Consider the following 57,671-nt stretch of genomic DNA (forward strand, 5'->3'; position numbering starts at 1 on the left):
ACCCGCGCTCCACAAATTCCGGTTTTAAATCATTGAGATACACGGTGTAGCCTGCCTGGGCACAAACCTGAGCAATCCCGGCCCCCATTTGACCCGCTCCGATTACCATTACCTTTTCAACCTTCATTACTTCCCCTCCAATTGCCCTTTTTTTAAAAATAATCCCTAGTGGGTTTTAGATTTTTTGAGTTTTGTACATTTTTTTCGATGTTTTGTACAAATTCTTTAAGGTTTTGTACATTTTTCTTGGAGTTTTGTACATTTAGACATTATCTGGAAACTGCTTACCCTCTTGGAACCTCAATCATCACCGCATCACCCTGACCGCCGCCGCTGCAAATAGCTGCAATCCCAATTCCGCCCCCGCGTCGTTTCAGTTCGTGCATTAACGTGATAATAATCCGGGCACCGCTTGCTCCGATTGGATGACCTAATGCGACCGCACCGCCATTGACATTGACCTTTTCCGGATCAAGGCTGGCAATTTTTCCACTTGCTAAGGCAACAGCTGCAAAGGCTTCGTTGATTTCAAATAAGTCGATTTCTTCTACGGTCTTACCGGTTTTTTTCAATAAGCTATTGATGACAAGTCCTGGTGTTTGTGGGAAATCCTTTGCTTCAACGGCTACCGCTGCATGCCCTAAGATAACCGCTTCTGGCTTCCGGCCTTCGCGTAACGCTCTTTCTTCACTCATTAAGATAAGGGCTGCCGCACCGTCATTGATTCCAGGGGCATTTCCTGCTGTGATGGTACCGTCAGAGTTAAAGACGGGCGCTAGTTTTGCAAGTCTTTCGATGGAGGTGTCTTTTCGTGGTGATTCATCATGCTCGACAACAACCGGCACACCTTTACGCTGCGGGACGATGACAGGCACGATTTCTTCTGCAAAAATTCCGCCTTTGATCGCGGCAATTGCTCTTTGGTGACTTCTTAATGCCCACTCATCCTGAGCTTGACGGCTGATTTCCATTTCTTTTGCTGTTGAATTTCCGTATGTTCCCATATGAACCCCTGTGAAGCTGCAGCTTAAGCCGTCATGAATCATTAAATCCTTTACCGAGGAATCACCCATTTTTAAGCCCCAGCGTGCCTTTGGTAAAATATATGGGGCGTTGCTCATCGATTCCATACCGCCTGCAGCAATTAAATCCTCATCGCCTGTACGGATAATCTGATCCGCTAACGTGACACTGCGCATTCCAGAAGCGCAAACTTTATTGATGGTTTCTGTTTTAACTTCCCAAGAAAGTCCAGCCTCTCTTGCTGCCTGACGTGAAGGAATTTGTCCTTGACCGCCTTGTAAAACTGTACCTAAAATAACCTCCTGTACATCGTCAGGATTCACTCCAGCGCGTGCGATTGCTTCTTTCACCGCAATACCGCCCAGCTGTGAAGCTGTCAGACTGCTAAGTGCTCCGCCAAATTTTCCAAATGGTGTTCGAACCCCGCTCAAAATAACTGTTTTCCCCATTCAAAGCACTCTCCCTATTCTTTAATCCTTTAATTGACTGAACGCTCGCTCGATTTATGTTTAAAAAAAATCTACAAAATGTAAGCGTTTTATTACTCACTATCTATTTTACATAAAAAAGAGCAGAAGTTGAAATATTTTACACAAAATTCCTAAGATTTTATGAATTCAGGTAACAAAACAACTTCTGCCGTTAATTTTTAAGCTACGTTTCCACAAACAGCTTTTTCTAAAAGCTCTGCCACATCATAGGTGGAGATTTTCTCTTCTACTTCTTTCGCCTTCGTACCGTCTGACAGCATAGTTAAACAGTACGGACATCCAGAACTGATCACAGAAGGATTCACGGCAAGAGCCTGCTCGGTTCGTGCTACGTTAATGCGGTGTCCGGTTTCTTCCTCCATCCACATTAAGCCGCCGCCTGCACCACAGCACATTCCCGTTTCTCTGTTTCTTTCCATTTCCACCAGCTGTACACCAGGGATAGACTTTAAAATCTCCCTTGGCGGATCGTATACATCATTGTATCGACCTAAGTAACATGAGTCATGGAAGGTGATTTTTTCGTTAACCGCATGCTTCGGTACAAGCTTTCCATCACGAACTAACTGGTAAAGTACCTCTGTATGATGATAAACCTCTGCCTCTAAACCAAAGTCCGGGTATTCATTTTTGAAAATATTGTAGGCGTGCGGGTCAATTGTAACAATCTTCTTAACCTCAGCTTTTTCAAATTCCTCGATATTCTTCGTCGCAAGCTCCTGGAACAAGAACTCATTGCCGAGACGGCGCGGTGTGTCACCTGAGTTTTTCTCTTTGTTACCTAAGATTGCAAATTTAACTCCTGCTTCATTTAGAAGCTTTGCAAAGGAAAGAGCGATTTTCTGACTGCGGTTATCGTAGGATCCCATCGAACCAACCCAGAATAAGTATTCGAACTCCTCGCCTTTTTTGTTCATTTCTTTTACCGTCGGAATCTCTACATCCTCGCGGACTTCACGCCAGCTTTCGCGCTCTTTTCTGTTTAAGCCCCAAGGATTGCCTTGACGCTCGATGTTGGTCATCGCACGCTGTGCATCTGCGTCTAACTTTCCTTCTGTTAAAACAAGATAACGGCGCAGGTCGATAATTTTATCAACGTGCTCGTTCATAACTGGACATTGGTCTTCACAGTTTCGGCAAGTCGTACAAGCCCAGATTTCCTCTTCGGTGATTACATCGCCAATCAAGCTTGGATTATATGCAAGTGTTGCTGCTGTTTCTTGTGCACCTTGACCACTGGCAGCCAGCGCGATTTGATTCCCCCTTGTATTGCCAAACGCGAAGGTCGGCACCCACGGCTGTTTGGAGGTAACGGCCGCACCATGATTCGTTAGATGATCACGCATTTTGACAATTAAATCCATTGGCGATAGCATTTTTCCAGTACCTGTTGCCGGACACATATTGGTACAGCGTCCACATTCTACACAAGCGTAAAAGTCGATCATTTGGTGCTGCGTAAAATCCTCAATTTTTCCAACTCCGAAGGATTCTTGTGACTCGTCCTCAAAATCGACCTTCTTCAACTTACCTGGTTTTTCTAAACGGTTAAAATATACGTTTGCCGGTCCGGCAATTAAATGTGCGTGTTTTGATTGTGGTACATACACTAAGAAGGTTAGTAAGAATAATAAATGTACCCACCATGCTACATAAAAAATGACAATTGAAGCGGTTTCACCAATCCCTGAAAAAATAAGCGCAATTAACGATGCAATTGGCTCTGTCCAAGTGGCTTCGTGGCCGTGCCAGATAATACCCATACCGTTTCCTAAAAGAACTGACAGCATTAAACCGCCGATAAAAATTAATACAAGTCCTGATTTAAAATTGCGCTTCAAGCGGACAAGTTTTTCCACATAACGGCGATAAAAAGCCCAAATAACCGCAACAAGGATCATCAGTGTCACGATTTCCTGGAAAAAGGTAAACCCTGCATACAGCGGCCCCAGCGGTAAATGAGAGCCTGGTACTAATCCCTTCCAAATGAAATCAATCGCACCAAATTGAACAAGAATAAAGCCATAAAAGAACATCACGTGCATGATGCCGCTTTTTTTGTCCTTTAATAACTTCTTCTGACCAAAAACGTTGACCCAGATTTTTTGCATTCGTTCTTTGACTTTGTTGTCAAACTCAACCTTTTTCCCCAGCTTAATGAATTCAATCCTCGTTTTAACCACGTAAACGAACAGACTGACTGCGTAAGCGGTTACAGCAAGGAATGCAATGAGGTTCATCCATAAAAGCCCATTCATTCAATACGCCCCCTTTGTTTTTTCTTAATCCCAATTGTTTGTTTTTAGTAGAAAATTTCAAAACAATAAAATTTTCTGACTTCTATTATCACCATTATATAATGAATGAGCATTCAGTCAAACGTTTTTTAGCAAAAATCATTTCGACATTTATTGAAACTCATACTATAGACTCTGTTTGGCAAACCTAAAAGAAATGATTGGAGGAACGATACTGAATGAATTTACCATCCATTGTCATCGCTCTTATACTTCTTATCATTGTATGGTTTTATCTCGATCTTACCTTAGGAAGAAGAAAGCATCGTTCACTTTTTAGCAAACGAGAAACGCCGATTCTGCACGGAAATTTCGATATTTTTCCACATGGAAAAGGATTGTTTGCTGATTACTTTCATGAATTAAAAAGTGCCCGTAAGCATATACACATCCTTTTTTATATCGTAAGGGATGATGAATTCGGCCAACAGTTTTTTGATATTTTAAAAGCAAAAGCAAAGGAAGGCGTCGAAGTTAGACTGCTGGTCGACCGGGTTGGCAGTTATCAGGTGAAAAAGCCGGCAATAAAAGAATTGCGTGATGCAGGTGTTCAATTTGCCTTTAGCAATCGATTACGGCTTCCATTCCTTTTCTATTCTTCCCAGGTACGAAACCACCGTAAGATTTCGATTATTGATGGCAAAATTGGTTATCTTGGCGGCTTTAATGTTGGTAAAGAATATATTGATCAAGATCCGAAGCTAAGTCCCTGGCGTGATTACCATTTAAAATTCACTGGTGAAGGTGTCCCGTATCTACAGCGTGAGTTTTTTATTGATTGGAATGAGTACGCTTCTGAACATGTGGTCGTAGATTCTCGTTATGCTCCTGAGCAGCCCAAAGGGACGGTACCACATCAATTGGTTCCAACGGAGGCAGGCCGCCTTGAAGATAAGTATTTCCACTTAATTCAAAACGCAAAAAAGTCGATTACCATTGGTACTCCGTATTTTATTCCAAGCAAAAAACTCATGGATGAACTGATCCTTGCTGCAAAGCGCGGCATTAAGATTACCATCGTTGTGCCTTATATAAATGACCATATGCTTGTACAAGAAGCTTCATACCGTTATTTACGTTTGATTTTAAAAGAAGGAGCACAGGCTTTTCAGTATAAGAATGGTTTTTACCATGCAAAATCAATCATCATCGACGATCATCTTTGTGATATCGGTACGGCAAATTTTGATAAAAGAAGTTTGTTTTTAAACAAAGAAATTAATTGTTATTTTTTTGACCCTGCCTTTGTGGATCGGTTTAGGGATGTCCTCCATAAGGATGTTCTTGATTCAAAACCATTGAAGCTGGAGGACCTCAATAAAAAAAATTTTTACAGGTCCGTAAAGGAAGTCATTGCCGGGGCTATTTCATTCTTTTTATAGTAAGGAGTGATTGCGATAAAGATTCGTTTCGGCTATGTTTCAACAGCTATTACTCTGTGGGATGCTTCTCCATCGAAGACACTTACGTTTACTCGCTACCAGCAGTTATCTGAAAAAGAGCGTAAAAATAAGTTACTTGAGCTTACAAGGCTCAATTTAGCCCACACGCTCCGAATGTTCTATTTCAATCTCGCCCATGAAATTGAATTGTACCGGCTTTCGAGTTCGATTGTACCGTTAGCTACCCATCCAGACGTGTTATGGGATTTTGTTACACCCTTTAAGAAGCAGTGGAAGGAAATCGGTCAGCTAATCAAAAAGAATAATTTGCGAGTCAGCTTTCATCCTAATCAATACACGTTATTTACCTCTCCGCAGCCAAAAATAACCGACAATGCTGTGATCGATATGGAATATCATTATCGAATGTTTGAAGCCATGGGGGTAGAGGATAGAGGCATGATGAATATTCATATCGGCGGAGCCTATGGTGATAAGGTAGAAACGATTGTCCGTTTTCATGAGAATCTTAAAAAGCTTCCGGCGCATGTTAAGCGGGCTATGACCTTGGAGAATGATGATAAAACCTACAATACAGAGGAGACCCTGATTGCCTGTGAAAAAGAGACCATCCCCTTTGTGTTTGACTATCATCATCACATGGCAAACCTTTGCGAGCCGCCGCTAGAGGAGCTTCTGCCGCGGATTTTTAAAACATGGAGTCATGTTGACCTTTTACCAAAAATCCATATTTCCTCGCCCAAGGGTGAAAAAGAATTCAGGTCACATGCAGATTTTGTTGACCTCGATTTTATTATGCCGTTTCTAAAAATGCTGAAGGAGATTGGACAAGATGTAGACTTCATGATTGAGGCGAAAGCGAAGGACCAGGCTACATTGAAATTAGTCGAGGATATTAGTAAGGTTCGCGGCTTTAAACGAATCAGCGGGGCCACCATTGAGGTGAAATAACTCCCAGCATTTTTTCAATGGGGAATGGTTAAAGTAACAACAGATTCACACAAGGAGGGATTGTCGATGGAAAGCACCAGCCAATTCGTTCAAAAATTAGCAGAAAATGAAAAGAAGCAGAAGAAAAATCAAAAGCATGGCAACAACGACCCAGAAAGCAAATTACCAAACCATAAGCACTCACAAGGTGTCTAAAAAGAAAGAGTCTCCTTTCGAAGGAGACTCTTTTTTGTCTAGCTCCAGTGCCTAGCCAGTTTTCTTCCTGATTTGCTCCTGCGAGTATCTTGTAACAATCATGGCTTGTTAAAGCGATGATTGTTACAGCTCAAGGTCGCTTCGGTCCTGTAGATGAAGTTCGAATAGCGCGACTTCACCCACAGGCCCTCCAGCGCTTGTCGGGAAAGATCGAGGCACTTCCGCTTTTCTTACTCTTCAATTAGATTCAAGACTGGTACTTCTATTTCATTCTCCGGGTCAGACTTCGTGTAAACCCGCGCCATCTTCGTGTTGTCATCCACATGCTGAATAATCACAGGCGTTCCCTCATACGTAACATTAATCATATCCATCGACTCAGCAATTTCCTTCGCTCTTCCCACATTCATCAGGGCCACTCCTCATCTAAAAAGTACCTTAATAATATTTACCAAAATGAGGTTATTATTCTTAATAATAGTAAAAATTGGTGCCCTTTCGGTGCCTGTCACCGCTCGTGGACACTGTCCACCTCAGGCGGACACTCGAAACACAAAAAGGGCCCCCGAAAAGGGAGCCAAACCAACGTTACATTTTTTCTGGTGCTGATACACCGATCAATGCAAGGGCATTGCGCAGTGTGATTTGAACGGTTTTGATTAACGCGAGGCGCGCCTTAGTGCGCTCTGGCTGCTCGCTGTCGAGCACTTTTTCTGCATTGTAGAAGCTATGGAAGGTTGAAGCCAGTTCCATGATATAGTTCGTGACACGGTGAGGTACACGCTTCAATGCCGCTTCACCTACAGCCTGCGGGAACTCGCCAAGCTTTTTCAATAACTCGATTTCTTTTTCTGCACCAATTAGTGAGAAATCTGCATTCTTATCAACTTTAATGCCCTGCTCTTCACCTGAGCGGAGGATGCTGCAAATTCTTGCGTGCGCATATTGAGCATAATACACTGGATTTTCATTTGATTCTGAAACAGCTAAATCCAAATCAAAGTCCATATGAGTATCCGAACTTCTCATGGCAAAGAAGTAACGAGTGGCGTCGAGGCCGACCTCATCGACCAAATCACGCATAGTCACAGCTTTACCTGTACGCTTACTCATCTTCATCTTCTCACCATTTTTATAAAGATGAACAAGCTGAATGATTTCGACCTCGAGGGCGTCCGCCGCATAGCCAAGTGACTGAATCGCAGCCTTCATGCGCGGAATATAGCCGTGGTGGTCTGCACCCCAAATATTGATCAGCTTCTCAAAGCCGCGATCAAGCTTGTCCTTATGATAAGCGATGTCTGGTGTCAAATACGTATATGAACCATCCTGCTTAATAAGCACGCGGTCCTTATCGTCACCGAAGTCTGTTGAACGCAGCCATGTCGCGCCCTCTTCTTCATAAATATATCCTCGCTCACGAAGCACTTTTAATGCCTCATCAATTTTTCCATTTTTATAAAGGGACGTTTCAGAATACCATACATCGAACTTAACGCGGAAATCCTCAAGGTCCTTTTGCAATTTGGCCATTTCGTATTTCAAACCGTACTCACGGAAAAATTCAAAACGCTCCTGCTCATCCACATTTACATACTTATCGCCAAACTCCTCAGCCAGCGACTTTCCAATCCCAATGATGTCAGCACCATGGTAGCCATCCTCCGGCATTGGCTTGTCCTGACCGAGCGCTTGGAAATAACGCGCCTCCACAGACAATGCCAGATTATTAATTTGATTACCGGCGTCATTAATATAGTACTCACGGGAAACATCATAGCCTGCTTTTGCTAAAATATTGCAAAGCGAGTCTCCGACTGCAGCACCACGTGCATGGCCAAGGTGCAGGTCTCCTGTTGGGTTCGCTGAAACAAACTCGACTTGAACCTTCTGATTCCCGCCAACCGCAGTCTCTCCATACTTTTCCCCAGCTTCTAGAACCGTCGGAATTAAATCAGTTAAGTACGCATTATTCATATAAAAATTGATGAACCCTGGGCCTGCTAATTCAATTTTTTCGATGGAAGCTTTTGAGCGGTCGAAATTTTCAATGAGTGCTTCCGCAATCATCCTCGGCGCTTTCTTCGCAACACGCGCAAGCTGCATCGCCATGTTGGTTGAATAATCGCCATGTGCCTTCTCCTTTGGGACCTCGAGAATGACATCTGGAATCTGTTCTTCTGTAGCAAGATTCGCCTTCACAACCGCTGCCCGAATTTCCTCTTTTAAACGACTTTGAACCTGTTCAACTATGTTCATTTCTTCTCCTCCTGAAACGCTATTTCTAACTGATATGTACTTGTTGGAGCACCTTCCATTGAAAAATCATAGAGTACATCGAAGTGACCCTTACCATTTTCATAGGAATAATCTATTCTTTTTGCTTTTGTCACGGTCGCAAATTGGCCAAACGGCATTTCATAACTGCCATTTAACTTACGATTCAATTCAAACGGCAGACGCATTTTAATCGCACCGCCGCGTAAAATCAAGGCGTCATTATGCGCCATCTTCACAATCGTCCGGACACTTCCCTCTTCCACCGCTTCCTCATAACGAAGATAAGCAGCATTTCCTTTTTCAAAGTATGTACCAAATACCATCAATTCAAAAGTCTCATCGTGATCAATTGTGGTTTTCACGTTAATTTTTACAGGTACCTCAGGGATTGACAATGAAACGCACACCCTTTTTAAAAATGAACCTTATACAGGTCCTTAGAAATTTCTAGTTAACAACCTTTTCTATTATACCTATAGTATGTACACAATTCAAAAGATGCCTGCCCCAAAAAGGGACAGGCACTACTATCATTTTATTTAACCCAGCCAAGAAGCATTTCACGAATCAATTTGCTGGCGGTGTTGGCTGTTTGCTCAGATGGATCGTAAATAGGAGCGACTTCAACAAGGTCACAGCCGACTACGTTCACACCAGAGCGGGCAATTTCATGAATAGATGCAAGCAGCTCTTTTGATGTAATCCCTCCGGCATCAACCGTGCCAGTACCCGGTGCATGTGCAGGGTCCAAAACATCGATATCAATCGTTACATAAACTGGACGTCCGGCAAGCTCAGGAAGTATCTCTTTCAACGGCTGGTGCACTTCAAATTTTGATATATGCATGCCGTTTTCTTTCGCCCATTGGAATTCTTCCCGCATCCCGGAACGGATCCCAAAAGAATAGACGTTTTTCGGTCCGATATGTTCCGCAATTTTGCGGATCGGTGTGGAGTGGGATAATGGTTCGCCTTCATAGTTTTCCCTAAGGTCTGTATGGGCGTCCATATGAATGATCGCTAAATCAGGGTATTTCTTATAAACAGCCTTCATGACAGGCCAAGACACTAAGTGCTCTCCGCCCATACCAAATGGAAACTTTCCAGCTGCTAGAACTTGGTCAACGAACTCTTCAATCAAATCCAAGCTCTTTTGCGCATTTCCAAAAGGAAGCGGAATATCGCCGGCGTCAAAATACTTCACGTCTTCCAATTCACGGTCTAGGTAGGCGCTGTACTCTTCCAGACCGATTGAAACCTCACGAATACGAGCCGGGCCAAAGCGTGAGCCCGGACGATAGCTGACCGTCCAGTCCATCGGCATCCCGTAAAGTACAACCTCACTCTCTTCAAAACTCGGATGACTCTTTATAAACACATTACCAGAATAAGCCTCATCAAAACGCATGTTACTTCCCTCACTTCTATGTATTAACCAATCTAGATTTGATTCGATTAGATTCTTGAATCACTCTTAAGACCTTCTGAGTGACCAAGAATCCTTTTTAAAATCGATTTCGGTCACTCAAGGGGCCCTATAGACCATAAACACTCTTTCATTCACTATTCGGTAACTATAAGTCTTCTATAGTTACCGTAAACTCTCTTTCATTTCCATTACGGTCACTATAAGCCCTCTATAGTTACCATAAACACTCTTTCATTTCCATTACGGTCACTATAAACGGGTTATAACGACCGTAATCTGAATTTCAACCTCTCTTTGGTCACTAACTGTCCGCCTCAGGTGGAAAGTGTCCACGAGCGGTGACAGGCACCGAAAATTACTTCAATAAATCCCCAACAAACTTAGGTAATACGAATGCTGCTTTGTGCAGTTCTTTTGTATAGTATTTGGTTTCGATTTCGTGGAAGCGGTCATCGCTTACTTCGAGTGGGTCGTATTTTTTGGATCCAATGGTGAATGCCCAGAGTCCGCTTGGGTATGTAGGGATGTTGGCTACATATAAACGGGTAATGGGGAAGATTTCACGAACGTCACGCTGTACGTGACGGATTAAATCCGCTTTAAACCAAGGGTTATCGGACTGTGCAACAAAGATACCATCTTCTTTTAATGCCTTCGAAATCCCAGCGTAGAATCCTTTTGTAAATAAGTTAACAGCTGGACCTACTGGCTCCGTCGAGTCAACCATAATCACGTCATACTCGTTTTCACTTTTTGCAATATGCATGAAGCCGTCATCGACGCGTACATCGACACGAGGGTCATCAAGCTTTCCTGCGATTTCAGGCAAAAACTTTTTAGAATACTCGATTACCTTTCCATCGATATCAACAAGCGTTGCTTTTTTCACACTTGGGTGCTTTAAAACTTCACGAATAACGCCGCCATCGCCGCCGCCGACAACTAAAACGTTCTCTGGATTAGGATGTGTGAACAAAGGAACATGTGCCACCATTTCGTGATAAACGAACTCATCTTTTACAGAAGTCATAACCATGTCATCTAATAGCAGCATATTGCCCCATTCTTCTGTTTCCACCATATCAAGCTTTTGAAATTCTGTTTGTTCGGTATGTAAAGTTTTATTGATTTTCATGGTGATACCAAAGTTTTCAGTTTGCTTTTCTGTAAACCAAATTGCCATGTTCAACATCCTTCCGTATCTTTTTTTATGGCTGTGTTAAACTTGTCTGTTGATTTGCGCTCCACTAAAGAATGCTTCTTGGAATAATCACCGCAGGGACAGGCGGGTCTTTGCCTGTCCCGAGGCGCTGCGCTTTCCGCGGGCTCGCCCGTGAGCCTCCTTACAGCTTCCACCTGCGGGGTCTCACTCAGCTCGTTCATCCCGCAGGAGTCGAGCGCCTTTCGCTCCAATCAACAGGTTCTAATATCAACAGTATCCTTTAACACAGCCTTTTTAATAAAACCTTTATTACCATGAATTCATTCCATTTTTATAGTACCCAAACTATTGAATTACAAACATAAAGAAAAGTCTAGCATAATCTATCAATTTTTTAGAAATATTTTCTTTTTGCTAGTTTAAAAACACTCTATTCTTTCAATACTGTAACTATGGGTGTTTTTACAAATTGGCGAAGGAGGGTATTGCTGTGGAAGTAATGACGAATCATGGGTTTCGAAAAACAATAAAATACTTGCGTGCGTTTATTATCATTAGTTTGATAGGCTTTGGCTGCATGATGATTGTTTTTCTAGGGATTCTTGGTTATGCCAAAATTCTTGGCGCACCGCCGCTAGCTGTCCCACAATCCACTTTATTCTTTGCCAATGATGGGACATTGATCGGTGAGAGCAACAGCGGTCAAAAGCGATACTGGGTTCCCCTTGAGGAAATCTCACCAGATTTAATCAATGCGACCATTTCCATTGAAGATAAAAACTTTTATGAACATAATGGCTTTGACTATAAACGAATCGCGGGTGCCATCCTTGCCGATATAAAAGCAGGCGCAAAGGTTCAAGGCGCCAGCACCATTACCCAGCAATACGCTCGAAATCTCTTCCTTGAGCACGACAAAACATGGTCACGGAAATTGCATGAAGCCTTTTATGCCATCCGGATCGAAATGAACTATTCGAAGGAAGAAATCCTAGAAGGCTATTTAAACACCATTTATTATGGTAACGGTGCCTATGGTGTTCAGGCGGCCAGCCAATTTTATTATGGAAAAAATGCTTCTGAGTTATCCCTGGCCGAAAGCTCGATGTTAGCAGGTGTTCCAAAAGGTCCTAGTTACTATTCGCCGTTGGAGTCATTAGATAATGCTGTAAAGCGCCAAGGAATTATTTTAAATGCAATGGCAGAAAACGGCTATATTAAAAAAGAAACTGCCCTAAAGGCAAAGGAAACTCCCCTTACATTTGTGGGCGAACATCCTCATAAGCGGGTGGAGGCAGCACCTTATTTTCAAGATGCAGTTAAAAATGCCTTAAAAAATCAACTCAAGCTAGATGACCGGACCATCACTCTTGGCGGGTTAAAGGTATATACAACACTCGACCTAAAACAGCAGCAAGAGGCTGAAAAACAAATTCAAGATACCATTGCAAGTGAATCTGAAATTCAAGTTGGTCTCATCGCCATGGACCCGAAAAACGGGTATGTAAAAGCGATGGTCGGCGGCCGGAATTATGAACAAAGCCCGTTTAATCGAGCCGTTCAAGCGGTTAGACAACCAGGCTCAACGATAAAGCCAATCTTGTATTATGCGGCGCTTAGTCAAGGCTTTACGCCATCCTCTACAATGAGGAGCGAACTAACCACCTTTAAATTGGATGATGGCCAAACAGAATACTCGCCGCATAACTTTAATAACAAGTATGCTGATGGAGAAATTACACTTGCTCAAGCCCTTGCCGTGTCTGATAACATTTATGCTGTCAAAACACACTTATTTATGGGCGTTGAAACGCTGATTAATAATGTTAAAAAGTTTGGTATCTCAACAAAAATGGATAAAGTTCCATCACTTGCCCTAGGTACCTCAGGCGTTCGGGTCATCGACATGGCAAATGCCTACAGTCAATTTGCCAATGGCGGAAAAAAAGTAACCCCTACACTGATTACAAGAGTAGAAGCTTATAATGGGGATGTTATTTATGAACGTAACCATGAAGCTGAAAAGGTACTCGATCCTGCTAAAGCCTTTGTTATGACGCACATGATGACAGGGATGTTCGATAAAAAGCTGAACGGGTATGCGAAAGTAACAGGTAACTCCCTAATCGATGAAATTACACGGCCATATGCCGGTAAATCCGGCTCTACCGAAACAGACAGCTGGATGATTGGTTTTACACCACAGCTGGTAACGGCAGTTTGGGCTGGTCATGACGTTGGGAAGCCAATTACCCTTACCGCTGAAAAAAGCTATGCCAAAAAGATTTGGGTAAAGTATATGGAGGAGGCGTTAAAAGGCAAGCCAGTCAAGGCATTTACACCTCCGAAAGAGGGAGTCGCAGGAGTTTACGTTAATCCTGAAAATGGCAAGCTTGCTTCAAAGGATTGCCCGGTCCGCCGGTTTACATACTTTGTTGCCGGAACCGAGCCGACAGAATACTGTACCGATCACTTAGATCATAAAGAAGATAAACCAAAAGAAAAGAAACAGGAAACAAAGGACCCATGGTATAAGAGGATTTTTAATTGGGGTAACTAAAAAGCGGAAGCGCCTTGTCCATGGAAAAATGCAGTTCGTTTTTTCCTAGATGATATAGCTAGATAAATGGAAAGCTCCGGAGAATGGTCTCCGGAGCTTTTCCTGTCCTAGTCTTACAGTGTTTACACACTGCATATATTTTACAACTTTTCGGCAAAAATTGCTATTGTAAAAAATTATTATTCGACAGCTAAACCAGTTTTCAGCTCTTCCGCTGAATTGTTCCACATGTCCTGATTGTGATTTTGCAGAAAATCGGCTAAGATTTTTTTCGATTTATCGTCCATATGGTCGACAATGATATGACGTTTCAATGACTTATCCATCCGGTTAACATGCTCAGGAAGTGATTTGTAACCGCGGCGGATTTCACGGTCTACCGTCATTTCACAGGCCGTAACTCCAGCATAATAAGGACCTTCTTGCTTTCTATCTACTGTCACCCATACAAGCCAGTACGGTTTCGCGTTGGGAACCTCTTCTTTGGTCTTAAGGAATTTAATTCCCTTCTCAACCACGCTGCGCGCATGCATCGCTCCAACATCAATGACCGCATCACCGGCGTCGACATCAATAATGACCGGAGAAACATTATCAAGGCTTAACGCTCCCTTGCCGAAGCCCTTATGTCCATCTGTCGGATCAGGTTTTATAATATTAAAGCCAAGCTTTTTCTTATTCTCTTCCATTAAAACTCAAAACCTCCTATTTAAAAGAACAAATTATAAAAGAAATTATTTAATCCCTGCCAGAGTCCAGGGATAATAAATTGAAAAATTGGCTGAATGGTGTAGCGATCAAGGGGAGTAATCACCAAAATCAGAAAGATTAATACGCCGTACTGTTCAAATTGAGTCATTTTTGCCCGAATATGGTTTGGAGCTAAATCCTCCACGATTCGATAGCCATCCAATGGCGGAAACGGTAATAAGTTAAATACAAACAGCACCAGATTAAGCCAATTAAAGATCTCAAAAAATTCAAAAATACCTGGAAGGTTTACGGCTAATTGTGTCCGGGCCAATCCGAATGCAATAAAAAAACCAAGTGCTGCCAGAATAAGATTACTAAGAGGTCCTGCTACAGAAACTAATATACCTGCCAGGCGCGGCTTTTTAAAGAAAAAACGATTAACCGGCACTGGACGAGCCCAGCCGAATCCGGCAATAAAAATTAAGATCGTTCCAAATGGATCGAGGTGCTTCAGCGGATTCAACGTCAAACGTCCCTGCTTTTGTGCTGTATGATCTCCGAACTTATAGGCCACATAGGCATGTGCAAATTCATGAAACGTAAACGCAATCATTAACGTAATCGCGACATAGGGAATTTCCCTTAATGAATATGCAAGAAATCCTTCCAATCCTTCCACATTAGTTTCCCCATTTCTCCTCTTTTTTCCTATAAGTATACCTTAAACTGGATATAAAATGAAAATGTTTGCTAAACTATCCTTGTTGTAATATTAGGCTGTGTAAACTTGCCTGTTGATTTGTGCTCCAGGCGCTTCGCCTTCCGCACAAATCAACAGGTTTCAAATTCAACAGTTTCCCTTACACAGCCATAAAGGAGGAATAAATCATGCCATATGTTACTGTAAAAATGCTTCCAGGACGTACTGATGATCAAAAAAGAGCGCTTGTTGAAAAAGTGACTGACGCTGTCAGTGAAACGACTGGAGCTCCAAAAGAAGCCGTTGTTGTGTTTATTGAAGAAATGCAGAAAGAACATTACGGTGTTGCCGGCGTTAGAGCCAGCGACAAATAATCAAAAAGCGTCCCTGGCTTTGAAGGAAACTTCAAAAACAGGGACGCTTTTTCTATTGGAGCTCAGCTTTTTCTTTTAATGCCTCAATATAGGCATAGGCTTGGTCAATTTCTTCCTCTGTATAGCGCTGGCTGCTTTTTAAAGTAAATACTTTATCCGTTACTTCTTCTTTCGAAAGATTATCAAAATATAAAACCGTCGAAACGAGTTCGAGGAATCTAGCATTCTGTTCGTTCATGTCTTCAAGGCAGTCTTGTAAAAATGGCATATCGACTTCATTTAAGCTCAAAAACTCTTTCCCTGTGTCAGTCAGGGTATAGCGATATTGAAAATAACCGCCTTTTTTCTCTTTGATTTCATTGAGAAATCCCATATTGCAAAGCTCTTCGACTCGCAGTGTCAGCTCCTCAGAATATGGACCGTAAAAATGAAACTGAAACCGTTCATGGAACGGAAAGGACACCTTTTTTGCAATATATATCATCTTCTGCAGCTTTTTTCTCCCAATGATCTCTCCGGATACTAAAACAGCCTGCATCAGCTTAGCATGATCTTTTAACAACTCTCGTCAGCTCCTACTCCAGGGTTATATCTCTAATAGGGTACGTATTTGTTTTTTTATTTCTGTTTCCGAGGATTCGTCCTCTAAGAAATCACCGGGGTAATATAATTTATGGTCGGTTCTCCTTTTACCAGAGATGGCGTCCACAATCTCGGACTCCCGGGAAAGTTCCTTTAATTCCCCATTTTTCATTAATAAATGAATCGGTAAACGTTCCTCTTCTTCACCAGGACGATAAAAATCGTAAGGCAGGTCGGATGAAGAATCGACAATCAAATAATATTCCGGGTCAATTCCTGCTTTTTCAAAAAGACGAGTCAGTTCAGCGAGCTTCTTATATTCCTTGGCTGGATCAAACTCGGCATATTTAAAGAGATTACGGTTCACAAACCGCCGGCAAAGATCGCTTAAGATCGCGTCGTCGTCTTCCTGCCAAATTTGGAAATAATACATAATAATCGATTCATCTAACTTTAGATAGTCTTCTAGCGTGACTTGATCGGTAAAGAAAGAATAAAAGTGAATCGGTTCATTTTTAAAAGAATAGTTGTTTTCATACAGCTGCTTGGCACGGTGAAGGATTTTAGTCAAAATGACCTCGGCACTGCGGGACACAGGGTGGAAATAGACCTGCCAATACATTTGATAACGGCTCATAATATAATCTTCAACCGCATGCATACCGCTCTTCTTGATCACCACTTGGTCTTCCTTCGGTCTCATGACACGAAGAATTCGCTCCATATCAAATTGACCATAGCTTACTCCGGTAAAATAAGCATCCCGCTGCAAATAATCCATCCGATCAGCATCAATTTGGCTGGAAATCAAGCTGACCACTAGTTTTTTAGCAGATGTTTTGGCAATCACTTCAGCGACTTGCTGGGGAAAATCAGGACTAACCTTTTTTAAAACGGCGTTAACCTCTGTATTTCCTAATACGATGTTCTGGGTAAAATCTTCATGGTCGAAGTCAAACACTTTTTCAAACGAGTGGGAAAATGGGCCATGCCCCAAATCGTGGAGAAGTGCAGCACATAGGGTTAGGAGGCGATCCTCGTCATTCCATTCGGGTCGGCCTGCAAACACATCATCGATGATGCGGCGGACAATTTCATATACTCCGAGAGAATGGTTAAAGCGGCTGTGCTCAGCACCATGAAACGTTAAAAAGGTGGTTCCGAGCTGTTTGATACGGCGTAAACGCTGAAACTCTTTTGTTCCGACTAGATCCCAGATGACACGGTCACGTACATGAACGTAGCGGTGAACAGGATCTTTAAACACTTTTTCTTCACTCAGTTTTTCCGCCGAATATACCATTGCTTTCCCTCTTCCTCTAAACTTTCTTCTATTATATCCCAATTTTCAGCAATTTTCCGCAGGATTTTTCGACAAAGGCATGAAAAGAAAAATCACCTAAGCTCGCAAAGATCTAGGTGATTATTTTAGCTTTTTATTAACCTTTTCCATTAATTCCTCTTCCGTTAGGGCAGCAACCGGGCGGTTATTGACGAAGGCAAATGTTTTTTTCCGGCCAGGTCCACAATAAGATTGGCAGCCAATTTTAATTTCAGCTTCAGGATCCAATTCTTTCAAACGAGGGATTAATGTCTTTAGATTCACGGCCTGACAATCATCACAAACGCGGAATTCATTTGACATTACTTCCACCCTTTCTTATCTATCACTACTATTTTAGCCAATTTAATTACCGTTTAACTCCTTAGATATATTACAATTTCTTTCAATCCATTGCAAGTTGCAATCTTTAGCAATCCTTCTAACTCTTTCAGTTAAAAAAACTATTATCCTTGCAGACATTTTGGTATAAAGCTTGAAAAATTTGTCCAAGATAAGACTAGAACTTTTAAAAACTCATCTTGAGTTAATCGCAATTATAATTTAGGGAGTTGAAAAGATATGAAAGTACGGCAAGATGCATGGACTGATGAAAATGATCTTTTGTTAGCTGAAACCGTCCTTCGCCATGTACGTGAAGGCAGTACCCAGCTGAACGCTTTTGAAGAGGTAGGCGACAAGCTAAACCGGACTTCTGCAGCCTGTGGATTCAGATGGAATGCGGTTGTGCGCCACCGCTATGAAAAAGCATTGCAATTAGCAAAAAAACAGCGTAAACAAAGACAACGAGTGTTAGGGAAAGACCAAGGAGGTAAGAAAAAGTTACTCTACAATCCTCCAGTACCAGCTGCTGATGACTTTGAAACACTATCAGCACCGGTGGAAGTGCCAATGGAAGCTTCCTATGAAATGCCAGATTTAACTGCCGAAACTGCGGCTGAAACGTATGTAAAGCCTGAAGTCTATGTTAAGCAGCCCATTCAAACTTACAGACCATCGGCACCAGCAGCAGGTTTATCGCTTGATAGCGTGATTGATTACTTACAAAACTTTAATCATGCGAATCTGCAAAATGAAGCATTAAAAAGTGAGAATGAAAGATTGAAGCGCGAAATTGCAGAGCTGCGCAAGCAAAATGAAGAAATGGCTGCCAAAATTGAAGGTCTCGAGCAAAATACGGAAACCATCCAGGAGGATTACGAGACACTCATGAAAATTATGAACCGCGCTCGTAAGCTTGTATTATTTGAAGAAGAAGAAAGACCTGCGACAAAATTCAAAATGGACCGTAACGGGAACCTTGAAAAAGTAGCAGAATAAGTCAAAAAGTAAGCGCTATGCCTTTAGCTGCTTGCGCTAGACAACAAATTTTGGGAGAAGAACAATATCCTCTTAAAAGAAGCCGTAAATCCAATTTAGATTTACGGCTTTTTACATTTCATTCAGTTTTTCATTCCTCTCCACAATCCTTTGGTAATAACTAGGGAGAACCTCTAACTCAAACTCATTCAATTGACCAGCATATAGACGGCCGCTGTTATTTTTTAATTGGTTTAGTAGACGCAGCATCACATCCGAAATGGTAAACGGCGTTTCCAACAGCTCAGAAAGAGAAGCCATCACTTCTGGAACAATCTCCGGATAGGTGAATTTTGTGTGCTGCTCGTTTTTGGCAATCTCATAAAATTGCTGAATTACCTGGGCACGCTCACTGCCGCTGCCATTGACACATAAGTAGATTTGAACAGCTACCCCTTTTTTGAGACGCCGCTGCGAAATACCGGCAAATTTTCTGCCGCCAATACTAAGGTCATAGCTTCCTGGGCAATAGGAGCCGACGATTTCTCTTGCTTCAATTGTGCTTCTGTAATCGGCAAACATGTTTTGAACGAGCTGCCACATCGTATCATACCCGCGGTTAATGTCGATCCCTTTTTCCTTTTCAGGTAAAATCAATGAGATATTTAAAACCCCTTCGTCAAGAACGACCGCTAACCCGCCAGAATTCCGGACAATAGACTGATAGCCCTGTGCTTCGAGAAATTGCCTTCCTTCTTTTAAGAATGGCAGTTTGGTATCTTGTATCCCGAGAACGATGGTATTGTGATGGACCCAGGTTCTAGCCGTTGCTGGGGCCTGTCCTGAACCGACTGAGGCACAAAGCGTATCGTCTATGCCGAATGACTGTAATGCTTGAAAATGCCTGCCAGCGGTTGACTGATCGATAATCCTCCATTCTGGCTGATGCAATAAACCTTCCATATTGGTTTCTCCTCAAAATAAATAATAAGCCTATTTTAGCAAAAAGAATCCTTTTAAAACAGCTATATTTTTTCCAAATAATGTCTAAATGTACAAAACACTTTATAAAGTGTACAAAACCTCCGGAAAAATGTACAAAAGCCACCCAAAAGTGTACAAAACAAGCCAAAAAATGTCCAAAACCTAAAATACCGATTTAAAAAGCCAGCCCCAAACCCAGGACTGGCATTAAAAAACTATTGTATTCCTTGCGTTGCCGTAATTAATGCCAGCTTATAGACATCTTCTTCATTACAGCCGCGTGATAGGTCATTCACAGGCTTATTTAATCCTTGAAGAATCGGTCCAACTGCTTCGAACCCGCCTAAACGCTGGGCAATTTTATAGCCGATGTTTCCTGCTTCCAGACTTGGGAAGATAAACACGTTCGCGTCCCCTTGAAGCGGTGAATCTGGTGCCTTCTTTTTCGCCACAGATGGAACAAAGGCTGCGTCAAACTGGAATTCCCCGTCGATGACTAAAGAAGGGTCACGGCGCTTTGCTTCTTCAACAGCACCTGAGACTCTTTCGGTTTCTGGAGACTTCGCAGATCCTTTTGTTGAAAAGCTAAGCATAGCAATCCGCGGCTCCATTCCAAACATGTCCGCTGTCTTGGCACTTTCAATAGCGATTTCTGCTAAATCATTGCTGTCTGGAGCAATATTAATAGCGCAATCAGCAAATACATATTTTTCATCTTCACGAACCATGATGAAAACGCCAGATGTTTTCTTCACGCCTGCTTTTGTTTTAATAATTTGCAGTGCAGGGCGAACCGTATCAGCTGTAGAATGTGCTGCTCCGCTCACTAGACCGTCGGCTTTATTCAAATATACAAGCATCGTCCCAAAATAATTTTCATCTAATAAAATTTTGCGTGCATTTTCTTCGGTTGCTTTTCCTTTACGACGTTCAACAAACGCTGCCACTAGCTCGTCCATCGCGGCATAGCTTGCCGGATCGTAAATTTCTGCCGCCTCTAAGGAAACGCCCAGTTCCTGTGCCTTAGCCTGAACTTGTTCGATATTTCCTATTAAAATAGGGGTTAATCGCTTTTCCTCTGCAAGCCTGCTTGCTGCCCTAACAATGCGCTCGTCCAAGCCTTCAGGAAAAACGATTCTCATATCACGTCCTGATAATTTTTGTTTTAAGCCTTCAAATAAATCAGCCATCTTAAATCCTCCCTAAATAATTCTACCTATTTTAGCATACTTTACCTGTTGAAAAATTCAACTTATGTAGCGGTTTCATGACAAATGTTCTTTTATTCAAAAAACTTCACACTCATTTACTATTTACTACTTTTCTAAAAATTATCCGTGGTGGTTTATTCGAGCGTGTCTTGGTCAAACTATGTTATAGTAAAGATTGTAAATAAGAAGAATGATTATTTAGGAGTGATTGTAATGAGTGAAGCAGCTCAAACGCTTGATGGCTGGTATTGTTTGCATGATTTCCGTACGGTTGATTGGACAACTTGGAAAATGCTTTCGAGTGACGAACGCCAGTCCGCGATTCACGAGTTTTTAAGTCTAGTTGAAAAATGGAATCACACGCAAGAACGTAACGAAGGCAGCCATGCTTTATATACAATTGTTGGTCAAAAAGCAGATTTCATGATGATGATTTTACGTCCAACGATGGAAGAATTAAATGAAATTGAAACAGAATTTAATAAAACAAAATTAGCAGAGTTCACCATTCCAGCTCATTCTTATGTGTCTGTAGTTGAACTAAGTAACTACTTGCCTGCTGGCGAGGATCCTTACCAAAACCCGCAAATTCTCGCTCGTTTATACCCGAAGCTTCCTAAAACAGCGCATGTTTGCTTCTATCCAATGGACAAGCGCCGTCAAGGCAGTGACAACTGGTATATGCTTCCGATGGAAGAACGCCGTAATATGATGCGCAGCCACGGAATGATTGGCCGTACATATGCAGGGAAAGTTAAGCAAATCATTACAGGCTCCGTTGGCTTCGATGACTATGAATGGGGCGTAACGCTTTTTGCAGAAGATGTTCTTCAATTTAAAAAGCTTGTCTACGAAATGCGTTTTGATGAAGTAAGTGCACGCTTCGGGGAATTTGGTGCCTTCTTTGTTGGGAACCTATTAGAGGAAGAAAGAGTTCCTCGATTCTTACACGTTTAATCCTAAAGTTCTCGGCTCATGCCGAGAACTTTTTTTGTAGTTTTCATAAGTCATATTTCCCTTTTCCTCTTCATACTAATAAAACAGCGAGTCTTAAGTTACAGCTCCGAATCAGCTCATATCGGGACCATCCCGATTGTCACCATTTAAAGGTTTGTCGAGTATGAATAGACTGTTGGGCATTCGTTTAGTCATTTTTTAGGAGGGGAAAAGATGAATCAATATTATAATCAACAAGGGTATCAGCCTTATCCCGTTAGACAACAAGGAGCAAATCAATTCCAAGGGCAAGGATTTTTTCCTGGCCAGCAACAGCAAGGGTTTCCACAGTTTCCGCAGCAAGGAGCTCCTGCAGGGACTCCTGCGGCTTCACAGCAGCAGGGGATGCTGCCAATTGAGCAATCGTACATCGAAAATATTTTACGATTAAACAAAGGGAAATTAGCATCTGTTTATGCAACCTTTGAAGGCAACAACCAATGGAATGCCAAAAATTTTGTAGGAATTATTGAGGCAGCAGGACGTGACCATCTCATTTTAAGTGATCCACAAACAGGTCAGCGTACGCTGATTCCAATGGTAGCTTTCGATTATGCTACATTTGATGAAGAACTTGAATACGAGTATCCTTTTGGGGCTGGACCTGGTTTAAGTACTTTTCCGCCAAGATAATCGTAAAAAGGCATTGGAACTCAAGTCCAATGCCTTTTACTTTTTTATAAGTCTTTTACTGTGCCAATGATCATTAATATCCAGCCTGCTAAGAAGCAAACGCCTCCAAGCGGCGTGATCGCGCCCAGCACCCCTATTTTCGTTAAACTTAAAACATAGAGACTTCCGCTGAAGAGAATGATTCCTACTAGGAATAACCAACCTGACCAAGTGAAGAATGTACTTGCTGCCACTTTGCCTAGCAGGATTCCAATCACCAAAAGTGCAGTTGCATGAAACATTTGATAGGTTACACCTGTTTTCCATATGTCTAGGTAATAAGGATCTAGCTTATCCTTAAGTCCATGAGCACCAAAGGCTCCTAGCGCAACAGCTAAAAAAGCATTAATAGCGCCGATAATGATAAATGTTTTCATTTTCTCTCCCCCATTAAAAATCAAATAATGAATCGCCGTTTGCTTCGTCTTCCATTTCTAGTTTTTTTGGTTGATTTAGTGTTACTGGCTGCTGGAAGGATGGCTGTACGGTTACAGGCTGATAGGCAGGGACAGGATTTAGCGGTGCTTCCTGCTGCCTTTGTTTTTCGTCAAGGATCAGTTCGCATAATATTTTAATAGAGTACACTTTTTCCCGCAAGTTTTCTTGTTTTGTACTGTTTTTTGCCAGCGTTAATTCCTCTTCGATTTTCCTTAGCAATTTTTCTACCGATATATTCACGATTTATAGCTCCTCTATTACATTCTCTATATCATCATACCAAATTCGCCAGCCAATTAGAAATTCGACATGTTTCACGTGAAACATGTTAGTTTATGTCATAATAAAAAACCCGCACCAAAAGGTACGAGTTCATTGTTGTCTAGCTCCAGCGCCTAGCCCCTCGAGGTCATAAGCCAATCACTTCGGAAGGCAAAAAGCACGCCTTCTGTCAGCGCTCGTCTTATGCCTGTCGGGTCTGCCCAAGGAACTTCCGCTTTTCTATTTAACCTAATATTCTTTGATAAATGGATTTAGCATGGGTTAGATCTTTTGTGCCGTGAATGAGTGCACGGCCGTCGTTGAAGATGACCATTCGCTCAGAACCCATTTCTACTGATAAAAGATACGGGTTCCCTTTAACGGTATACCCGAGTGTGCCCAACTGTTCTGCAAGCTTCTCAAGCGATATTTCACCTTGTAAGGATGGGCGAATTTGGACCGTATCCCGGCCGCATAAAACAGTAGTCTTTGTCATGTTTTCCTGGTCTAGGTAAGGGTAGGTCCTTTCCTCGCCGCAGGATAAACAGCCGGCAAATTTGGCTTTTCCCATCTTCAAACTTGTATATTGGTTCCGCCATAAGTCAAAGCTGACAAACGAAGTTCGAACCGCATCCCAATCTTCGACAAGCATTTTTAGTGCTTCGGCACTTTGATGAGCAATCACCATTTGGACAGCAGGCGAAATAATGCCGCCGGTATCACAGGTTAACCCCTGCATCGGGATGGTCCGTAATAAACAATTTAAACAAGGCGTTTTCCCAGGAATAATCGAAAAACTCATCCCATAACTGCCAACACACGCCCCGTAAATCCAAGGTATCCTATACTTTTGTGAAACATCATTGATGGCCATCCGCGTTTCAAAATTATCAGTCGCGTCAATGATGACATCAACATCCTTCACTAACTCCTCCAGCATAGAGGGAGTGGCATCACCGATTATCGCCTTCACTTCTACGTCTGAATTGATCGCCTGCAGGCGTTTTTTAGCTGCAGCCGCCTTCGGAAGCTTCTCAGCCACATCTTCTTCGGTATAAAGCTGCTGGCGCTGAAGATTGCTTGCCTCAACATAATCTCTATCGACAATCGTCAGCCGGCCTATCCCTGCCCGGGTAAGCACTTCTGCATTTCCAGACCCAAGGGCGCCCGCTCCAATCATTAACACATGCTTCGTTCGGATTTTATCTTGTCCTTCTTTTCCGATCCCTGGAAAGAGGACCTGCCGTGAATATCGTTCGTCCAACCTAATTTCCCCTTTCCAAAAACCACATCAGCCGCCGCTTACTGGCGGAATAAAGGCAACTTCATCACCATCTTGAATCACTTCATCATCCTGGGCAAACTCTTCGTTTACAGCAGTCATAACGGTATCCAATTTTGGCAGGTCGTAATTAGCAGCCAATTCTGTTTTCAATTCTCCAACAGTCTTGCCAGCAGCGTCTACCCGAAGGAACTCCTCCCCGACTGCATCGCGTAAATGAGCGAAAAATAATACTTTATTCATTTAAATCGTCCTCCTCCGGCTTCCCGCTTGGATAGGCGACGGTTTCGAGCTGGTTGCCCATCCACTCTTCGCCATCTTCCCAGTGTTCTTTTTTCCAAATTGGCACGATTTCTTTAATCCGCTCAATGGCATATCGATTTGCGTCATAGGCGTCGGCACGGTGGGGAGTAGAAACAGCAATAACCACCGCGATATCCGTAATATCCAGTCTGCCCACTCGATGGGTAATCGCTACTTGAGCCCCTTCCCAGCGCTCTTCAATTTCCCTGCCGATCTGCTCCAATTTTTTCACTGCCATTGCTTCATACGCATCGTATATTAAAAATAATGTCTTTTTTCCTTTGGTTAATTCACGCACGGTTCCAATAAAAGTAGTAATCGCTCCAGCATTACGCTGAACAACCTTATCTATGACAGATTGAATATCAATCGGTTCTTTTGAAATTTGATAATTCATTTTGTGCACCTCTTCAGACCAATTTCTTTGGCTCTGCATTTTCGACCACTTCATACCCGCCGATCTTTTCGACCTGCTGTTTAAAGTTTGGTGATTGGATAATATCGATTAACAGTTTGCCGCTTTCACTTTCATAGAAGCTCTGCGTCATCACTAAATCGTACTCTTCGTCCGCGACTGGAACAAAATCCAGGTTCATCGCTTTTGCCGCTGGATAGATTCCCAGCCCAGCTCCATGGCTGTCTCCATTTACCTCTGCCGCTACCGCTAAGTGTGAAAACATTTCACGGTCGTAACCGGTAATCTCTTCTGATGAAATACTGTTCTCCTCTAGAAGCATATCGAAAAGAATCCGGGTTCCTGCGCCTTTTTGACGGTTGACGAAGTTGGCTTTTTTCTCAAAGATATCTGTGACCGTTTCAATTCCAAGTGGATTTCCGTTTGGTAAAATCCATCCTTGCTTTCTTTTTAAAAATGGATAGAGGACAACATCCAAACCAGCTAATATTTTCTTAACATATGAGCTATTATATTGCTTTGTCTTAGGGTCAAGCAAATGAATGCCCGCTACATGGGCCTCTCCTTTTCGAATCGCCATAATACCAGACATACTGCCAACATGGGAGGAAACGATTTTCATATCAGCACGGACTCTTTTTAACTGAGATGATAAAAGGTCAATCGTTAAATCGTGGCTTCCTGAAAACATAATGGCGTTTTTGATTTCCTCAAGCGGTCTTAAAAGCTCCACCTCAGCAAATTCACCTTGTTCATAGCCAATAACGTTGGCTGGTACGACAAGCAGGCCATCTGCGCGAACATAGGACATCGTTACACCTGCTGCTCTTGTCAGCGGATTCGCAACAAACTGTCCATTCACATAGCCGATATTCATTCGTACAAAATCTTCCGCACCCATACCGGAAACAATTCGGCGGCCAAGCTTAACAGTTACGGTTTGACGTTTTGGTTCAGGGATTTGCAAATACTTGCAAATCAATGGCCGGACAAACCATTCTAATGCTAAATAGGCGGAGACAGGATATCCTGGAACACCTACGACAATCTTGTCATTTATTTTCCCTAAAATCACGGGTTTTCCTGGTCTTGCAGCGACACCATGGGTAAAGACCGTGCCAATTTCACCAATGATATGAACGGTATAATCCTTCGAACCTGCTGATGATCCGGCATTGATAACGATAATATCCGAGTCTTGCGCTGCTTCCAGCAAGACAGACTTAATCTTTTCAGGGTCATCCTTCACAATCCGGTGAAGTCTTGGCTCGCCGCCCCAATCTTTTATAAAATTCGCAAAGACCGTGCCGTTAAATTCTATAATTTTTCCAGAAGAAAGTTCGCTATTTGCCTCGACAATCTCATTGCCCGTCGGGATGACCGCGACAACTGGCTTTTTCGCAACGGGAATCTGAAGCTGCTGCGATGCTAAAAGAACGCCCAAATCCGCTGGTCTAAGAATATGTCCTTGCGGGAAAAGCATTTCCTCCTGTACAATATCTTCGCCAATAGGGCGGATATGCTGCCAAGGTGTTGCTGGTTCAATAATTTCAATCGTTTCCTCATCGATCATATCGACATGTTCGATCATGATTACCGCATTAAATGGAGCTGGAATCGCGTTTCCTGTATCCACAATGGCAAAATCAATCCCTAACTTAAGCTGAAGTGGATGTTGCTCATGAGCGGTATACGTTTTTTCAGCGATTACGGCAATTCCATCCATGGCAGATGCATGGTAATGAGGCATGGAAACATTGGCAAAAATCGGCTCAGCTGTTACGCGTCCAAGCGCGTCACTTGTTGGAATCATTTCTATTTCAAGGGGCAGAGAAAAGTTCTCGAGAATCTCTCGTTTCGCTTCCGATCGGGGTTTGTCCTCTAAATATATTTTCCGTTTATAGCGTTTCTGGTCCATCTATTTTATCCCCCTCATCGCGTTGCAATCACAGGTACATAATCTCCCTGTGAAATACCCTCTTTTTCAGAACTAATCTCAACGATTCCATCGCTTTTTACTAATGTCGTAATTAAACCTGATTTCCCAATGATAGGCTCTGCCCACCATTCTCCTTCTTTCTCCAACAAGCGTACACGTATATAATCAGAGCGGCCCGGTGCCGAAGGTATATTTTTAGTAATCCGGGCAAAAATTCGGTCTGGTTTCTTATCGATTTTTTCACCTTTTAATTTTCGAAGGATTTTTTCGCCAAAAAGCATAAAAATAATCATCGCTGAGGCTGGATGACCTGGCAGGCCAATCACTGGTTTTCCGTTTGCGATTGCAAGAATCGTAGGTTTACCTGGTTTAATAGAAATACCATGGACAAACACACCTGGCGACCCTAAGGATTGAATCACATCTGTGGTATAATCCTTTGCTCCAACTGAGCTTCCTCCTGAGAGAATTAAACAGTCAACCTGATCATAAAGGTTTTGTGCTTTTTGTTGAAATTCTTGAAAATCATCCTTCACGATTCCACCGTAGACAACCTCTATATTCCATTGTTTTGCGAGGCCGGCAATCGTTAAATAGTTAATATCACGGATTTGCCCCTCTGAAAGTTTTTCTGTTTGATAGGGAACAATTTCGTCACCAGATGATAGATAACCGACCTTTAGCCTGCGATAGACAGTAACATGACTAATCCCAAGCGAAGCAATGGCACCTAACTCCTGAGGTCTTAACATTGTCCCTTCCGGAAGTACAACTTCTCCTTCACGGATGTCTTCACCTGCGCGAATAATATTTTCGCCAGGCGCCACTGGCTTGTAGGTGTTTAATAGACCATCATGGTCCTCACAATGCTCTATCATGATAACGCTGTCACTTCCTGGAGGAATCATCCCGCCCGTTGGAACATAGACGGCCTCGCCTTGACCGACAGGAATCATTGCTGACTCACCCATTTTTACTTCTCCGACTACAGTTAAAAATCCCGGCATAGAATCAGATGACCCATACGTGTCTTTAGCCTTAACCGCATACCCATCAACGGTTGAGCGGTCAAAACCAGGGACATTTTCCTGCGCGGTGACGCACGCCGCAAGTATATAATGAAGTGCCTCTTCAAGGGAGCGCTCCTCTGTATCTTTAATAGCTGGAATTTTTTCTTCGACCATTGCAAAGGTTTCTTCGACTGTTTTTACTTTGAAAAATTGCACTGTGCCTTACATCCTTCCTGTTTCATCAGCTTCCAGCCACTTTTTTGCGTCCTCATACTCATGCGGGTGATTCATATTGAAAAAGACACGTTCCATATCAATGCTGTTATAGACTTCTAAATCTTTTTCCGTTACATAAAGGACATTTAAATGCTCCAGCAGATGTTTTATGGGAAGACGTCCATTTTCAATACATTCTTCAATTTTATTTACCGTCTTCTTTTGAAAAACCGCACACAGGGTTTGCATTTTTCCATTAATAACTGGTACTAAGGCATCATAATGGTCAATCCTTTTGACAAGCGCAGAGGCAAGTTCTCCAGAAATAAACGGCATATCACACGCTACAATGAAGTTCACATCATAGGCAGAGGCCATTAGGCCGGCATGAAAGCCTGCCAGCGGTCCCTTTCCAGGATAGTGATCGGATACCATTTTTACCCCTAAGGATCGATAGGAATCCTTATCATTGGTAACAAGAATGATGTCAGTAAAATAGACTTTAAGAATATCAACCATTCTTTCTATTGTAGTTTTTTCATTTAGTTTTAAGAGAGCTTTGTTCGTGCCCATTCTGCTTGATTTTCCACCTGATAAAATAATAGCCGCAGCTTTCATGAATAGCGCACCTTCTTAATTTATTTGATTTATTTCCCCTACTGTATGATAACCCTGTTCTTGGGCTACGAAGTCGAGGTGAATCGTATTTAAGTCCAGCATGGCAGCGGACGGCTTGCTGAGATATTGTCTTGTATCTATCACTTTAATATATCCTGTACACTTTTCGCAAACCTGAATTTGAGAGGAAGCATCACCTTCAATGGTCAAGTACTGTATCGTTTTGTGGTCATCGTTACCGCAATGGGCACATTCAATTCGTTTTGCATTCCAATGAGCTAGACAGCGAGGACAAGTCATTACTTTTTTTCCTTCATCTTCAAGAACAGCAAGTCTAGCTGGTTCACCACAAACAGGACATCCTGCTCCAGGAACACCCTGAGTGATTTCGTGCTGGATTTTTTCTGCTGTCAGCTGCAGATAAGGTCTTAGTGCTGTTTCAGCAAGAAATTGCGGAATCCATTCCTCAAGTCCATTTTCCTCAACGAAACTAGCAAAATAAAAACTGTTAAAAGAGAAGGCCTCGTCAATCCAGCGGATCGCTGTTTCTTCGTTTACTAGTGTTTTAACATCAGCAAGCTTTGATTTAAGCTCAGGGTTGTTTTTGATTAGAAGTGCATTTATCTCCTCTATCCACTGTAGGAATAGTGAAATTTCAAAATTAATAGACGCTAAAGCCGCCGCTGGCACTCCTGCTGACATTGCCACTTTATCTAGGTTTGGAATGATGGATTCTGGATTTATACTCTTTTTCCAATTCTCTTGAAGGGTTAAAATATCCTTCTGTAAATTCTGATATTCTTTCGAAACAACAGATTTTTTCATTGTTGCACACCTCTTTTAATTTTTAGGCTGTAAATTGGGCCGTTGATTGTAACGAAAGGCACTTCGCTTTCCGCGGGCGGTCCGGGGAGCCTCCTCGGCGCTTAAGCGCCTGTGGGGTCTCCCCTGCCCCGTCCTCCCGCAGGAGTCTTCGTGCCTTCCGCTCCAATCAACTGGAGCTTAAAAAATAGCCATTTTTTCAAATAAAGGCTGTCCTGCAAGAGACAGCCTTTATCGTATTTACTTTTAACTAAATCAAGCGCCTTTTTTCTTTTTCTTGTTCGGGCTAGTAGGTTTATGAGGGTCGTCTAGTTTAGGGAAGTTGCCTTTTTTGACTTCTTCCTCATACCATTCTGTATAGTGCTCATGTGCCCACCATGCAGGTACGTCACCTGTGATAACACCGGTATAACCTGGTTTAGAGTTTTTGTGTATAACAGATAGATAGATGTGTCCGACTACTACCGCAATCGCTAGGCCGAAACCGACGTTGTGTAATAAATATCCCCACTGAACAACCGCTCTTGGGAAAAATTCAGGGAACCACATTGGGAAACCTGAACCAATGATTAGTATTGCTGTGAAAATTTGAATGATTGAGTTTATCTTTTCACCAGCGTTAAAGAATGTTTGTTTAACATGCTTGAAATTGAAACCGAATAGCTCTTTGACAAACTCTGAAAAGAACTCTAAATCGCGTTTCTTCCACGTAACAAGTTCTTTCATCCAAAGCTTAAAGCCTTTGAAGTCAAAAATAACCCAGATGAACGTTGGTGTAATAAATGCTACTGCAAATATTCTATGGAGCAGACGTGCACCTTCTGGTCCGCCAAGAACCGGATATAACCAGTCAAAAAACTCTGTGTACATTGGCAAAGCTGTGATATAGAGGGCGATAAATGAAATCGCGTTAACTGCGTGCGCCCAGACAAATGCCTTCGAAAAACGTTTTACCTTTACTGTCGAATTTTGAGGTTTACTCATGGTGTTCACCTCCGTCTTCGTTTTTACCATTCTTTTTCTTACTAATAATCGTGTTCGTAATAAATGCCCCTACAACCGCCATCGTGGTAGCACCGATCATCATTTTACCAATTGGCTGCGCATAGTCTTTCCAAACTACAGCAGATGTTGGAACTTTAGGGTTTTCAGGTAAGCCGTAAACAGATGGCTTTTCGGCCAGTACATAAACGGTATGCGTTCCGCCAACACCCTGTGGATTATAGACCATTGCGTTAGGGTAGCGGTCTTTAATTTGTTTCACACGTTCTTCTGCTTTCTTGATCATTGCAGCTTTATCGCCAAACTCCATTGCTCCAGTATGACAAGTTGTTACGCAGGCAGGCTGTAAGCCCTCTTCAAGACGGTCTGTACACATTGTGCATTTATGAGCTTTTCTGTATTTGTCACCATTTTTATCAACATATTCCTTAAGGGAAATGACTTCAAATGGACAGTTATTAACACAATATCCACAGCCGACACATTTTTCATGATCGATGACAACTGTGCCAAAATCGGTGTAGCTAATCGCATCTTCTGGGCAAACCTTTTCGCAGGCAGCGTCCGTACAATGGAAGCATGCGGAGTGACGGAAAAGATAGTCAAGGCCGCCCTTTGCGTTTTCATGTTCGATATATTGCAATACATTCCAAGTATCAGCAGTTGTTTTTGCATGTGATTGAGCGCTTCCGAGGAAATCTTGTGGTTCCGCTGGCAGGTCATTCCAGTTCTTGCAGGCAACCATACAAGCACGACAGCCATCACATTTGGTTACGTCGACAAATTTTACATATTCAACAGCCATTGTTAAGCCCTCCTTACATCACAAAGGAATGCCTTATATTCAGGAATGGTTGTATTTGCATCCCCGATATGAGGTGTCAGGCGATTAGCTGTTTCCCCAGTTGTGATTCCTTTATAACCAAAATGCCAAGGCATTCCGATTTGATGAACGTTTTTGCCATTAATCTTATGAGGCTTAAAGCGCTTCGTTACCATTGCATAAGCTTTTACCTCGCCGCGTGCGGAGCTGACAATGACTTTGTCTTTATTTTTAATGCCTTTTTCTTTTGCTAACTCTTCGCTCATTTCGATATACATATGAGGTACTAGCTCTGATAGCCATGCTTGGTTACGCGTCATCGTTCCGGACTGCCAATGCTCACTTACCCGGTAGGTTGTTGCAACGATCGGGAAGTCTGCCTTAAAGCCGCGTTCATTGAATTTACCATCAAATATTTGAATGGCTGGGTTAATTTCTTGGCTGGAGAACGGATTCTGTACTGGGCTTTCAAATGGCTCATAGTGTTCTGGGAATGGACCATCATTTAATGTTGGAGCGAAAACTCCGCCAACACCATCATTCATCATAATGAATGGATCTTCGAATCCAGCATCACCAGGTTTTCGTGTTGCCACAAAGTCAGGTACGTCTACTCCAGTCCATTTACTTTGGGCTGCGTCATACCATACAACCGCTTTTTCTTTGTTATATGGGACACCACTTGGGTCACATGAAGCGCGATTGTAAAGAATACGGCGGTTCATCGGCCAAGCATATGACCAGTTTAGATACAAACTCATTCCTGTATCTTTTTTGTCACGGTTTTTCGCACGGTTCTTACCTTCTTCAGGGTAGAATCCACAATAAATCCAGTTTCCTGAACATGTTGATCCATCATCCTTTAGATTTCCAAAACCAGCAATTAATTTTCCTGTATTTACATCGTAGCCATTAATTTCCTTACATACTAAGTCGATATCTGGATGATGTCCCTTACCATAGTTCCAGTAAAGAGCATTGATTGGTTCCGCTTTTGGACCTGATTCATTTTTATATAAATCTTTAATTCTAGTTGCAAGCTCATGGATAATTTCTAAATCTGCTTTTGATTCACCAAGCGGCTTAATGGCCTGCCAGCGATACTGCATCCAGCGGGCGCTGTTTGATATGCTTCCTTCTTTTTCATAAGAAGAACATGCTGGGAGTAGGAAGACTTCTGTATTAATCTTAGATGGATTGCTTCCAGCTTCTGTCTGCCAGAAAGCGGACGTTTCTGTTTCCCAAAGGTCAACAGCTACTAACCATTTTAAGTTCGAAAGAGCTTCTTTTTCTTTACCAGCATTCGGACCGCCGACCACTGGGTTGGTTCCAAATAGGAATGCACCCTCTAATGTTCCATCATACATGGCTTTAAACAAGTTCATGTGTGAATAGTTTTTATTGCCTTTTGGCAGGTACTGATAGCCAAATTCGTTGCCAGCATGTGCATTTGGACCATACCATGCTTTTAATAAGCTGACGATGAACTTCGGTTTATTGCTCCAATAACCTGTTTTTGGTGTTTCTTTTTCTAAATGTCCTGCTAGTGTAGCATTCAATGGATCAGTAGAAGTTGGGGCATTCAAGTAACCTGTCAAGTTACCATATAACAATCCAAAGTCTGTTGATCCTTGTACGTTAGACTCACCGCGCATTGCGTTTACCCCGCCGCCTGGCAGACCAACGTTACCAAGCAGAAGCTGAATAATCGCAAATGCACGAACGTTTTGTGTTCCAACTGTATGCTGGGTTGTTCCCATTGCATACATGATGGTTCCTGCTTTACCGACTTGACCGGTTGCACAGAACGCTTCATACACCTTTAATAGGTCTTCTTTTGGCGTTCCTGTCACTTTCACAACTGTGTCAACATCATATCGGGAGTAGTGCTGTTTCATTAATTGGAAAACAGACCTAGGGTGTCCTAAGGTAAAGTCTTTAACTAATTTTACTTCGCCATCTTTTTCAAATGCCCACTGTTTTTTATCATAAGCACGCTTCTCTTCGATATATCCAGAGAATAAGCCGTCTTCAAATTTATAGCTTGGACTTACAATAAAGCTAGCGTTTGTATATTTAACAACATACTCTTTGTGGTAAAGATTATTATCAAGCGCATATTTGATCATCCCGCCAATAAACGGAATATCGGTTCCAGAGCGTAATGGTGCATAAATATCTGACATTGACGATGTTCTTGTGTAACGAGGGTCAACGCTTACTATTTTTCCGCCATTCTCTTTCGCTTTTGTTAACCATCTAAAGCTGATTGGATGGTTCTCAGCAGGGTTTGCGCCCATAATCAACGCACAATCAGTATACTGCACATCATTCCAACTGTTAGTCATTGCTCCACGACCAAATGAAGGTGCCAGACCGGCAACCGTAGAACTATGTCATATTCGTGCCTGGTGCTCTAAGTAGGTGACACCAAGCCCTCTCATCATTTTAGAAAGCAGGTACGTTTCTTCATTATCAAGAGCTGCTCCGCCAAGGCTCGCAATGGCCTCGGTCTTATTTACAGTCATGCCGTCTTCACTTACAACAAATGTTTTGTCACGTGTTTCTTTTGTACGCTTGGCAATGGTTTCATACATCCATTCCCAGTCTTTTTCTACCCACTTATCACTGCCTGGTGCACGATAAAGCGGTTTCTTAACGCGCTTTTCAGAGGTGTATAATTGTCTGATGGTTGTACCCTTGCTGCATAGCTTTCCTTCGTTAATTGGGTTATCCGGATCCCCTTCCGTATAAACCACTGTGTTGTCCTTTGTATGGACTAAAATTCCACAGCCAACGCCGCAAAAGCAGCAAATGGTTGGTGTAACAGTTGATTTGGCAATTTTAAATTCTTTTGTGCTGGCATGAGCTTTCTTCTCATTAAAGCCTAGCTCAACCACTGCTAAAGTGACGGCAGTTGCACCAGACAACTTCAAGAATTGCCGGCGGTTTAAGTTGATTTCAACCATTTTTCTATCTCCTTCCCAATATTGAATAGAACATCCCTTTTTTATCTAGTTACTACTTGTCGTTATTCCCCCCTTCAATTCAGCTCAACAGGGTATTTCCAATAAATCATTTTCAACTCGGCCTGTTGAGGTATAAATATTAGCCATTTTCCCTCGTAAATAGCCAATTACCTCAATATTCAAGAATTTAGCCAACTGAACAGCCTGCTTAGTGGCTGCTGTTCATGATCCAATAACAGGAAAGCCAAATTTCGCTGCTTTGGAGAGCATTTCATATGAAACCCTTCCGGTCGTTAATAAAACTAACCGTTCAGGCTGCAAACCCATTCGTATTGTGTGGCCAATAATCTTATCGACCGCATTGTGCCGCCCAATGTCTTCACGGACGGTGATATTGCCTGCCTCATCAACGGTACAAGCTCCATGCATGCCGCCAGTTTCCAGATAAAACGGTGAATTTTGAGCAAATTCACTTCGCTTTTTTAATAAGAAACTCAATTTATACCTGTGTTCAGAAGACACTTTTTGAAAATTTTTCACGTCGGTCATCGAGAAAAATGTAACTCCGCGGCCGCAGCCTGCTGTATAGTGCTTCTTCTTAGTAAACAACTCTTCTTCATTAAAGCCATTCAGAAGTGAAACATTAATGGTGCCCATTTCTTCATTTATGCTAATGGATCCCACATCACTCGCTTCCTGAATAAATCCTTCAGAAAACAAATAACCATAGGCCCAATCCTCTAAATCATGTTTCGTTAGTTGAAATACAGCAATCTCATACCCATTTAAAACTAAGGTAATGGGATATTCATCAGGACATCCTTTGCGGTACATTGTTTTCGCTCCTTTCAGGAAATACCTTCTTGGCGTTTCAATTGTAATGATGCAACCGAGCCTTCTCAGCGACATTTGTCACATCAAATAGCAGTTCAAAATGAATTAGCTATTTTATTAAAATTTATAATAAATATCGGTGCCTTCATTACAGGGCATTGACGAATCTCGGTCAATTTTGTGTCAGAATATCGAACTTTTGCCGAACTTAATCGCTTTAGCACTATCAAATATTTGTTAAACTATTGGTTGTAAGCGATTACGATTTAAAAAGTGTATCCTTAGTACTATCGTACGATGAGTCATTTTTCTCTGAAGTAAGATTTATCACATATAACCTTTTAATTAGTGTAAAAATGGTCATTTGTCATTTTTCTGACAAAATCAATGCATTTGTAAAATTTCTGCTATATTTTCAGGTTTGTTTTATAATAGGAATATGATTTTCACCAATTCGTTTTAGGAGGAGTACATATGACAATCAAAAAGGTTATGACAATCGCTGGTTCGGATACGAGCGGGGGGGCAGGAATTCAAGCCGATATCAAAACGTTCCAAGAGCTAGGAGTTTATGGGTTGACGGCACTGACAACCATCGTTACGATGGACCCAAAGGATTGGCACCATAGTGTGTTTCCAATCTCCGTTGAGACATTAAAGCCGCAAATTGAAACTGTTTTATCGGTAGGAATTGACGCAATGAAAACAGGTATGCTTGGTACCGTTGAGATTATTGAGTTAGTGGCAAAGGTTATCGATGAAAATAAATTGGAAACAGTAGTGATTGACCCGGTTATGGTTTGTAAGGGCGAGGATGAAGTCTTAAACCCAGAAACAACAGACGCTATGCGCGAGCTGTTATTACCCCGTGCATTAGTGGTGACACCGAACCTTTTTGAAGCAGGCCAATTAGCACAAACAGGTCCGGTTAAAACGTTAGAACAGATGAAAGAAGCTGCTGTAAAAATACATGATTTAGGTGCAAAGTATGTTGTCATTAAAGGCGGCAGCAAGCTTTTAACAGAAGAAAAGTCCATTGACCTTTTATACGATGGCAAGGATTTTACAATTTTTGAATCAGAGAAGATTGAAACTAACTTCACTCATGGTGCAGGCTGTACTTTCTCTTCTGCTATTACTGCAGAGCTGGCAAAAGGCAGTTCTGTAATAGAAGCGGTTGAAGTTGCAAAAGACTTTATTTCAGCTGCAATCAGCCAAGGTTTCCGCTTAAATGAATTTGTCGGACCTACATGGCATGGTGCCTACCGCGGTGCAAAAACTGAATACTGCGCTGATTGTTAATCATACAAAAACAGAGTCGGACCTTGAGTTCGGCTCTGTTTTTTGGCTGTGTTAATGAATACTAATGATTTTAGAACCTGTTGATTGGAGCGGAAGGCGCTCGACTCCTGCGGGATGAACGAGCTAAGTGAGACCCCACAGGTCGGAACGACCGAGGAGGCTCACGGGCGAGCCCGCGGAAAGCGTAGCGCCTCGTGACAGGCAAAGACCACGCCTGTCCCTGCGGTGATTATTCGAAGAAGCCTTCCTTAGTGGAGCGCAAATCAACAGCCTAATTTAACACAGCCTTTTTAAAGCAAGGATTTCGCTTTTTCAATGTGATTTTAGTATGATAGTTACATTATTAAATAAAACTATTTTATAGATTACATACCTCGCACAGGGAAAGGAGAAAGAACTATGGAACCGATTAAGGATTACCGCCAGGTTCAAGAAGCGATTAACGCATACGCTAACCAGGATGTATACATTCACCTGGAAACAACCAATGGTGCCTATGCATCTCATCATGATCAAGCTTTCTTTTCAGCAGGTGCCTATATCCGCAATGCATTAGTACGATACGAAATCGGGAAAATCACGGGAAATGATCCCTATCGTGTTGGTTTAAAAATAAACCTTGGCTGGATTTACGCAGAAGGTCTTACTCATTTTGAAGTAGATGAGCAAAACCGTTTGCTGCTAGCCGGTCATGATAACAAAGGAAAACTCGCGGTCGCTCTTGAAATCAGCGCTACACCGTTCGAGTAAAGGAAGGAGGAGCCTATTATGGAAAAAGAACGTCATGTATTAGTCATCTTTCCACATCCGGATGACGAAGCTTTTGGAGTGTCAGGAACGATTGCCACTCATGTACAAAACGGTACTCCTGTCACCTATGCCTGCTTAACCTTGGGCGAGATGGGACGCAACATGGGGAATCCCCCTTTTACCAATCGAGAAAATCTCCCAAAAATTAGAAAAGAAGAATTAAAAGCAGCTGCTGCTGCCTTAGGTATTCAAGATTTGCGAATGCTGGGGTATCGAGATAAAACGGTTGAGTTTGAAGACGATGAAAAACTAGCGAATGCAATGTTGTCGTTAATAAATGAGGTTAATCCATCCTTAATCATTACTTTTTATCCAGGCTACTCCGTTCACCCTGACCATGACGCCACCGGCGCGGCGGTTGTCAGGGCCGTGGAAAAGCTTCCTGCAGCTGCAAGACCTAAACTGCACTGTGTTGCTTTTTCAAACAATTGTGTTGAAGAGCTCGGTGAGGCCGACATTGTCCATAACATTAGTGCGGTTGCCGATAAAAAGCTTGCTGCGATTCAGGCACATCGTTCCCAGACTGAGCAAATGTTTGGCGACGTGACTGAGAAGCTGAAAAACCAAGACCCGCAAATGATGGTCTGGATCAACAACGAACGATTTTGGACATACAAATTCAAAAACTAACCCTTCGTCAATGACGAAGGGTTTTTTAATACGTCTGATTCGTCAGTGCACAAAGCCTGCACATATCAAGGATAATGATTTTCCTTGATTTCATTTCGATGATTCCCTCTTTTTTCAATTTCGAAAATACCCGGCTTACACTTTCCCTTGTCGTCCCTACCACGGTCGCAAATTCTTGTATTGTCAATGGGATTTCAATGTTCCATCTCGAGGCAGAGGTATTAAACTTATTCCCTAATCGCTCTAACGTCTTTACTGTCTTCGCATACACATCTAACAGCGCCACGTCCCTTAAGGTTGACGTCATCTCGCGCAGCGAATCACTCATGTATTGAATCATTTGGACAGCAAGCTCAGGATATTCATGAAGCCCCTTCTCTAATTCGATTTTATCTAAATAGAAAAGCTGTCCATCTTGGAGCATGGTAGCTGTCGCAGGGTACATCAAAGAGGTCTTAGAAAATAAACAAGCCTCCGCAAATACATCGCCCTTTTGCTTCATACAAACAATAATCTCATTTCCGCTTTCATCTTGTTTCGTTAGCTTTACCGCACCGGCATGAATAAAAAATACCCCTTTGGCCGCTTCATCCTCACAAATCACCTGTGCTCCTTTTTTAACGGTTAACGTCTGAATACGATTTGCGATAAGCGGCAAGGATTTTTCAGATAAATCCTTAAAAATGACAATTTTTCGTAGAAAATCCTCAATTTTCAACGCTCTTACTCTTCCTAATGGCTGTTCTTCTAAAGCATGTACAGGATTCATTCTGCCCCTCCTCTCCCTCATTTTTAATCTGCTTATACTCATTTGTTACTTCCCATTGTAGTAAAAAAAATCACAACTCGTAGTGATTATCTTCACAAAACGTTCAATTTTTAAAACACTTACATATCAACACCCTTCACAAAACGTTCAAACTTAAATAAAAAACAGTGAAGTTTATCACAAATTTACGCTTGAAATCCGATTAGGATGAAATTGTTCAATAGACAGAAGGAGGGGGAAGTATGAATAAGGCGATTACAAGCTTTGCCATTAGCTTAGTCATTGGTTTTGGTCTTGGATACTTGGTGTTTGGTGTCGTTATGGGGGATTCCGCTAAACAGCCTCAGGTCGCTCAAACAGAACAAACAGAAGAAACAAGCAAAACAGAAGATCAAAAAACAGAGGCAGTTAAGGAAACCGCTTCTGTAGACGAAGCAAATATTCTCAACAGTAAAGGATGTCTAGGCTGTCACGCAGTCGATGCTCTTGGCTTAGAAGGCGGAGCAACTGGACCGGATCTTTCAAAAGCCTTTACAGATGTTGAAGGAAAGCATGGCAAGTCCATTGATGAATTCTTAAAAGAACCAACGTCAGCGGTTATGTCGAGCGTGATCGGCGGCAGCCCATTAACAGATGAAGAACGCACGCAAGTGTTAGATATGTTGAAGCAAGCTTCTGAAAAATAAAAAGGTGGTGTAATAGATGAAGAAATGGATTCCAATTGCCTCTGGTTTACTAGCAGGTTTTGTAGCAGCAACGATATCTTTTGCCGATTTTTCAAAAAGTACAAACAATCAAGTGGCTTCAGGCAATACGAAAAGTGACGCAGAGAAAGTTTATGTTCCATTCGGTGAAAAAGATGATTACTACTTATTTGCGTCAGGCGGCCACTCCGGTCAAATGTTTATCTATGGTGTTCCATCCATGCGTCATATCCGTACAGTACCAGTGTTCTCACAAGACTCTGCAACAGGATATGGATTTGATGAACATTCTAAAAAGATGATGGGCGGCTACACATGGGGAGACCTTCATCACCCTGCATTCTCTGAAACAAAAGGTGACTATGACGGTAAGTATATGTTTGCCACAGATGTCGGAAACAGCCGTGCGGCAGCAATGGATTTAGAAACCTTTACCGTTAAAGACATTATTAATGTTCCAAATACAAGCGGCCCGCACTGTGCGGCGTTCGTTACAGAAAATACGGAGTACATGTTCCTGCCAACGCGTTTTGCGGTTCCAATCGGCTCTGAGTATAAGCCTTTAGACGAATACAGCCAGCAGTACCGCGGTGTAATGTCAGCCGTAACGTTTGATCAAAATCAAGAAAAACTAAACATTGCCTACCAAGTTGCGCTTCCGCCATGGTCTTATGATTTATCAGACGCTGGTAAGAAAAGCTCTGCAGATTGGGCAGTTATGACAACTTACAACACAGAAGAAGCGACTACTAATCTAGAAATTAACGCCTCACAGGCTGACCGTGACTTCATAGTTCTTTTTAACTGGAAAGAGCTTGAGAAAATGGTTGCAGAGGGACAGTATGATGAAGTTACTGGACAAAAAATGATTTTCCCTGAAAAGCATAAGGGCGGTATTTACCTTGTTCCTGTTGCGAAATCACCACACGGTGTCGACGTAACGCCTGATGGAAAACACTTTATTGCTTCTGGAAAACTTGCACCTGCTATGACTGTTTTCTCTTTTGAAAAAGCTTTTGAAGCGATTGAAAAACAAGACTTCGCTGGTGAGCGAAACGGTATTCCGATTATCAACTATGACTCAATTATGGAAAGAGAAGTTAACCCTGAAAACGCACTTGGACCGCTTCACACTCAGTTTGATGATAAAGGAATGGCTTATACAACGATGTTCATTTCATCTGAAATCGTGAAATGGGATCCAAAAACAGGCGAAACGTTAGACCGTGTTCCTGTTCAATATTCACCAGGACACTCTGTAGCAGCTGAAGGTGACACTGTTTCTCCAGATGGAAAATGGCTGATTGCCTTAAACAAAATTGCAAAAGACAGCTATTTATCCGTTGGACCTTCACATCCTGAGTCCATGCAATTAATTGATATCAGCGGCAAAATGAAAGTCATTCAATCTTCACCAGTTAACCCAGAGCCGCACTATGCTCAAATTATTAAAGCAGATAAGATTAAGACCATCGAAGTGTATAAGAAGGATGAAAGCAATAAGCTGGCGACATACAAGCAAGAGGATGCGAAAATCGTCCGTAATGGAAATGAAGTTCATGTCTACGGGATCGCCATGCGGTCGAAATTTATCTTTGACGCCAAAGCAAAACGTCCTGATGTGATTGAAGTCAATCAAGGAGATAAGGTGTTTATCCACTTAACGAATACGGATTTTGATGAGGATATTACCCACGGATTTGCCATCAACAGCTATAACTTAAACATTGAGGTTCAGCCTGGCCAAACGAACACACTAGAATTTACTGCAGACAAAGCAGGTACATTCCCGCTTTACTGTACTAACTTCTGTTCTGCACTACACCAAGAAATGACCGGCTACTTCCTTGTAAAACCGAAGCAATAATAGATTGGTGATGGGGGTATCAATTAGATCAATTGGTACCCTTCTCCGTTTAGAAAGGACTTGTTTTACATGAAGGCAAAAAAATTATCACTCCTATCATCGATCCTGATTGCCCTTACTGCCGTCCTAGTTGTCCTATCATTATACTTTCCCTGGTGGCAGATGATTTTCTTTGCTCCTCAGTATCCTGAAGGGTTAAATATCATTGTTTATCCCAATAAGCTTGAGGGCGAAATTGATATCGTTAACGGGTTGAACCACTATATTGGAATGGAAAACTTCAGCGAGAAGAATTTTCCAGAATTAGCGTATCTATCATACTTAGTGATTGGTTTAGCAGCGATTACTCTCTTGACAGCCATCCTGCGAAAAAAATCAGTCCTATATGGATTAATTGGTTTGTTTATCATTGGAGGCAGTCTTGGTGTTTGGGACCTTTCACGCGCCCTTCGCAAATTCGGCACCAACTTAAGCCCAACCGCACCGATAAAAATTGACCCATTTGTTCCGCCCCTTTTAGGGCATAATACAGTTGCAAACTTTGTCACTGAAAGTATTCTTGGATACGGTTCGTATTTCCTGATTGCAGCCTTTATTTTATTACTGATTCCGTTATGGAAGGATCGAACAAGATGAAAAAACTACTGCTTTTTCTATTCATTTTCTCTATTACTATTTTGATATATCCTGAGAAAAATAGTGCTGCCGAAAACTTGCAGGCCATGATCGACAGCTTGGAAGAAGGAGCAGTATTACAACTTGAAAATAAAACTTATGAGGGCAATATTGTCATCAATAAATCACTAACTTTAGTTGGCACTATTAATACAGTGATAAAAGGAGATGGAACTGGAAATGTCATCTCTATTAAAGCTCCTAATGTAACGATTAGAAAGCTGAGCGTCACCAATAGCAGTATGGACCGAAACTCTGCTGAGGAGTATGCAGGGATTAAGATTCATACCAACGGAAATGTGGTAGAACACGTCAAAATTACCGATTCCTTTCACGGCATTTATTTAAGTCAAGCACACGAAAATAAAATCTCCAATGTTGAGATCAAAGGCATGGGTAAAGGGGAAATTGCTGCACAGGGTAATGGGATTCATATCTATTACTCCAATCATAACCTCTTAACGAAGAACACCATCGAAGGCACGCGTGATGGCATGTTTTTTGACTATGGCAACAAGAATGAAAGCTATCAAAATAATATTAGTAACACACGGTACGGTCTGCATTACATGTATTCCGATGAGAATCTTTTTAAGGAAAATACCTTTACGATAAATACGGGCGGCGCTGCGGTCATGAATTCCAATCATCTCGTTTTAGAAGATAATCATTTTACCATGCATTACATTTGGAAGGAATGGAAGGAAAACATAAGAGGAAAAGGATTATGGCTCGCTTTAAGTATCATTGTTCTGATTTCACTCAGTATCTTGTTTCGTTCGACCGCCCTTTCATTTGATAAAGGCTTTTATGTCCTCTTAATTAATTTGTTTGATACGATTATCTATTTTATCCCGATCCTTTGCTTGTTTATCGGTGCCTTTGCCATTTTTCAGGAAAAAGAACAAAAGACATTGATTATGCTGCTAACCAAGAAAGATACGTATGCCAGCTTTTTACTAGGTAAAAGTTTGGGACTCTATAGCGTCGTCCTAGTTCCATTGCTGGTTTGGTTTTTTCTCTATTTGTTATTACTCAAGTTTAATTTCCAACTTGATATGAAGGCCTATCTCATCTTTATTTTATCAATCGTGACGATGTCAATTGTGTTCCTGCAAATTGGCGCAGCGGTCGGCAGCTTTAGCCGCTCAAGAATGCAAATTATTGGATATACGATCTTTGTTTGGTTTTACTTTTTCTTTTTACATGATTTTATCCTGCTTTCGTTCTTACCGGATGTTACCCATGAGAATGTGAAACTATTTTCATCACTTTATTTCTTAAATCCACTGCAGTCCGTGAGAATGTTTTTAGAAACGGGAATGGGTGTTTATTCTTTTGGTCACATGTCACGGCTTCTCCAAGCCTTCATGTGGACAAAGCCTGTATTCTTTTTACTAGGGAATCTTTTATTCTGGCTCATTACTTCGATCACAACAGCGATTGTTTTTCACCGTAAGGAGGGATTCGAATGATTACTGTATCAAACTTAAACCAATCCTTCGGGAAAAAATTAATTCTGGAGTCTATCAATATTGAGATTAACAAGCATGAAATATGCGCGCTTGTCGGCCGTAACGGGGCTGGAAAATCAACTTTTATTAATAGTCTCCTTGGATTACTTCCGGTTAAACAAGGAACGATTTCCATTAATGGAATCCAGGTATCCAAGAAAAATAACGAATGGAAAAAGGCCATCGCCTATCTCCCGGAAAAGTTCATGCTTTACCCGATGCTGACGGGACTTGAGAATATTACCTTCTTTGCGGAGGCGGTAGCAAAGACCGTTGACCAAGAACGGATAGAAAATGTCCTTAAATCAGTAGGTTTGTGGGATGACCGCGATGTACAGGTGAAAAAATATTCAAAAGGCATGCTGCAGCGCCTTGGATTAGCCATCACTCTTTATCAGGATTCAAGTATTCTGATTCTTGATGAGCCTACAAGTGGGATTGACCCAATGGGACGTAAGGAAATTTTAGAAGTGTTAAAGTCGCTTCATGATAAAACCATCCTGCTATCCTCCCATCATCTTGATGAAATCAGACAGGTTTGTACGCATGTGGCGTTTTTAAATAATGGAAAAATGGAGAAATACACCGTGGAGGAATTCTTACAAACACACAATCTTGGAGGGATAGAATCATGATAAAAGCGATGAGGCTGACCGCACTGCTGTTGCTGGCTCTGCTAGCCGGCTGTAGTGCCGGCCCTGAGTATAGTATTGAAATTACAAAGCCAATCTACCAGCAGCCAGAAAAAGAAATGCCGATGGAAATTCAGGTAAAAGAAAAGGATGAGGCTGTAACGGGGCTTGATGTTTCAGCAGAATTCTCCATGACCAATATGGACCACGGGATGACGAAAGTGGAATTAACAGAAGGTGAAGATGGGACTTATTCTGGTAATGTTGAACTTCCGATGCCCGGTAAGTATGAAATTCTCTTTATTCTTGAAAAGGATGGGGAAAAGATTGAAAAGGTAATCAGTTATGAGGTGGAAAAACCAGAGGGTGTTGCGTCGATTAATGGGGAGTGGATTACCCATGAAGATGTAGACTTCTATAAGTTTATTAATTATCTTCAGCTTGCCATCAATCGTGAAACAGACCAAAAGCGCTACACAGGCGATCAATTAAAAGAAGCATTAGCTTACTGGGAGTCACAAGAAAAGCTGGTTGAAGATCAAAATCAATTATTAACGCAAATCATCCGCCTCCGATCAATGGCAATGCTTGCAGAAGAAAAAGGCCACACGGCAACCGACGCGGAAATCGAAACAGAAATCAACAAGGTCCGTGCCCAATACGATCAGTTCGAGTCAGCAAAAGCGATGATCACCGAATACGGAGCAGAAAAATTTTGGAAAACCGAAAAACAGCAATACCAACTCATCGTCCTTTCCCAAAAAGTACAAAAAGACATGATCGAAAAAGTAAAAAAAGAAAATCCAGAATTGAGTCAGCAAGAAATCAACTTCCAAGCCCAAAAACAATACGAAGAACTCCTAGTCTCACAGGTCAACTCTTTGAAAATAGAAATCCTATAATTTAATACTACTACCACCAAATATACAAAAACCGCTGCATAAACAGCGGTTTTTGTATATTTGGTGCCTGTCACCATTAATCTTCGGGTGTGTTGATGATTTTTAGGGTTTTGAAGCCGAGGTTGATTTTGTAGTTTAGGTTCCAGTTTGCGCCTTGGATTTCGATTTCGTTTTCTTGGAGTGTAAATCTGAGCATGACGTCATTGTCTTCGTCGATGATGGCATAGGAGTTTTTGTTCGTAAAGATTTGATACGTTGGATGGGATATTAGTGTCCATCCATATTGTAATTTATTGCTTTTTGTCGTCATAAATCACACCAGCCTTTACCTACTTCAGATTGGTCAGCAGCACTCGGTACAATTTGTCATCCTTTTCATCAGGATTTCCTCTGCCGTCTGTATTGTTGCTAACAAAATAGAGGTATTCACCCTCCACATACACATCACGTAATCTTCCTAAACCTGTAATAACTGGACTTGCCGTATTTCTTCCAAGGTCAAATTCCCGGATGGCATTTCCTCGTAATGTCGCTGCATATAACCTGCCGTCGTGCACTGCCATTCCTGAAGGAGCCCAGGTTTCGTTACCAGACTGGAACAAAGGTGTCTCCATTCCGGCTTTCTCTTCATTTCCTTGGATTACCGGCCAGCCATAATTTGCACCAGGCTTTATGACATTGACTTCATCGTGTGCGGATTGACCATGCTCACTCGCATATAACGTATCACCCATCCACACTAAACCCTGAGGATTCCGATGTCCATAGCTGTAAACGTAAGAGTTATCAAATGGATTATCCTCTGGGATACTGCCATCTACATTCATTCTTAAAATCTTCCCGTTCAAGGACCTTATATCCTGCGAAAGTTCAGGAGTCGTGGCATCACCAGTGGTAATGTACAGCTTTCCATCCGGGCCAATCTTCAAACGGCCCCCATGGTGGTAGGCGGCACTCGGAATCCTATCAAGAAGAATCCTTTCTTCCGTCCATTTTTCCCCATTAAGCACCAGTACAACCACTCTGTTAAATTGTCCCTGCCCATTCTCATACGTATAATAAGCAAATGCCTTTTGATTAGTTAGAAATTGAGGATCGAGGACAAAGCCAAGCAGCCCTGCTTCTGCTGCTTTCGCGAGCGGTTTTTCCAACTCCACTTGTTGCCGTTCCATTTTTCCATTATCAATTTTCACGATACTTCCTGTTCGTTCACTCACATAAAAAGTCTCATTGACCTTATTAATCGACCATGGCACACGCAGCGTTTCAGCAACAACTTCAATTTCTGGCTGCAGGACAATCGCCTCGTCCTCTTGCTGGTCCTTCGGTTGCTGATTATCCTTTTCAAAAGAAGAACAGCCTGATATCAATAGGATCATTGACAATAAAATGGAACATACTTTGACCATCCATCTCTTCCTTTCCTATAAAACTTCTAGTATTGCCTTAGCTACTCCATGTTCATCATTTGTAGCAGTCATTACATCACAAAGCGTTTTTATTTCATAGTCTGCGTTCCCCATCGCAACGGCTCTGCCGACTCTTTCCAGCATGGAGATGTCATTAAAACTATCACCCATCGCCATTGTTTCTGCTAGGTCAATTCCTTTTGATTTCACAAACGTTTCTAACGCAATTCCTTTTTGAGCATTTCGATGCGTGATTTCCAGATTGTTATGACCTGAACTGGACACTGTCAACTCTGTTAATTCTTCTAGTGCGTTTTCTGCTGCTCCACGCCTGTCTGAATCCAATGCAAACCCAAAAAGCTTGTATATTTGTTGTGTTTCATCATTGAATAGAACATCATAACTTTCAACCTGATGGACTAAACCATGATGAGTGCGCTCTTCTGCTCGTTTAACCACCTCTGCTGGGTTCACATCAGGATTGGCACTCACTACAATGTCAACTATAATAGCCACGGCTTTATTAGGATCTAGGGAATATGTACCTTTGTTTGTATATACTTCGAAATAGATATCCTTTTCCATTAGCTTTTCTGCAGCTTTTTTGGCTACGTGCTTTTCAATTGGTGTAGCAGATAAAATTTCGCCTTTTTTTGTGCGAACTTCTGCACCGTTTACACAAATGGCAGGGCACTGTAAATTTGCTTCATCCAGGACAAACCGCACCTCTTGATAAGACCTCCCAGTTGCTATTACTATTTCAATTCCCTGGGACTGGGCTTTTAGAATCGCTTCTTTATTTTCCTGACTCACTTGCTGGTACGAATTTAATAAGGTACCATCCATATCTGACGCAATACACTTGATCATGCTGTTCACCTATTTCTATTTTTTGTTACTGCCATCTTATCAGATATCCACTTGCATTTTCACCATTTTGCTCATGAAACATACTTACTTCCTTCTCTTACACTTAATGGAGCGAGCTTGTTTCCTTCGATAAATTCCTTAACAGACACAGGATTTGTTTTAGAGTATTCCCTCAACGCCCATCCGATGGCTTTTTGAATGAAGAATTCTTTACTATCCGCATTTTTTACAATATATTCAAAAAGAAGTGCTTTATTGGTTTGCTGTTTATATTTTAATTGAAAAAGAATGGCACTTCTCCGCAGCCAAAAGTTATCATCAACCGACCAGCCGTTTATAGTCTCTTCGATTATTTCCGGATACTTCCTAGCAAGCTCTCCCACCAAAGGGGCAATCGAATCAACACTATCCCACCAGGATTTGGTCGTAATTAACTTTTCTAAAAAAGGCATGATGTCTTTAGGCAATTTCTTTATGAATTTCCCCATGTATGTAATCGCGGTATATTGATATTCACGCTCATCTTTTTCCAAAAGTCCTGTGACGAAATTCATGTTAAAGTCCTCTTTTAAAATTGCTGTCTCTTTAAAAAATTTCTTTTCAAGCTCTTTTCGTAACGGTGATTTAATGCCTAAAAAAGGAAAATGGTCTTTCATATACTTTTTCATCGGTCCTGCATTTTCTTCATTCCGATGTTCTTCATACAAATGTGTTAGTTTTTCTATTTCATTTTTCAAAATATATCACCTCTAAAAAATTGCTATAGTTCTATTTTAGCTCTCCTACTAATTCTATAAACACTGTAGAACCCCTCTATGAAAATGCATAAAGAATGTTGCAAATGCCAAACTATAGTGTACCAATGGAAGGAAGGAGAAGATATCATGACGAAAAAGGTTAATAAGGGCAGTAAAAATCAAAATTCACCGCGTGCTGGACATGCTGAAGCTGAGTTTGCGAGTGAATTTGTCAGCGGAGATAATAGCAAGGGAAATAAGCGAAATAAAAGTCAGCAAAGTAAAACCAATCCTCATGAATAAAATAGAGTCGGCTTACCACTTAGGGAAGCCGACTCTATTTGGGTCTATTGAGGGGTGGAAATGGCTGCTGGAGAAGTACGTATGTCTTTCTTACCTTCATTATTGAACTGATTCTGTAACTCTATGTTGGCTCTTTCAGTTTCTGATTGTGATTGTATGGGCTCATGAACTGTTCCATCTTCTAATTGTTTGTTGATTTCAATATTGGCTTCTACTGTGTCATTTGCTGAATTTTGGTCATTTTTCACAATACATAGCTCCTTCTACAAAAAAATATTTGGTCCTTACCCTTATCTTCCCCAACCCAGCACATAAGTATCACGTAAAAACTGCCCCTATTCGGGACAGTTCCTATACTTCCTTTTTCTCTTTTTACTACTGAGTGCTTGCAATTGTGTCGTGTTCTAATTCTCGGATTTCCTCTGAGATCCTTGCCTGTATATGTTCGACAACAGCAAAATCCATTGCTGGAACATAAATCGCTTCGAGCTGGTCGTGAAGTTCTTTCGCTCTCGCTAAATACGAGATGGCTTCCTTCATTTTATTCTTGTAGCTTTCTGCTATTGGCTTAATTTTATCTTCATAGATTTCATCTGTCCCAGGGGTAATCAAAAGTTCATACATATCAATGATTTCATCACCTGCACGGCTCGGGAAATACTCGTGCGGAGCTGTACTGTCAAAAATGGCAATGCCAAGCTCTCTAAAAATAACCATATCCAAGCTGTTAGGGTCGAATCCACAGTGATAAACCTCTGTATCAATGCCTCTCGCTTCTGCCGCTGCCGCGAGCTTTTTCAACATCGTTGATTTTCCGGAACCAGGGCGTCCTTTAATAAAGTAACGCTTTTCGATGTCCTCCGTTAAATTCGGGACAAAATCGACCGCCCCTTTTGGTGTCGCTGCCCCTAAGAATCGGTGGCGGACATCGGATTGTTTATTTATTTTCAACTTGCCAAAAAAGTTTTGAATTAATTTATTGGTCAGCTGGTCTGCCTTTTCAAAATCCATGTTATCGATATAAATTTTCTCCCAGTCATCATGGATATCCAAAGCCTGCTTAAAGGTTGAATAAGCTAAATTAAAGGAAGCACTGATTTGTTTGGTTAATCGCTGAATGTTCTTTTTCTCACCAGCAAGTGCTTTTGCATCCCAGGCTTCCCCAAGATTAATATACTGTTCTACCGCCCCTGGAGCCTTTGGTTCAATGACATGTGGAGCTGTTCCATCTACGATTCCTACCTTTAAGGCGCGAATGATGACTCCATCAATCGAACTATTATCTGACGAGCAATGTAAGAACTCGATATCATATCCCTTTTCAACCCATTCATTGCCTATGTTTTTCATCAACGAGGATTTTCCTGTTCCAGGGCCGCCTTTAAGAATATAAATGCGTTCTAGTCCTTGTAAGTTCGAATCATACAGGTTATGGAATCCCCTAGCTGTATTCCCGCCTGCAAAATAGTTTTTTATCTTTCCTGCCACTTGCGAACACTCCCTTTTACGTGACATAGCAAAGTTTCATTTCACCATATCTTATGCAATGTCCGTTTATAGGTGAATGCCCATTACATTATTTTCTAACATCCGATGTTTCAGCCTTTGTCAGATCTACTAACAATTTGGGATCGATTACGATTTGGACGCCTATTTTTCCAGCGCTGACCACCATATGTTCAAGCTCTAAACAGCTTTCATCGATAAATGTCTTATATTCCTTTTTCATCCCAATCGGCGAGCAGCCTCCGCGAATATATCCGGTCCATTTCAGAATATCCTTAACTGGAATCATTTCGACATTCTTTTCCCCGGCTGCCTTTGCTGCTTTTTTTAAATCTAATTCTGATTCCACTGGTATCACATAGACATAAATACTTTTACTTGCGCCTTGGGCGACCAGCGTTTTATATACTTCACGAGCGTCTCTGCCTATCTTCGCAGCAACAGAAACGCCATCTATTTTTCCATCTTGATTATCGTATGTAAGCACCTCATAGTCGATCTTTTTGCTATCAAGAATTCGAATAGCATTTGTTTTAACCTTTGCCAAGTTCATCATCCTAGATTTTTCTTTTATTATACCAAAAAGGAGGAGAGCGTTTATCTCTCCTCCAGCTTTTTATTGGAACCATGCTTGGTAATACCGCGTGATCGCAACAGCATAATCCGCTCTTGTCACCTTTTTACTAGGATTAAAACTCGCCTCTACCGTTGGGACTAAATCGTATGGACCCTGTGTCACCGAAAAGCTTGCATTAAGAATATTTAAATCAAGGGCTAATTGAACATAACCCTTAAGGGCAGCGGGTACTGAGGCACTATCTTTAACAGGTATTCTTTCACCTTTATATTGTACGGTTAACGCACCCGTGAATTCCTTTGCTTGTTTTTCTAAACCAAGTGCTTGAACAAGTGAATAGGCAAGCGCCACACGGTCGACCTCACCACTTGGATTAAAATTACCTGAAAGCTCAAGCTGCATAACGCCGCCCTGCGTTTGCACTCCATCACGGATTGCCGCTCCTTTCGCAACCGCCGCTTTTGCAAAAGGTAAATCTCCAGTTGAAACATCCTTCACATTAACCGACTGACTTTGACGGATACCTGTCCCCATCACTAAGTAGCGGGCCAATTCACTGCGTGTAAGATACTGTTTTGGCTTAAAGCTTCCATCACCATAGCCGTCAATAAGTCTTTCACTTACTGCCATTTGAATCGCAGATGCTGCTGGATTTCCTGAGATGTCTTTTAAACCAGAAAAACTGCCTGCCTTTGAGATGGCAAGGGTGCCATTTACTGTCTCGGGAAGACCGAAGCCAATCGGGTTAGCTGCGTCTCCATGCAGCCCATCAATTTTCACCTGCCAGTCACCCGCTTGAGGTGATGTAACTGACACCGTGCGGTCATAATAAAGCGGAAACAACAAGCTGACTCCCGAGCTATATGATGTTCCATCTGGACCGACTAAAATTAAGTTTAATGGATTTCCGCTTTGCCCTAATATACCAGCGGCATCAACTCTCGCACTAATTTGCGCAACACCTTGCGCAACCTTAAAAGTATAAGAATTTGATGATAGCAGCAGCGGGTTATAATCCACTTGGAATTCTGATCGCTCCACTGTAACATTTGCACTGCTATTAAACGACTGATACGCATTTACCGTTTCGCCATATGATTTATTAAACATAACGTCCTCAAGAGCAGCATATGCGTTCACATAGCCAGTTCCCACTTCCCATGTCTCATACCCAGGCATGTTTGTTGCGGTAGCTTGTAAAACCTTTTTAACTTGGTCTGGTGAAAGTGTTGGGTCTGCTTCAAGTAGAAGGGCGACAATACCAGCAACATGTGGCGTTGCCATGGAAGTTCCACTCATGGATGTATAAAATGGCAGATAAGCTGGCTCGATCAGTTCAGCATCTGATGTGATCGCTAAGCTGGAAACTGGAGCAAGGACACGCGTTGAGATAATATCCACTCCTGGAGCGGTAATGCTAGGCTCATCCTTCCATGCCCACGTTTTTCCATCCATTTCAAACGTACCACCCACTCCTTTTGTACCCCGGGATGAAAAATCAGCTAACGAACCATCTTTTTCACCGGCTGCTACTGAAATAACCCATGGAGCTTTCGCGTAAGGATTATGAGTGTTTTCCCCTGGACCTTCATTCCCAGCAGCAAATAATACCGTTATACCACGGTCATAAGCTGCCTTACTCGCTATGTTAATCGGATCATTGGGATCAAAGTCTCCAGAAGATCCCCATGAATTTGTGATCACACGAATATTGTATTGCGATTGGTGCGTAATAGCATAATCAAACCCGCCAATCCCGTCGAGAACAAAGAGGGCTGCTCCGGAACCATAACCGATTAAGTCAGCACCAGGGGCCACCCCTTCATATTTACCGCCTGAGGCTGCACCTGTTCCACCGACTGTACCTGCTACATGTGTACCATGTCCTGAGTTCGTATCGGTATTTGGTACATTTTCTACATAAGTAATCGGAAGCAGTTCGGGTGCTAATGCATTTAAGTTTGTGCTCCCCATCACGTTTTGAACGAGGTGAGTGCCAAACTGAAGATCTTGATGCGTCCCGTCCACCCCGCTATCGTTGACCACTACGCCAATTCCCTTTCCCGTTAGCGGCAGTCCGCCATTTGCTTTTTGCATGGCTGCATCCGATCTAGCTTTATCTACTCCTGTTAGATTATTTGCGTCAAAGTTTGAATACGTTAACCTTTTATTTAAATAGATTGATTTAATACCCGGCGTTGCTGCGAGCTTATTAATTTGCTCCTTTGTGGCTAAAATACCGGAAATCGGCAATGACTTCATCGTAATTCCGGTTGAAATCCCTAATTTTTTTAATAGATTAAGATGATCCGCAGTTGGTGCCCCCTGTCCCTCAAATGTTACGATCACTTGAAGCGGCTCTACGGCAGTTTCTAATGCTTTTACTAAGCTGCTATCCATTACTGCAGAAACGATACTTGTATTGGCTTTCGGCATTCCAGGAACCATCAGCATAAATAACAAAGCTGCCGTTAAGAAAATCGACACAAATTTTTTCAAATTCCATTCCCCTCTCGTCTTTATAACCCTATTTTCTTACTTTTCAATAGGGTATACTATTCCGCAAAGGACGTAATTCAGGAAGGTAGAAGTACTATTTTATCTCATACAAAGGTAGTAGTCTCTTGACTAAAAAAGAAGACGACCAGGCTGGCCGTCTTACGATAAAGGTATCAACTGATTTTGCACTGCATAAATAACTACTTGTGAGCGGCTTTTCACTTCAAGTTTTTTAAAAATATTGCTTACATGGATTTTTACTGTTTTATCACTAATAAATAGATTTTGGGCGATTTCTTTATTATTCATTCCTTTTACAAGGCAGAGAAGGACATCCTTTTCTCTTTCGGTCAGCAAAGACTCCTTTTTTTCCACTGCCGCATTCTCTTTTTTCTGAAAAGAAAAGTTTAAAAACTTTTTGGTCATTGAAGGATGAATAACAGATTGTCCCTTCGCTACAGCACGAATCGCATCTACGACATGATCTGAGGGTGCATCCTTTAATAAATATCCATCTGCCCCCTGACGAATGGCTGAAAGGAAATATTCATCATGATTGTACATGGTTAAGATTAATATTTTTATAGCAGGATAAATTCCTTTTATCAATCCGGTAACTTCAATCCCATTCCTTTCAGGTATATTAATATCCATTAAGATGACATCTGGCATGCATTCTTCTACTTTCCCCAGTGCCTCAACTCCATTTACTGCTTCACCAACTACTTCAATATCTGATTCCATACCCAATATATTTTTCAGACCATCCCTCAATACCGCATGGTCATCGACCAGCATTAGCCTTATCATGGATTACCGCCCCCTCTATGCCCATTCTAGGTACAGTTAACGTTATCTCCGTACCAGCCCCTTCTTTACTATCTACCTGCAGCGATGCTTGTATCTTTTCGGCCGCTTCGTTCATGTGCAATATCCCAAAATGGGGATGATTTCGTGCTTTAATCATCGCCTGAAAAAGTGAAAATCCACTTCCATTATCTTTTACCTTTAAGAGGACATGTTCCTTTTGAAAGCTAATTAATATATCAATCTTTGTTGCCTCTGCATGTTTCAGTGCGTTTTGGGTACTTTCTTGGAAAATATCAAAAATAATTTTTTCCACCATCGGACTGAGGTGGAACACTGGACCTCTGGTTTCTAACTTTATAGGCACACTGTGTTCCTTTTGGATCCCATTAATTTTTGTTGCTATCGCCGATAAAAGCCCTTCTCTATCTGTTGGATATGGGCGGAGGGCATAAATAGACTCCCTTACTTCTTTAAGGCACTTTCGTAACTTAACAGTGCTTTCAACCATCAACTGTTGAGACTCTTCAGGTGTTTTCATGAATTTCCGATTGGCTGTATCTAGATTCATAATCGCTCCGGCAAGTGATTGTGCCACACCATCATGGATATCTCTGGCAATCCGATTTCTTTCCTCTAAAATCAACCTTTTTTCCTGTTCCGCAATCAGCCATCTTGTCTTAATTAATACAGCTAATTGATTTGCAAGCGTAGCAGCCGCCTGCTTATCTTCTTCAACAAAGCTTTTCGTTCGGCTCCTTCCAAATATAAAAAGTCCAACGATCTCCTCCTCCAACATTAAAGGCGCATATAATAAGGAATGAATCTCAGGATCCAATAATCCATTAGCAGGACCCCCTGACTCTTTTGTATTCGGATAAACTCTTAAACTTTTTATTTTATCGAAACCCTGAATCCTTTCATCACTTAAAGATAGATTTTCTACTGCTAAACCTACCGCAAACTTTAAATTCCAACTATCCCTATCTTTTTTTAACAATACCCATGCATCTACATCAATAAATTCCTTTAGATTGTCCTTCAAAAAATCCAGCCAATCTGCAGCAGCCATTTTCTTATTTAGTTCTGAAGAAATGCTAAATAGTGCTTTAAGTTTAGCCTTTTCCCTCTTTAAATTCGCAATAATTGAACTTAATAAGGCAAAGCACACAAGGGGGGAAAAGAAGAAAAAAAAGGCGATTGCGTCGATTTCACCTCTGTTTTGATTCCCAAAAAGATGAAAGAAAAAAAGGTAAATAAAAGAAAATGTCAAACTATTAACTTCCTGCCCTGTTTTTTGCCACCAATCCCGAAAATTATAGGTTTGCGGCCTAATCATTAGAAGGAGATCCACAAGTACATTATTCATAACGTAAAAAGGAACCATAATAGAGGTGAAATGAATGATGCCGATCAGCACCTTTGGTTTTCCATCCATTGAATAATGTGAAAACAAATAATCGCCAATCACATAGGCAAAATAAAAACTGACGATTAATAAAGCAGGATTAAAAAACACAATCCGGAGCGGCCGCTTTTTGAACAAATTTACAGCACAGACAACAAGTGCATAGGTAAAAATGGTGTATGCCAGACCTTCCATAACATAAATAGCATAGACAAGAGGAAAGGAAATGGTGATCGTTCCCTTCCATACAGGAAGGGGAAACAGTTCCACAATGAATAAGAAAATAACTAGAAGGACTAAAATCATTGCCTGATTTATTTCTGCTAATTTTAATAAACCATGTTTTACGAAAAACCAGCCGCCGACGCACGAGACGACTAGTAAAAATAGCTTAGACTGCCGTTCCTTAATCTGTAAGGCTGAAGACTCAATCATCCATTCCTCTCCCTATCATTAAAAAATTTTTAATATTCTGTTAAAAATGTACCTAATACATTCTTCGTTAACAAGTGATTTTTTAATAGGTTAATTGGGAAATTTTGTTGTCGCAAAAAATCCCAGACCGGTCCAATGACTTTCACTGACCGATACTGGGACAAACCCTTTAGGTTTGTTATTACTATTATGGCAAATGAATGGTTCATTTCCTATTCTGCTAAAGGATTATTCTTCCGTACTACTTTTGTAGTACCTAGTTTCCACGCAATCTCCACATTGTTGTCACCCGTTTGTCACTCTATTAATCCATTATTATAGTAAGATAAAGGTAGTTAGAAAATAATTACAGTAGTGGATTTTGGCAAGAATTTATCTGGTTTATCACTTTGCCACGTTTAAATCAAAGATAATATGTGAAAACATTCACAATAGTAAAATATAAACTTGATAAAAATGAAAAGGGTGGCTTATATGAAGTATGATTTAGTCCTTTTACACGCCCCAAGTGTATATGACTTTCGTAAAAATTCACTGCTTGCAGGTCCGATCAGCGATGTCGTGCCGTCATCACCGGTATTCGAAATGTATCCCATTGGTCTAACAAGTATTGCTGACTATTTAGAACGGTTCGGCCTTCGTGTAAAAATTATCAATATCGCGAACCGGATGCTGATGAGTGAAAAATTTGATGTAGAAAAGAAGCTTAAAAAAATCAAAACACGTGCTTTCGGAATTGACCTTCATTGGCTGCCGCATGCACATGGCAGTATTGAGTTGGCTAAGATAGTTAAGAAACTTCATCCTGATACACCGATGATTTTCGGGGGCTTATCTGCTACCTATTATCATAAAGAGCTTATTAAATATCCTTTTATTGATTTCGTTATGCGTGGCGACTCAACAGAAAAGCTTATGCTGCTGCTGATGAATAAATTGGAACTTGGAAATATGCACTATGCTGACATTCCAAATCTAACCTGGAAAAAAGGCAGTGAGATTGGTTATAACCCCATCACTTATGTACCAAAGGATTTGGATGATATTGATGTACCAGGCTATCGTTACACCGTCCGCTCTGTCTTTAAATATCGTAACTTCCTTGATCCACTGCCGTACAATGGCTGGCTGCAATATCCAAATACGGCATTACTGACAGCAAGAGGCTGCTCGCAAAACTGTCTCATCTGCGGCGGTTCAAAGGACGCTTATGATCAAAACTGCGGAAGAAGCTCTTTAGCGTTGCGGTCGCCAGAAAAGCTTGTCGAAGACATTCAATTTATTTCACGCTTCAGCCGTGCACCAATCTTTATCCTGCATGACCTTCGCCAGGGAGGACGTGAATATGTAAAAGAATTTTTCAGCCGTCTTAAAGAGCTTACTCTCAAAAATGAAATCGTGTTTGAAATATTCCAATATGCGGGCGAAGAATTTTTCCAAATGATGAATGAAAGTTGTCCAAAATACAGCATTGAAATTACGCTTGAAACCCATGATGAAAAAATCAGACACTACAATGGGAAGTTTAATTGTACGAATCCTAAAGTGATTGAAACGCTTAATTTCGCCTTAAAACATGGTGCCAAAAAAATCGATTTATTCTTCATGACAGGTATTCCTAGCCAGACCTACCAAAGTGCGATTGAAAACATTGATTTCTGTGAAGAAATCCATCTGGCCTGTAATCAAGATCCTAGACTTTTCTACTTTGTCGCGCCGCTTGCACCGTTCCTAGACCC

The 57,671-nt window shown here is 41.6% G+C and carries 57 protein-coding genes and 2 pseudogenes (2 of these 59 only partly in view); 19 read left to right on the top strand and 40 right to left on the bottom strand.

The window, feature by feature from the left end:
• From ACIQAA_RS09935 to ACIQAA_RS09945, 3 genes are all read right to left on the bottom strand, one after another.
• On the bottom strand, positions 1-127 hold the 5' end (the start) of the coding sequence (locus tag ACIQAA_RS09935) for a 3-hydroxybutyryl-CoA dehydrogenase (RefSeq protein ID WP_402618351.1). Its footprint begins 725 nt before the window's first position; only the first 127 of its 852 coding nucleotides appear in the window; the start codon lies at positions 125-127; the stop codon falls past the left edge of the window.
• A gap of 157 nt (positions 128-284) precedes the next feature.
• Positions 285-1,472 (bottom strand): acetyl-CoA C-acetyltransferase, encoded by a 1,188-nt coding sequence (locus tag ACIQAA_RS09940; protein WP_402618353.1) that lies wholly within the window; start codon positions 1,470-1,472, stop codon positions 285-287.
• Positions 1,473-1,672: 200 nt separating this feature from the next.
• Positions 1,673-3,772 (bottom strand): (Fe-S)-binding protein, encoded by a 2,100-nt coding sequence (locus tag ACIQAA_RS09945; RefSeq protein ID WP_402618356.1) that lies wholly within the window; start codon positions 3,770-3,772, stop codon positions 1,673-1,675.
• Positions 3,773-3,990: 218 nt separating this feature from the next.
• Here ACIQAA_RS09945 and cls point away from each other — a divergent pair, with 218 nt between their 5' ends.
• The 3 genes from cls (at position 3,991) to ACIQAA_RS09960 (ending at position 6,360) form a co-directional block, all read left to right on the top strand.
• Entirely contained in the window at positions 3,991-5,193 is a 1,203-nt protein-coding gene (cls, locus tag ACIQAA_RS09950) for a cardiolipin synthase (protein WP_402618358.1), read from the top strand.
• A 15-nt stretch (positions 5,194-5,208) separates the two neighbouring features.
• Complete coding sequence (gene uvsE / locus ACIQAA_RS09955; RefSeq protein ID WP_402618720.1) at positions 5,209-6,165, top strand: UV DNA damage repair endonuclease UvsE; 957 nt, start codon at positions 5,209-5,211, stop codon at positions 6,163-6,165.
• Positions 6,166-6,231: 66 nt separating this feature from the next.
• Positions 6,232-6,360 carry a DUF4023 family protein gene (locus ACIQAA_RS09960; RefSeq protein WP_082799618.1) on the top strand — a complete coding sequence of 43 codons (129 nt, stop codon included), beginning with the start codon at positions 6,232-6,234 and terminating at the stop codon, positions 6,358-6,360.
• A gap of 230 nt (positions 6,361-6,590) precedes the next feature.
• Here the strand turns inward: ACIQAA_RS09960 and ACIQAA_RS09965 are convergent, their stop codons facing one another.
• From ACIQAA_RS09965 to speE, 5 genes are all read right to left on the bottom strand, one after another.
• Positions 6,591-6,770 (bottom strand): H-type small acid-soluble spore protein, encoded by a 180-nt coding sequence (locus tag ACIQAA_RS09965; RefSeq protein WP_283862786.1) that lies wholly within the window; start codon positions 6,768-6,770, stop codon positions 6,591-6,593.
• Between the two features lie 178 nt (positions 6,771-6,948).
• Positions 6,949-8,619 (bottom strand): arginine--tRNA ligase, encoded by a 1,671-nt coding sequence (argS, locus tag ACIQAA_RS09970; RefSeq protein WP_402618360.1) that lies wholly within the window; start codon positions 8,617-8,619, stop codon positions 6,949-6,951.
• On the bottom strand, positions 8,616-9,035 hold the full coding sequence (locus ACIQAA_RS09975) for a YwiB family protein (RefSeq protein WP_402618363.1): 420 nt from the start codon (positions 9,033-9,035) through the stop codon (positions 8,616-8,618). The genes argS and ACIQAA_RS09975 overlap by 4 nt, the downstream gene beginning before the upstream one ends.
• Positions 9,036-9,175: 140 nt before the next feature.
• Positions 9,176-10,048 carry an agmatinase gene (gene speB / locus ACIQAA_RS09980; RefSeq protein ID WP_402618365.1) on the bottom strand — a complete coding sequence of 291 codons (873 nt, stop codon included), beginning with the start codon at positions 10,046-10,048 and terminating at the stop codon, positions 9,176-9,178.
• A 376-nt stretch (positions 10,049-10,424) separates the two neighbouring features.
• Positions 10,425-11,252: a spermidine synthase gene (speE, locus tag ACIQAA_RS09985; protein WP_402618368.1), complete on the bottom strand. Its 828-nt coding sequence runs from the start codon at positions 11,250-11,252 to the stop codon at positions 10,425-10,427.
• Between the two features lie 469 nt (positions 11,253-11,721).
• On the opposite strand from speE, the gene ACIQAA_RS09990 reads away from it, so the two are divergent.
• Positions 11,722-13,791 (top strand): transglycosylase domain-containing protein, encoded by a 2,070-nt coding sequence (locus tag ACIQAA_RS09990; RefSeq protein WP_402618370.1) that lies wholly within the window; start codon positions 11,722-11,724, stop codon positions 13,789-13,791.
• Positions 13,792-13,970: 179 nt separating this feature from the next.
• Here ACIQAA_RS09990 and ACIQAA_RS09995 read toward each other — a convergent pair whose 3' ends face one another.
• The gene (locus ACIQAA_RS09995) at positions 13,971-14,480 is read right to left on the bottom strand and encodes a YwhD family protein (RefSeq protein WP_402618373.1); all 510 of its coding nucleotides are present in this window, start codon (positions 14,478-14,480) and stop codon (positions 13,971-13,973) included.
• A 20-nt stretch (positions 14,481-14,500) separates the two neighbouring features.
• Positions 14,501-15,154 carry a site-2 protease family protein gene (locus tag ACIQAA_RS10000; RefSeq protein ID WP_402618723.1) on the bottom strand — a complete coding sequence of 218 codons (654 nt, stop codon included), beginning with the start codon at positions 15,152-15,154 and terminating at the stop codon, positions 14,501-14,503.
• Between the two features lie 218 nt (positions 15,155-15,372).
• Between ACIQAA_RS10000 and ACIQAA_RS10005 the strand changes: the two genes are divergently transcribed.
• Positions 15,373-15,558, top strand: coding sequence for a 2-hydroxymuconate tautomerase (locus ACIQAA_RS10005; RefSeq protein ID WP_045515968.1), 186 nt, complete (start codon positions 15,373-15,375; stop codon positions 15,556-15,558).
• Between the two features lie 52 nt (positions 15,559-15,610).
• Here ACIQAA_RS10005 and ACIQAA_RS10010 read toward each other — a convergent pair whose 3' ends face one another.
• The 3 genes from ACIQAA_RS10010 to ACIQAA_RS10020 form a co-directional block, all read right to left on the bottom strand.
• Positions 15,611-16,120 (bottom strand): YwgA family protein, encoded by a 510-nt coding sequence (locus ACIQAA_RS10010; protein WP_402618376.1) that lies wholly within the window; start codon positions 16,118-16,120, stop codon positions 15,611-15,613.
• Positions 16,121-16,144: 24 nt separating this feature from the next.
• A complete protein-coding gene (locus ACIQAA_RS10015; RefSeq protein ID WP_402618379.1) occupies positions 16,145-17,443 on the bottom strand; it encodes an HD domain-containing protein in 1,299 nt (432 codons plus the stop codon).
• 120 nt (positions 17,444-17,563) lie between these two features.
• Positions 17,564-17,785, bottom strand: a complete 222-nt coding sequence (locus tag ACIQAA_RS10020) for a YuzB family protein (protein WP_179598768.1) — start codon at positions 17,783-17,785, stop codon at positions 17,564-17,566.
• A 258-nt stretch (positions 17,786-18,043) separates the two neighbouring features.
• Between ACIQAA_RS10020 and ACIQAA_RS10025 the strand changes: the two genes are divergently transcribed.
• Positions 18,044-18,802 carry an RsfA family transcriptional regulator gene (locus tag ACIQAA_RS10025; RefSeq protein ID WP_402618382.1) on the top strand — a complete coding sequence of 253 codons (759 nt, stop codon included), beginning with the start codon at positions 18,044-18,046 and terminating at the stop codon, positions 18,800-18,802.
• A 111-nt stretch (positions 18,803-18,913) separates the two neighbouring features.
• Here the strand turns inward: ACIQAA_RS10025 and lipL are convergent, their stop codons facing one another.
• Entirely contained in the window at positions 18,914-19,744 is an 831-nt protein-coding gene (gene lipL, locus ACIQAA_RS10030) for an octanoyl-[GcvH]:protein N-octanoyltransferase (RefSeq protein ID WP_402618385.1), read from the bottom strand.
• 236 nt (positions 19,745-19,980) lie between these two features.
• On the bottom strand, positions 19,981-20,955 hold the full coding sequence (gene pta / locus ACIQAA_RS10035; protein ID WP_402618387.1) for a phosphate acetyltransferase: 975 nt from the start codon (positions 20,953-20,955) through the stop codon (positions 19,981-19,983).
• A gap of 234 nt (positions 20,956-21,189) precedes the next feature.
• On the opposite strand from pta, the gene hemQ reads away from it, so the two are divergent.
• Both hemQ and gerQ read left to right on the top strand, forming a co-directional pair.
• The gene (gene hemQ, locus ACIQAA_RS10040) at positions 21,190-21,933 is read left to right on the top strand and encodes a hydrogen peroxide-dependent heme synthase (RefSeq protein WP_402618390.1); all 744 of its coding nucleotides are present in this window, start codon (positions 21,190-21,192) and stop codon (positions 21,931-21,933) included.
• A 213-nt stretch (positions 21,934-22,146) separates the two neighbouring features.
• A complete protein-coding gene (gene gerQ, locus ACIQAA_RS10045) occupies positions 22,147-22,605 on the top strand; it encodes a spore coat protein GerQ (RefSeq protein WP_402618393.1) in 459 nt (152 codons plus the stop codon).
• A gap of 44 nt (positions 22,606-22,649) precedes the next feature.
• Here gerQ and ACIQAA_RS10050 read toward each other — a convergent pair whose 3' ends face one another.
• The 14 genes and pseudogenes from ACIQAA_RS10050 to fdhD all read right to left on the bottom strand — a co-directional run bounded on the left by ACIQAA_RS10050 (position 22,650) and on the right by fdhD (position 35,651).
• Positions 22,650-23,021 (bottom strand): DUF423 domain-containing protein, encoded by a 372-nt coding sequence (locus ACIQAA_RS10050; RefSeq protein WP_402618395.1) that lies wholly within the window; start codon positions 23,019-23,021, stop codon positions 22,650-22,652.
• A 13-nt stretch (positions 23,022-23,034) separates the two neighbouring features.
• Positions 23,035-23,322, bottom strand: a complete 288-nt coding sequence (locus tag ACIQAA_RS10055; protein WP_307193255.1) for a YwdI family protein — start codon at positions 23,320-23,322, stop codon at positions 23,035-23,037.
• 265 nt (positions 23,323-23,587) lie between these two features.
• On the bottom strand, positions 23,588-24,607 hold the full coding sequence (locus tag ACIQAA_RS10060) for a MoeB/ThiF family adenylyltransferase (RefSeq protein WP_402618398.1): 1,020 nt from the start codon (positions 24,605-24,607) through the stop codon (positions 23,588-23,590).
• A 27-nt stretch (positions 24,608-24,634) separates the two neighbouring features.
• On the bottom strand, positions 24,635-24,868 hold the full coding sequence (gene moaD, locus ACIQAA_RS10065) for a molybdopterin converting factor subunit 1 (protein WP_402618401.1): 234 nt from the start codon (positions 24,866-24,868) through the stop codon (positions 24,635-24,637).
• Entirely contained in the window at positions 24,861-25,325 is a 465-nt protein-coding gene (locus ACIQAA_RS10070; protein WP_402618404.1) for a molybdenum cofactor biosynthesis protein MoaE, read from the bottom strand. Before ACIQAA_RS10070 ends, moaD begins: the two co-directional genes overlap by 8 nt.
• Before the next feature lie 13 nt (positions 25,326-25,338).
• Positions 25,339-27,261: a molybdopterin biosynthesis protein gene (locus ACIQAA_RS10075; RefSeq protein WP_402618407.1), complete on the bottom strand. Its 1,923-nt coding sequence runs from the start codon at positions 27,259-27,261 to the stop codon at positions 25,339-25,341.
• 14 nt (positions 27,262-27,275) lie between these two features.
• Positions 27,276-28,508 (bottom strand): molybdopterin molybdotransferase MoeA, encoded by a 1,233-nt coding sequence (locus ACIQAA_RS10080; RefSeq protein ID WP_402618410.1) that lies wholly within the window; start codon positions 28,506-28,508, stop codon positions 27,276-27,278.
• A 6-nt stretch (positions 28,509-28,514) separates the two neighbouring features.
• Positions 28,515-29,126, bottom strand: coding sequence for a molybdenum cofactor guanylyltransferase (gene mobA, locus ACIQAA_RS10085; RefSeq protein ID WP_402618413.1), 612 nt, complete (start codon positions 29,124-29,126; stop codon positions 28,515-28,517).
• 15 nt (positions 29,127-29,141) lie between these two features.
• A complete protein-coding gene (locus ACIQAA_RS10090; protein ID WP_402618416.1) occupies positions 29,142-29,951 on the bottom strand; it encodes a formate dehydrogenase accessory protein FdhE in 810 nt (269 codons plus the stop codon).
• A gap of 252 nt (positions 29,952-30,203) precedes the next feature.
• Entirely contained in the window at positions 30,204-30,932 is a 729-nt protein-coding gene (locus ACIQAA_RS10095) for a formate dehydrogenase subunit gamma (RefSeq protein ID WP_402618419.1), read from the bottom strand.
• Positions 30,925-31,755 carry a 4Fe-4S dicluster domain-containing protein gene (locus ACIQAA_RS10100; protein ID WP_402618422.1) on the bottom strand — a complete coding sequence of 277 codons (831 nt, stop codon included), beginning with the start codon at positions 31,753-31,755 and terminating at the stop codon, positions 30,925-30,927. The genes ACIQAA_RS10095 and ACIQAA_RS10100 overlap by 8 nt, the downstream gene beginning before the upstream one ends.
• 2 nt (positions 31,756-31,757) lie before the next feature.
• Positions 31,758-34,157: pseudogene (fdnG, locus tag ACIQAA_RS10105) on the bottom strand (formate dehydrogenase-N subunit alpha); the annotation flags it as partial.
• A gap of 12 nt (positions 34,158-34,169) precedes the next feature.
• Complete coding sequence (locus tag ACIQAA_RS32415; protein WP_483874185.1) at positions 34,170-34,742, bottom strand: twin-arginine translocation signal domain-containing protein; 573 nt, start codon at positions 34,740-34,742, stop codon at positions 34,170-34,172.
• An 84-nt stretch (positions 34,743-34,826) separates the two neighbouring features.
• Positions 34,827-35,651, bottom strand: a pseudogene (gene fdhD / locus ACIQAA_RS10110) (formate dehydrogenase accessory sulfurtransferase FdhD).
• A gap of 399 nt (positions 35,652-36,050) precedes the next feature.
• Between fdhD and pdxK the strand changes: the two are divergent.
• From pdxK to bshB2, 3 genes are all read left to right on the top strand, one after another.
• Positions 36,051-36,878, top strand: coding sequence for a pyridoxine/pyridoxal/pyridoxamine kinase (gene pdxK, locus ACIQAA_RS10115; RefSeq protein WP_402618424.1), 828 nt, complete (start codon positions 36,051-36,053; stop codon positions 36,876-36,878).
• Positions 36,879-37,277: 399 nt separating this feature from the next.
• Positions 37,278-37,628, top strand: a complete 351-nt coding sequence (locus tag ACIQAA_RS10120; protein WP_402618427.1) for a YojF family protein — start codon at positions 37,278-37,280, stop codon at positions 37,626-37,628.
• A gap of 18 nt (positions 37,629-37,646) precedes the next feature.
• On the top strand, positions 37,647-38,318 hold the full coding sequence (gene bshB2, locus ACIQAA_RS10125) for a bacillithiol biosynthesis deacetylase BshB2 (RefSeq protein ID WP_402618430.1): 672 nt from the start codon (positions 37,647-37,649) through the stop codon (positions 38,316-38,318).
• A 25-nt stretch (positions 38,319-38,343) separates the two neighbouring features.
• Here the strand turns inward: bshB2 and ACIQAA_RS10130 are convergent, their stop codons facing one another.
• Positions 38,344-39,087 carry a Crp/Fnr family transcriptional regulator gene (locus ACIQAA_RS10130; RefSeq protein ID WP_402618433.1) on the bottom strand — a complete coding sequence of 248 codons (744 nt, stop codon included), beginning with the start codon at positions 39,085-39,087 and terminating at the stop codon, positions 38,344-38,346.
• Positions 39,088-39,329: 242 nt separating this feature from the next.
• On the opposite strand from ACIQAA_RS10130, the gene ACIQAA_RS10135 reads away from it, so the two are divergent.
• The 6 genes from ACIQAA_RS10135 to ACIQAA_RS10160 all read left to right on the top strand — a co-directional run bounded on the left by ACIQAA_RS10135 (position 39,330) and on the right by ACIQAA_RS10160 (position 45,381).
• Positions 39,330-39,773, top strand: coding sequence for a cytochrome C (locus tag ACIQAA_RS10135; RefSeq protein ID WP_402618436.1), 444 nt, complete (start codon positions 39,330-39,332; stop codon positions 39,771-39,773).
• Between the two features lie 16 nt (positions 39,774-39,789).
• On the top strand, positions 39,790-41,658 hold the full coding sequence (nosZ, locus tag ACIQAA_RS10140; protein ID WP_402618439.1) for a Sec-dependent nitrous-oxide reductase: 1,869 nt from the start codon (positions 39,790-39,792) through the stop codon (positions 41,656-41,658).
• A gap of 69 nt (positions 41,659-41,727) precedes the next feature.
• Positions 41,728-42,294 (top strand): hypothetical protein, encoded by a 567-nt coding sequence (locus tag ACIQAA_RS10145; protein WP_402618441.1) that lies wholly within the window; start codon positions 41,728-41,730, stop codon positions 42,292-42,294.
• A complete protein-coding gene (locus tag ACIQAA_RS10150; RefSeq protein ID WP_402618443.1) occupies positions 42,291-43,808 on the top strand; it encodes a NosD domain-containing protein in 1,518 nt (505 codons plus the stop codon). The genes ACIQAA_RS10145 and ACIQAA_RS10150 overlap by 4 nt, the downstream gene beginning before the upstream one ends.
• On the top strand, positions 43,805-44,482 hold the full coding sequence (locus tag ACIQAA_RS10155; RefSeq protein ID WP_402618445.1) for an ABC transporter ATP-binding protein: 678 nt from the start codon (positions 43,805-43,807) through the stop codon (positions 44,480-44,482). The genes ACIQAA_RS10150 and ACIQAA_RS10155 overlap by 4 nt, the downstream gene beginning before the upstream one ends.
• Entirely contained in the window at positions 44,479-45,381 is a 903-nt protein-coding gene (locus tag ACIQAA_RS10160; protein ID WP_402618447.1) for a FixH family protein, read from the top strand. Before ACIQAA_RS10155 ends, ACIQAA_RS10160 begins: the two co-directional genes overlap by 4 nt.
• Before the next feature lie 76 nt (positions 45,382-45,457).
• On the opposite strand, the gene ACIQAA_RS10165 is transcribed toward ACIQAA_RS10160, so the two are convergent.
• The 4 genes from ACIQAA_RS10165 to ACIQAA_RS10180 form a co-directional block, all read right to left on the bottom strand.
• A complete protein-coding gene (locus ACIQAA_RS10165; RefSeq protein ID WP_402618449.1) occupies positions 45,458-45,691 on the bottom strand; it encodes a hypothetical protein in 234 nt (77 codons plus the stop codon).
• Positions 45,692-45,710: 19 nt separating this feature from the next.
• A complete protein-coding gene (locus ACIQAA_RS10170) occupies positions 45,711-46,790 on the bottom strand; it encodes a PQQ-dependent sugar dehydrogenase (RefSeq protein ID WP_402618452.1) in 1,080 nt (359 codons plus the stop codon).
• A 15-nt stretch (positions 46,791-46,805) separates the two neighbouring features.
• The gene (locus tag ACIQAA_RS10175; protein ID WP_402618455.1) at positions 46,806-47,660 is read right to left on the bottom strand and encodes an HAD family hydrolase; all 855 of its coding nucleotides are present in this window, start codon (positions 47,658-47,660) and stop codon (positions 46,806-46,808) included.
• A 71-nt stretch (positions 47,661-47,731) separates the two neighbouring features.
• On the bottom strand, positions 47,732-48,400 hold the full coding sequence (locus tag ACIQAA_RS10180; RefSeq protein WP_402618729.1) for a DNA alkylation repair protein: 669 nt from the start codon (positions 48,398-48,400) through the stop codon (positions 47,732-47,734).
• Positions 48,401-48,544: 144 nt separating this feature from the next.
• Between ACIQAA_RS10180 and ACIQAA_RS10185 the strand changes: the two genes are divergently transcribed.
• Positions 48,545-48,700 (top strand): hypothetical protein, encoded by a 156-nt coding sequence (locus tag ACIQAA_RS10185; protein WP_169803734.1) that lies wholly within the window; start codon positions 48,545-48,547, stop codon positions 48,698-48,700.
• A 44-nt stretch (positions 48,701-48,744) separates the two neighbouring features.
• Here ACIQAA_RS10185 and ACIQAA_RS10190 read toward each other — a convergent pair whose 3' ends face one another.
• From ACIQAA_RS10190 to ACIQAA_RS10215, 6 genes are all read right to left on the bottom strand, one after another.
• On the bottom strand, positions 48,745-48,948 hold the full coding sequence (locus ACIQAA_RS10190; RefSeq protein WP_402618458.1) for a hypothetical protein: 204 nt from the start codon (positions 48,946-48,948) through the stop codon (positions 48,745-48,747).
• A 127-nt stretch (positions 48,949-49,075) separates the two neighbouring features.
• On the bottom strand, positions 49,076-50,188 hold the full coding sequence (locus ACIQAA_RS10195; RefSeq protein ID WP_402618460.1) for a PRK06851 family protein: 1,113 nt from the start codon (positions 50,186-50,188) through the stop codon (positions 49,076-49,078).
• A gap of 88 nt (positions 50,189-50,276) precedes the next feature.
• Positions 50,277-50,753 carry a Cys-tRNA(Pro) deacylase gene (gene ybaK / locus ACIQAA_RS10200; protein WP_402618463.1) on the bottom strand — a complete coding sequence of 159 codons (477 nt, stop codon included), beginning with the start codon at positions 50,751-50,753 and terminating at the stop codon, positions 50,277-50,279.
• A 69-nt stretch (positions 50,754-50,822) separates the two neighbouring features.
• Positions 50,823-53,282, bottom strand: coding sequence for a S8 family serine peptidase (locus ACIQAA_RS10205; protein ID WP_402618466.1), 2,460 nt, complete (start codon positions 53,280-53,282; stop codon positions 50,823-50,825).
• 159 nt (positions 53,283-53,441) lie between these two features.
• Positions 53,442-54,092 (bottom strand): response regulator, encoded by a 651-nt coding sequence (locus tag ACIQAA_RS10210; protein WP_402618469.1) that lies wholly within the window; start codon positions 54,090-54,092, stop codon positions 53,442-53,444.
• Positions 54,067-55,932 carry a GAF domain-containing sensor histidine kinase gene (locus ACIQAA_RS10215; protein ID WP_402618472.1) on the bottom strand — a complete coding sequence of 622 codons (1,866 nt, stop codon included), beginning with the start codon at positions 55,930-55,932 and terminating at the stop codon, positions 54,067-54,069. Before ACIQAA_RS10215 ends, ACIQAA_RS10210 begins: the two co-directional genes overlap by 26 nt.
• 474 nt (positions 55,933-56,406) lie before the next feature.
• On the opposite strand from ACIQAA_RS10215, the gene ACIQAA_RS10220 reads away from it, so the two are divergent.
• On the top strand, positions 56,407-57,671 hold the 5' portion of the coding sequence (locus tag ACIQAA_RS10220; protein ID WP_402618475.1) for a TIGR04190 family B12-binding domain/radical SAM domain protein. It continues 544 nt past the right edge of the window; only the first 1,265 of its 1,809 coding nucleotides appear in the window; the start codon lies at positions 56,407-56,409; its stop codon lies off the right edge, out of view.

The sequence above is a fragment of the Neobacillus sp. NPDC093182 genome, assembly GCF_044754045.1.

Bases quoted from the DNA above. Each gene is read 5' to 3' on its own strand.
- ACIQAA_RS09940 (WP_402618353.1), bottom strand. From the start codon at position 1,472: ATGGGGAAAACAGTTATTTTGAGCGGGGTTCGAACACCATTTGGAAAA.
- ACIQAA_RS09945 (WP_402618356.1), bottom strand. From the start codon at position 3,772: ATGAATGGGCTTTTATGGATGAACCTCATTGCATTCCTTGCTGTAACC.
- cls (WP_402618358.1), top strand. From the start codon at position 3,991: ATGAATTTACCATCCATTGTCATCGCTCTTATACTTCTTATCATTGTA.
- ACIQAA_RS09960 (WP_082799618.1), top strand. From the start codon at position 6,232: ATGGAAAGCACCAGCCAATTCGTTCAAAAATTAGCAGAAAATGAAAAG.
- ACIQAA_RS09965 (WP_283862786.1), bottom strand. From the start codon at position 6,770: ATGAATGTGGGAAGAGCGAAGGAAATTGCTGAGTCGATGGATATGATT.
- argS (WP_402618360.1), bottom strand. From the start codon at position 8,619: ATGAACATAGTTGAACAGGTTCAAAGTCGTTTAAAAGAGGAAATTCGG.
- speB (WP_402618365.1), bottom strand. From the start codon at position 10,048: ATGCGTTTTGATGAGGCTTATTCTGGTAATGTGTTTATAAAGAGTCAT.
- speE (WP_402618368.1), bottom strand. From the start codon at position 11,252: ATGGCAATTTGGTTTACAGAAAAGCAAACTGAAAACTTTGGTATCACC.
- ACIQAA_RS09995 (WP_402618373.1), bottom strand. From the start codon at position 14,480: ATGGAAGAGAATAAGAAAAAGCTTGGCTTTAATATTATAAAACCTGAT.
- ACIQAA_RS10005 (WP_045515968.1), top strand. From the start codon at position 15,373: ATGCCATATGTTACTGTAAAAATGCTTCCAGGACGTACTGATGATCAA.
- ACIQAA_RS10015 (WP_402618379.1), bottom strand. From the start codon at position 17,443: ATGGTATATTCGGCGGAAAAACTGAGTGAAGAAAAAGTGTTTAAAGAT.
- ACIQAA_RS10020 (WP_179598768.1), bottom strand. From the start codon at position 17,785: ATGTCAAATGAATTCCGCGTTTGTGATGATTGTCAGGCCGTGAATCTA.
- ACIQAA_RS10025 (WP_402618382.1), top strand. From the start codon at position 18,044: ATGAAAGTACGGCAAGATGCATGGACTGATGAAAATGATCTTTTGTTA.
- lipL (WP_402618385.1), bottom strand. From the start codon at position 19,744: ATGGAAGGTTTATTGCATCAGCCAGAATGGAGGATTATCGATCAGTCA.
- pta (WP_402618387.1), bottom strand. From the start codon at position 20,955: ATGGCTGATTTATTTGAAGGCTTAAAACAAAAATTATCAGGACGTGAT.
- hemQ (WP_402618390.1), top strand. From the start codon at position 21,190: ATGAGTGAAGCAGCTCAAACGCTTGATGGCTGGTATTGTTTGCATGAT.
- gerQ (WP_402618393.1), top strand. From the start codon at position 22,147: ATGAATCAATATTATAATCAACAAGGGTATCAGCCTTATCCCGTTAGA.
- ACIQAA_RS10050 (WP_402618395.1), bottom strand. From the start codon at position 23,021: ATGAAAACATTTATCATTATCGGCGCTATTAATGCTTTTTTAGCTGTT.
- moaD (WP_402618401.1), bottom strand. From the start codon at position 24,868: ATGAATAAAGTATTATTTTTCGCTCATTTACGCGATGCAGTCGGGGAG.
- ACIQAA_RS10070 (WP_402618404.1), bottom strand. From the start codon at position 25,325: ATGAATTATCAAATTTCAAAAGAACCGATTGATATTCAATCTGTCATA.
- ACIQAA_RS10075 (WP_402618407.1), bottom strand. From the start codon at position 27,261: ATGGACCAGAAACGCTATAAACGGAAAATATATTTAGAGGACAAACCC.
- mobA (WP_402618413.1), bottom strand. From the start codon at position 29,126: ATGAAAGCTGCGGCTATTATTTTATCAGGTGGAAAATCAAGCAGAATG.
- ACIQAA_RS10090 (WP_402618416.1), bottom strand. From the start codon at position 29,951: ATGAAAAAATCTGTTGTTTCGAAAGAATATCAGAATTTACAGAAGGAT.
- ACIQAA_RS10095 (WP_402618419.1), bottom strand. From the start codon at position 30,932: ATGAGTAAACCTCAAAATTCGACAGTAAAGGTAAAACGTTTTTCGAAG.
- ACIQAA_RS10100 (WP_402618422.1), bottom strand. From the start codon at position 31,755: ATGGCTGTTGAATATGTAAAATTTGTCGACGTAACCAAATGTGATGGC.
- ACIQAA_RS32415 (WP_483874185.1), bottom strand. From the start codon at position 34,742: ATGGTTGAAATCAACTTAAACCGCCGGCAATTCTTGAAGTTGTCTGGT.
- pdxK (WP_402618424.1), top strand. From the start codon at position 36,051: ATGACAATCAAAAAGGTTATGACAATCGCTGGTTCGGATACGAGCGGG.
- ACIQAA_RS10120 (WP_402618427.1), top strand. From the start codon at position 37,278: ATGGAACCGATTAAGGATTACCGCCAGGTTCAAGAAGCGATTAACGCA.
- bshB2 (WP_402618430.1), top strand. From the start codon at position 37,647: ATGGAAAAAGAACGTCATGTATTAGTCATCTTTCCACATCCGGATGAC.
- ACIQAA_RS10130 (WP_402618433.1), bottom strand. From the start codon at position 39,087: ATGAATCCTGTACATGCTTTAGAAGAACAGCCATTAGGAAGAGTAAGA.
- ACIQAA_RS10135 (WP_402618436.1), top strand. From the start codon at position 39,330: ATGAATAAGGCGATTACAAGCTTTGCCATTAGCTTAGTCATTGGTTTT.
- nosZ (WP_402618439.1), top strand. From the start codon at position 39,790: ATGAAGAAATGGATTCCAATTGCCTCTGGTTTACTAGCAGGTTTTGTA.
- ACIQAA_RS10145 (WP_402618441.1), top strand. From the start codon at position 41,728: ATGAAGGCAAAAAAATTATCACTCCTATCATCGATCCTGATTGCCCTT.
- ACIQAA_RS10150 (WP_402618443.1), top strand. From the start codon at position 42,291: ATGAAAAAACTACTGCTTTTTCTATTCATTTTCTCTATTACTATTTTG.
- ACIQAA_RS10155 (WP_402618445.1), top strand. From the start codon at position 43,805: ATGATTACTGTATCAAACTTAAACCAATCCTTCGGGAAAAAATTAATT.
- ACIQAA_RS10160 (WP_402618447.1), top strand. From the start codon at position 44,479: ATGATAAAAGCGATGAGGCTGACCGCACTGCTGTTGCTGGCTCTGCTA.
- ACIQAA_RS10165 (WP_402618449.1), bottom strand. From the start codon at position 45,691: ATGACGACAAAAAGCAATAAATTACAATATGGATGGACACTAATATCC.
- ACIQAA_RS10170 (WP_402618452.1), bottom strand. From the start codon at position 46,790: ATGGTCAAAGTATGTTCCATTTTATTGTCAATGATCCTATTGATATCA.
- ACIQAA_RS10175 (WP_402618455.1), bottom strand. From the start codon at position 47,660: ATGATCAAGTGTATTGCGTCAGATATGGATGGTACCTTATTAAATTCG.
- ACIQAA_RS10185 (WP_169803734.1), top strand. From the start codon at position 48,545: ATGACGAAAAAGGTTAATAAGGGCAGTAAAAATCAAAATTCACCGCGT.
- ACIQAA_RS10210 (WP_402618469.1), bottom strand. From the start codon at position 54,092: ATGATAAGGCTAATGCTGGTCGATGACCATGCGGTATTGAGGGATGGT.
- ACIQAA_RS10215 (WP_402618472.1), bottom strand. From the start codon at position 55,932: ATGATTGAGTCTTCAGCCTTACAGATTAAGGAACGGCAGTCTAAGCTA.